Source organism: Shewanella surugensis (genome assembly GCF_023284005.1).
Lineage (GTDB): Bacteria > Pseudomonadota > Gammaproteobacteria > Enterobacterales > Shewanellaceae > Shewanella > Shewanella surugensis.
On sequence record NZ_JAKIKS010000023.1, the window covers coordinates 1 to 57,050 of the forward strand.

Sequence of the window (57,050 nt, forward strand, 5' to 3'; positions counted from 1 at the left end):
CTGAGCTGATGTTGAAGGCAAAAATCTTTTATTGTTAAGCCGCTAGCGGGCTGCTGCTTTATCAAATCAACCCACTCTTCATGAGAACGCTTAGTCATATTAACTCCTGATGTGATAGTCAGACGTTAAAATAAGGGATCAATGAACGCAGTTGAAGATGTACTTGCTCGGACGGTTACGAACAAAACGAAGTAGCAATTAAAAAAAACCGAAAGAGACTTCAACTAGATAAAACGTGCACACAATATATTGATTTAAAAACCCAAATAGATATGGACAAAATTCAATATGACGCTGAAAAAGTTTCATTGGAGCAAGCCCAAGAGGTGTTTTTAGATACATATTTCACTGAGATTAACACGCTGTTTCGCGCCATTGGTTCGTCTGATTATGAGATCTCTAGAAATATTAACCGAGGCGGAACAAGAACTGTTTATGACCTAGAAGTAAAGTTCAAGGAGCAATTAATCAATAACTCCAAGCTACATTGTCTGTTCAGTGAATCCGACAGAAGAGCGCTGGCCCTCAGCATTTTCCTGGCCAAAATTCATCAACTATCAGATGAAGATAAAGTAAAGACAATTTTAGTTATGGATGACCCTGTTACCAGCTTTGATAATGAACGCATTTCAAACATTCTACGTATACTTTTCGCGCTTAAGCCATCAATTAAACAAATGATTATCACCACTCATTATAAAGGGATGGCATCGGCGGTAATGAAAAAATTTAATGATGCACAGGCACTAAAAATAATTCAAACCTCTCAAGGTTCCAATTTTACTCAGACATCAAAAGCAGAGATGACAGCGACAGCCCATGATGAAAGATACATGGAGATAATGAGTTTTGTGGACCGACACACACAAGACAACAAAATAACGAAACTCCGCCCATTCATTGAGGATGAAATGAGGCAACGATATAGATTACCACTAGTCGCTTTAAATCTAACGGATAGTGACACTTTTAACGATTGTATTGAAGCCCTGAGAAATAATGGGAATATTGAGCCAACTGTTGCGACATATCTACATGACTATAGAACAACCCTCAACCTGCCAGCACATGAGTTAGATCTATGGACTCTCGAAGATTCAAGATCATATGCAGAAGGAATGATGAATTTCATTTATAATGATTTATAAAATGATTGAGATTCTGGAATGTGATACAGTTTTAACTCGAATTTTAGGAAAAATGACTATCAAAACTCATTTTTCTGGAAAATATCTCTAAAACAGCGTAGTTTTGATAAAAATATCATCAAATATTCAACATTCTGGAAAGTACTATGTATGCAGTTCACATATAGCTTTCCAGACTTATTCCAGAATCAACGTGTGGCAGTATTATTCTACCATGAGATAGCACTGTGGTCCACCTCCTCTTCTCATTTAGCATTAATGTAAACTAAATGAGAGGAGAAGCAGCAACGCCACAGCATAATAAAATATATTCAGCCCACCAGCTTGCAATCACACGGAAAGCGCATCAACTCTATTTTAAGTAGGAAAAACCTTAACCCCAGCAAACTGACAAGTTTGTTGAAAATTTTTAACCCCCGCGATAGTACCAATCTCTGTAATACAACAAGCTCCTGCAGCAGATGCAATTTTTGCCGAGGCCTCAACGCTGTAGCCTTTGATTAATCCTGCTATCAATCCCGCATAAAAGCTATCACCCGCGCCAGTGGTATCTTTAACCTCTGAGGAAAGAATAACAGGATCAATGGTAATAAATTCACCTTTTGATGGGCTAAGAAGTGCCCCGTTAGCGCCTAGTTTTATCCCCAATAGAGTATCGGATCTCGAATATTGCCTGAAACACTGGAGCATTTTATGAGGCTCTGCCTCCCCAGTTTGCTGACTTGCTTCTTCATAAGAGGGAATGTAAATATCTAAATAAGGCAATATGTTATCTAAAGGCTGTAGCTTCCCTCCTCCAAAAGCAGCATCCAGAGCAATCCGACATCCCGTTTTTTTTATCTTTGGCAAGACATATTGAAGATCGGGTGTTAATGATCGCATTAGTCCATAATAACCAAGCATTAAATAGCGACTTTGATGATAAATATCCATGTTTTCAAGCATCATACTGGCATTTAACTTCTGAGAGGCACCTGCATGATATGCAAAACAATGCCCGCCTTGTGATCCAACCAACACTAGGCAGGCCGACGTTGCTTCGGGTAGTGATATAATATGTGATATATCAACACCGTGATCATGCAGTTTTTCGAGTAACACATCTGCCCATACATCTTGGCCAACGCAGCCTAAAGCGACAGCCTGTAAACCTAATGTCGACAGTACCATGCAGCCATTGCTCACCACTCCCCCTGCAACATAATCAATTGATGAGAGTTCTATCGGTGAATGCTCAATTATCGGGACATCTAATGGGATAGGATTAATGGGTAAATCAATACAAATTTCCCCAGCAAAAATACAATCATATTTTTTCATTGATGAAACCTGTTATTCATCCATACATTAGTTATAGCAATAATTAATGATTAAATCCGTACTCTGATTGTTGGATCTTTAAAGATAGACCCAAGCAATAAAATGAATAGCGAGCCTGCCGACAGATTAAATAAAACTGAATGTAAAAGTAAAATATACTTAGTTTATTAGAATAGCCCTTCACGCTATACTCTCATTTTACAGTCGTAAAGCGAGGGGGGAACGTATAATGATAACAATCTATAATAATAGAAAAAAAGTCATTTTTATTACGCTAGGATTATTATGTTTACTGCCGATAATCAATCCACCTTTAGCCCTTATTTTAGGCTTTAGTGCGGCCAGTTTAGGTATCGCCCCCTCTGCAAATACATTATCACCTTGGGTGAAAAATCTACTGGGTAGCTCTATTGTCGGTTTAGGTTTTGGTATTCAGCTTAATACCGCGATTACGGCCAGTGTCGAAAACTTCCCTTTAATCGTAGGCTCTATCCTATTTACCCTGCTATTAGGGTACTTTTTAACAAAATCACTCAAGCTAAACACAAAAACAGGTTATTTAATTTCGGCAGGTACAGCCATTTGTGGCGGGAGTGCCATTGCTGCAATAACTCCTGCCATTAATGCTAATAGCCATGAGTCAGGAATTGCACTGGCAACCATCTTTATACTCAATGCTATCGCTTTATTTCTTTTCCCTACTATCGGGCATCTATTATCAATGAGCCAGCATGAATTCGGCATATGGAGCGCCATAGCCATTCATGATACCTCTTCGGTCATTGGTGCCGCATCGGCCTATGGTAATGAAGCGCTCCTCACTGCGACAACCATAAAACTCGCAAGAGCTTTATGGATTATCCCCATCGCTTTTATTAGCGCAATGTTATTTAAAGGGGACAGTAAACGCATTCAGTTCCCATACTTTATCGCCCTATATTGTATTGCAATAGCCACTGCTCATTGGCTACCGGAGGGGCAAGCGCTATATCAGCTTATTTTTGATGGGGCGAAACGTTTATTAGTCGTGTGTTTATTCTTAATTGGTGCTGGGATCACCATCGAAAAAATGAAACAAGCCGGTATGAAACCGTTAATTTTAGGCGTAGGGTTATGGTTTTCAATAGGGACAACGTCGCTTATTTACATCTTAAACTTTAACTAGCTGAATCATACTAACTTATTAATATTTAGATGGTTTTTCGTAAACAACATACCATATGAGACTTAAAAAAATGCCTAAATGGAGTAGAGCCTGAGCTAAACCACTTGTCATTATTGATATGATTGTCAATGTCAGTAACAAGCCAAATAGCAACCAAGTTTTCACCACATATCTCCTCGGCAATACAATATAAGCCAGCCACATCCCAGCTTACAATAAGATTTTATTTGCCTATTATTATTGAGTTGTTGATAAAAAAATAAGATTTTTTATCTCTATTTCATAGCAATATCGACTAAGAGCATTTAATAATCAGCAAAAAATAACTCAACAAAGAAAACAAACAATAGCCTAAAAAATAGTAAAAACGCACGTTTGCTTCTATCAGCTCCCTATACTGACAGAAGCCATACTGGCACTAAGAGCGTTTAATAGTCAGCAGAAAATGACTCAACAAAGAAAACAAACAATAGCCTAAGAAATAGTAAAAACCCACTTCAAACTGTGCGGTTGTTTTCAATAAATCTCCCATGCCCGCAGATGCATTACCCGCCATATAACTCACAATGATGGCAACAATAAAAACATCTGCCATAGACCACTTACCAATAACGCCAATAAATCGGTCTAATGAGCGATAGAATGAGTCCTTTATCGGTAATGCCATGAGTAGCATCAAGGTTAATTTCACTAAAGGGATCAGCACACTAAATAAGATAATCAGTAAAGCAACCACTTCATTACCAGAATGATAAAGCTCTTCGCTCGTTCCCCAAATACTGCGGGTTTTTTGAAAGACTTCAACCTCACCTTTCACTTCATTTAAACCCAGCATGCCAGTGACCATCGACAGCATACCTCTGGCGCTACTTTGAGAGTCATCTCCCATATTCTCCGCTATCATATCGAGTCCTGCATCCCTTAAAGCCGACTTTTCAATCGTGCCTTGAATGCTTAAAATCGGTTGAGTCACACCAGGAATGAGCAAAGCCAATGAAATAACAATCACTGCGATAGAAAGTATTTTCTTCATTTTGTTTTTCAAATTAAGCCAACGATAAAGGCAGTCTAAGGAATTTCTAATTAAGATCCAAGTTTCACACCTTTAAACCGCTAATAAAAAGGAGTGGGATCGATGTCCAAAGATGTCGACACTAACCCTCGTTCTATATACAAATCAGACTTTAATAAATCAATCATAGTCACATTGACATACCTTCTGTTAAGCACAGAATAAAAGCATTTTACAATAGGGTGCAATGCATCACGCTTATTTGCCTCCCATACAATCCCAACAAGGCCATTAGATAACTCAACCAGCGATCCGACAGGATAGATACCGACACAACGGATAAAATCATAGACAAGATCTTTATCCAGATGAAATGGGGTTAAACTTAATAATATTTTGAAGGCCGCCGCAGGGCTCATCGCCTCTTTATAAGACCGATTTGCAGTCAAGGCATCAAAAATATCAACAATACAACTCATTCTTCCATGTAGTGAAATCTGCTCAGCCACTAAGCCACGCGGATAGCCCTTACCGTCTAGCTTTTCATGATGCATCAAACAAATATCTTTACTAACTTGAGATAAACCCTGGATATTATCTAGAATATCAATGGCATAGTTTTGATGTAGTTTAATATGTTCAAATTCAGCTGCAGTGAGCTTTCCAGGCTTATTTAATACCTTAATATCAACTCTAATTTTCCCTATATCATGTAATATCCCACCGATCACCAATTGCTTTAATATGGGTTGTTCTAGCGTTAAATAACGCCCAAACGTCACCAATAAAAAAGCAACATTCACTGAGTGTTCGAGTAAATAAGCATCTTTGCTACGTAAAGCAGACATACAACTCAGTGCATCGTGATCTTGAAGCATCATATTAATCATATTATCGGCTAAGGTTTCAAAAGGGGATATTTCAATCGCTTTACCTTCAAAGGTTTCAAAAAGTACCTTTTGAATTAATCGTTTTGACTCGGATAACAATTCACCGGCCTTGATTTGAGCCGCCTCCCTACTGATCCCTATTTTTTTAACAAACCTTGTTTTTGCATCCGTGGAAAAATGACAACTTACTGAATTAGCTTGGTATAATAAGACAACTGAAGCCTTTGAACGGGCTAAATCAACCCAAACATACTCCACCCCACTGCTAAGCAAGGTTTCAATATCAGCCTGGCTTCGTAGCTGACCTGAATTAGCGATACTTATCAACTGGTTTTGTCGATCAAAAGACGTAATATACATCCCGACAGCCAACTCAGTGACTGCGATCCTGAGTTGTTTTTCAGCTAAAGTAACATCCCCCACTTCCTCACCATCCTTAGAATATGAACACTATAAATAACTAATAATTAGTTTAAATACATAACATTACTGTGAATATGTTTCAATATATGTACCATTTTATACATAAGCGACACGAAGATACCAGCTTCTGAGTCACTGATGTATACGGCCACACAGATTTCGCTATGTCGAGACATGGACTCATCCAAGTAAACAACGTTAATATGATTTAGAACTTGCTCAAACGACAATCTTCTTTATACTGTGCCGCCTTGTTTATTGTCGTAATAAAATCAATCTTGCGGGTTCCCTTACCCCGCCATTTTAAAAAGGCCACATCATGCTCATGTTTACGTCGGCGCAAATGAGACGCGCTTTATTTATTCTCGTTAGTTTCCATATTACGATCATATGTGCCAGTAATTATTTAGTACAATTGCCCTTTCAAATGTTCGGATTTCACACCACTTGGGGTGCCTTTAGCTTTCCTTTTGTTTACTTAGCAACGGATCTGACCGTCAGAATATTTGGACAATATCAAGCACGAAAAATTATTTTTATAAGTATGATGCCCGCACTCATCATTACCTACCTTATTGGGGTTCTTTTCCAACAAGGTCAATTTCAAACATACTCAAGCTTATTGAAGCTTAATAGCTTTGTATTAAGAATTGCTTTTGCCAGCTTTGCCGCCTACTTGATTGGCCAGTTGATGGATATCTATGTTTTTGCCAAATTAAGGCAACTCAAAACTTGGTGGTTCGCACCGACAGCCTCAAGCATTATAGGTAATTGTGTTGATACCCTCGTTTTTTTCAGTATCGCTTTCTATGCCTCTGCAGATCTTTTTATGAGTCAAAACTGGCCAGAAATAGCCTCAATTGATTATGTTTTTAAGCTTATCGTCAGCTTAGGTTTATTCATTCCTGCTTATGGCCTCTTACTGACCTATATTCAAAAGAAACTATTGGAATAAGTCATCGACTCAACATCATAAAACTAACCTGCTAATAAATAAGGCCATAAAATCAATCAAACATAAAAATTGATAAGTTAATTATTTTTTATGCTATAAAAGCTTGCAAACACAAATGAGAATGATTACTATTAACTTGCGTTCTGAAACTCGCTTCTAACTTAAAAGTAGTTCTTATTTTTACATTAGTCTTTGAGTTTATATGCACAACATTGCTCACACTCTTTTATAGCCGTAGATTATTCTTCGGCTTTTTTTTATCGCAAATTTATGGTTATACCAATCCCAGTGTATAAGTGATCTTTCAGCGATAATTAAAAATGCTATAGGAAAGACAGATGGTTGAAGCTAATAACTACTCCATGTCGAAAGCATCTAATGTAACATAAAGTATGTTGAAACCCGTACTAAGTAAGTCCCTCAAGCATTCCACTTCTACGTTGCATTAATTTAAAAAGAGAACAACTATTTATCAATACGCCTTGAATTGAAAAGCCTGAGAGACTCTGAATTAATCATCTATATAATGGGATGGGCATTAGGCCCCTCAATCGAGTCATTCCCAATTCAACTTGCATAAGAACAGCCCTTAGGTATAGCATCGCTACTTATCTTTTACCCTAGGCATTGATTACATTTCATGGGATTTTCTCGGAAAAAATGGAACAACATTATTATCATCGCATCCTTAGTGATGGTCTCCGTACTCTCATTAATCGATGATGATAGCAGCAAGCAGTCAGGGCCTCAGCCTTCGAGCGCACAAACTCTATTTGATGACGCCATGCCCCTTGTCGGTTTAAAGCTAGGTACTATCAAATTTGAAAAAGTACAAACACAGTGGCACTGCAGTCCCAGTGTATTCAACTGTCAAGAATGGGCCGAGACTTGGAAAAAGTTGAGCATTATTTCATTAAAGAAAGCACCTAAGATCACCGCAACACCACAGCAAGTCACTCTTTATATTGATGGTTTCTCCACTCCTCAGGTATGGTTATTATTGTCCAAAGAAGGCTTACTAAAATCACCTAAAGGAAATTGGTATAAAATACCAGCCCAGTCACACGCTCATTTATTACCTCAGCTAGATCAACAAAAACGTGTCAGCCCATCCCCTTTAACAATCAATATGAGACCAATACCTTATGCCTGAATTACCCGAAGTTGAAGTGACTCGTCAAGGTATTTCCCCTTACTTAATTGATAACAAAGTCACTAAATTAATTGTCCGCAATGCTCGATTACGTTGGCCAGTACCTGAAATAGCACAACAAATTGTCGGCCAAGTGATCCGTAACGTCAGACGCCGAGCTAAATATTTACTCATTGATACCGATGCCGGGACCACCATCATCCATTTAGGCATGTCAGGGAGCTTACGACTCGTTTCCCTTAACACTCCCGTAGAGAAGCATGATCATATTGATTTAGAACTTGCCAGTGGCCGTATATTACGTTTGAACGATCCACGTCGCTTTGGTGCTTGGCTTTGGTGTGAACTCCCTGAAGAAGCCCATCCTTTACTGTCAAAATTGGGACCCGAACCCCTGCATAGCAGCTTCAATCAAGAATACTTATTAGCGGCGCTTAAGAATAAAAAGAAAGCCATTAAGCTATGCTTAATGGATAATCATATCGTCGTCGGCGTCGGTAATATTTATGCGAATGAAGCCTTATTTGCTGCTGGTATTCATCCTCAAGCACCTGCAGGAAAGATTGATATTGAACGCCTCATTTTACTTGTCGTCGAAGTTAAACAAATTCTTAAAAAGGCCATCGAGCAAGGTGGAACGACACTGAAGGATTTTACTAATGCCGAGGGTAAACCCGGTTATTTTGCTCAAAAGTTACATGTCTATGGCAAAGGCGGACAAGCCTGTACCCAATGTGGTCATTTGTTAAGTGAAATACGATTGGGACAGCGTGCAACGGTTTTTTGTTCTTTGTGCCAAACTCTTTAGGCTCTGTTAACTTGCAGGCCTAAAAATAAGCAATAAAAGGATGCCACTGATGGATGATGCAACCCCAAAATCAAATAACCTATTAGGTAACCACGCCGCTGGAGAACGTGCAAATGCATTGGTCGAGCACTTGCAAGCACAAGGGATCAGTGCCATTTCTTTATCGTATAATAAAAATCCCCGCAGCAAGCTATCTCGCCTTTGGCTCAACTTCGCTACGCGAAGCGAGGTATTAAGATACTGAAAGACTAAAACTTACGCAGCCAGCTGCGGGGAATCAGACCCACTGAGATTAAAGGGCCACCCGCAATGAGCCACAATGCAGCCAATATTGCCCAAGGTTTAGCGGGGCTCTGTCATCAAGAAAATTTACCTATGCCAGTCAATATTGACCAAAGAGCAAAATAAAGCTCTGGGTGGAATCAACCCCTTACCAAGCCGATTACAAGAGAGCCTTGATGCTTTCAAGAGTAATGCGGTATTACAAGATGCATTAGGGCAAGCCTTATTTGAAACGATTATTGCCATTCGACTAGAGGAATTTGCATTATTCATGAAATCAACGCCTGCCGAAATTATTGCTGCAACCTGCTGGCAGCAATAATATACCCGCTGAAGATGCAGGATCCAGCGGGTTTACTTGGGTGTGACTATTTTTTATTCAGAGCATTAGCCACTTCGGAGTGAACAAATTGACTCACATCACCACCATGGAAAGCGACTTCTTTTACTAACGTTGATGAAATAAAAGAGTTTTCTTCAGCAGGGGTTAAAAAGACACTTTCAAGATCTGGACTCAATCGACGATTCATATTCGCCAATTGAAACTCATATTCGAAATCAGAAACCGCTCTCAAACCACGTAATAATACACTCGCATTTTGCTGCTTGGCAAAGTCCACTAACAAGCCATTAAAGCCGACAACCTCCACATTGTCCAAGTGGGCTGTAACGAGCTTAACCAGCTCCACCCGCTCTTCAAGCGTAAACCTTGGCTGTTTAGAGGGGTTTGAGGCGATGGCAACCACAACATGTTGAAATAATTTTGCCGCACGTTCAATCAGATCGGTATGACCATTGGTAATGGGATCAAACGTTCCAGGGTATATCGCTCGCTTATGCATGATAATTTACCTTATCACATCAAAAATATTTGCAACTATCCTACTCTTAGATCAGAATATTGTGAATATATGACGAGCACCTAAATGATAAAATATCGCTCAACTGCAGTGTCTTAAGTTTATTTATTTACGGGCAGGCCAAGCTAATGCCTCTGGAGAAGTCAAATCAGCCATTAATGCCTTCACTTGCGGACAAGTAAAATTCACACCTTGGAAAGGAACATCTCTATACTCATAATCGCATCCAAGATACTGAAAAGATAAACAGTACGCATGTAAATAAGTCCGATCTGATTTTTCCCCGCCATAAAGCTCATCACCTAAAATGGGCACTCTTAAACTGGCTAACGCCACCCGCAGCTGATGAGTCTTACCACTATGAGGCTTAAGTAAATATAGCCTTAAACCGTCATTCACGGAATAGGAGAAAAACTGCGTAATAGCAGGATTAAGTTGCGTTCTTAAAAGCTTGTGCATACTGCGCCGTGACTTACTCATATCGCCAACAACCCAGCCTTGCTTTTTTTTAGGCTTTCCTGCCGCCACTGCCAAATAATATTTCTGTACCTTGTGAGCACTAAATAAGCGAGTAAATTCTGCCGCCGCATTTGACGTTTTAGCCAACAATAATAATCCAGAGGTGGGGGTATCGAGCCGATGAACTGAATATAATTTTATTTGTAAATCTTGTTCTAACTGCGCCATCACACCAGCAGAGCCCGATTGACTATGAAAATGAACATTAGCCGATTTTGAAATCACCAAAAAATCAGCTTCATTTGCAATAATTCGATACATATAGACCCGCATTCTCATTAAAAAGTAATAGTAACAACCAATCCTGGGTGATTGTCACTTAAGATAATGCTGGCATTATGACGCGATAATATCGCTTTAACCATAGATAAACCGAGTCCAGTGCCTTTATAATGACGACTAGGATCTAATCTCACCAAACGCTCAAATACTCTCTCTTTCTCTTCATCAGGTATACCAATACCATCGTCACTAATGATTAACGTATTCTCTTTTTGGATAATGTTAATTTTTGCACCCTTAGGAGAATATTTAATAGCATTATCAACAAGGTTAAATATCGCTTGGAATAATAAGTATTTATCTCCAGTAATAAGATAGTCATCTTCCATTTCGAGCACTAAACTTTGTTCATTGTATTCTGTAATCGCTTCAGCCATTTCAAATAAATCACGACTGATCGCTTGTAAACTGAGTTCTTGTAACTCCAGTGTTTGTTGGCCTTCTTCTATGCGTGTTAAAGATAACATGGCATCAAAAGTCGCCAAACAATGATCAAGTTCTTCTGTGATAATCGCGCAATTTTCGGGTAAAGCCTCTCTTGATTTCTCTGGTAATTGCTCTAAGCCTATACGCAAATGAGACAAGGGGGTCCGTAAATCATGAGCGATGTTATCGGTGACTCCACGAACGGCAGCCAGATTACCTTCTAAGGTATCGAGTACGCGGTTAAATTGCTGAGCTAACATATCAAATTCATCTTTACGCCAGCTAATAGGAAGACGGGTAGAATATTCCCCTTTCTCAATTTGTTCACTCAGGCGGTTATATTGAACCAAACGCCGCAATAACGTTTTAGAAAAAAGGTAACCTAATGCCAAGGTCAGGACAATAGTCAGCATTAATGCTGTAATAGCAGCATTACTAAATTTATCAATTAACGTGCCCAGTTGATCGGTACGCGTGGCTATCAATACCGGACCATATCGGGTCATTGCCAAACCACCGGTCAAGATATGTAGCTTATCCGAACCACCCGCAAAAACAGGAAATTCACGTTTTTTGGGTAGCATCGGCATATCATCAGGGATCATGCTTAATGCACCAATGAGATCCACTGAATTTCGCCAAACGATTAATGCCACTTTAGGATCGGCGGTACGCACTTGAGTCGCAAAACTGCGACGATCTAAGGTTAAAGCCATTTGTTGATAACGGGCTTTTTCTGCCGCAAGCTGCTGATCAAGCTGAGACTCTTGCTCACTCATTAATTGTCGGTACATACCAAATAATAAGGTACCAATGATAAGAATAACCAATATTGAAAAAATAATGGTTATTCTCCATGCGCTACTCTGGTGAGGCTTAATGCCCTTGACGTAACCGATAACCTGCGCCTCTAACCGTTTCGATGAGTTCACCATGGCCCAACTCCTCGAGCTTTCTACGAAGTTTTGCTATATGCACATCAATAACATTGGTACGGGGGTCAAAATGATAGTCCCATACTGCTTCAAACAAGAGAGTACGACTGATCACCTGATCAGCATGCTCCATTAAATATTTTAGCAGTTGGAATTCTTTTGGCTGTAACATAAGTTCATTATCATCAACCAATACTTTACGCGTCAGCAATTCCATTGTCAGCGGTCCAACGACTAAATCTGTTTTAGTCGGTTGTAACTCGCCTCTTTGCATGAGTTTTTCAGCTCTCACTAATAACTCTGAAAAAGCAAATGGTTTAGTCATGTAATCATCACCACCTGCACGCAATCCTTTCACTCGCTCATCAACGTGACTTAATGCCGATAGAATCAATACCGGAGTCTGGCTACCTGTGGCACGTAACGCCGCTAATACTTTTAGACCATCTAATTGAGGCAACATACGATCTAATATAATCAAGTCATATTTCATACTGGTAGCAAGTAACAAACCTTGATGCCCATCTGTTGCTGTTTCAATATTATAGCCTTGTTCCGCAAAGCCTTTGACGACATAATCGATTGTTGTACTATCATCTTCTACTATCAGTATTTTCATAGTTAATCCCATTTCAGCAAAGGTAATAAGCGTTGACTATTAATATTATATGCCAACTGATGCTGACCTTCTTGCGTTAAAAATTCAAGTTCTAAATAGTTAATGCCTAATGCATTATCAATACTCGCTTTAATCAAATAACCTTGATTATTTTTACTCGCTTTTTGCACTAATTCAGAAAATGTCATCTGAATGCTCTTTAATGCTAATACTGCAACCAATTCACTTTTTTCTTTCCTATTAAAAAAATAAGAATCTTGCGCCAATAACTTTCCATCACTTGCACGATAAGAATAGGTCAATATTTTATTAGCGCTAGCGTTAATAATGCGGAAATCATAGACTAGTTCACCTTCTTTTTGTTCAACATCAAAACCCGAAATTTCGCCCAAATGCAAATTTTCGAGCTTACGTATGACAACCATAACAGGTTGATTCTCTGTCTGAGAAAGTAATAGGTAGAGCTCTGGTTCTGCAGCAACTGCCCCAGAAAAAAGTATTAAACCTACTAGCCATCGAGCCATGGTTCCTCCGTGATGAATGCCGCTCTTTATCATATAAAACAATCGTTATTGTTAAATCAGACGAGCGCTGTCAATTTCAATTTCAATGCCTTTCCAGCGGTCCTCTTTCTGACCAATTAATGTCACCTGATTGTTATCCGATACTTCCATATCGCGCCATAGCGTGTTCTTTATTTCAACTTCGACATCACCAGCATTATCACGAAACAAGTATGACCCATCATCTAAACTTTTAACAAGGTATCCGGAGAATGTAACTGATGCGCCTTTGTTAACAATACTATCTGACGATTTGAACCTCACTTCAGGCTGATTATTATCAGCATTTGCAGGCAAAGTTAATACACAGGTCAATATGATGGAGCCTGCCAATGTTTTTGTCATTTTTACTGCCCCTTCCCTAAATATAGGCTAGAGTACAAAATAGTTAATAATCTTGAGGTGGCTGACAGATTAAACTTTGATCATCTGTTTATCACTCTTCAACATTTTATTTCAATCACTTGAAGAAAAAACATGAATAAAACTTGGATTTAACATCATCATCGTCTCCCCTCCTTGAACTAAAGCTAATTGATTAACAACTTGTATAGAGAGTTCCAAATGTAACCTTTGATTATTTTCTTGCAAGCTTACCGTTAAACGCATCATATCTCCCATTGTGATTAAAGAAACAATACACACAACAAAACAATTAACCTGTTGCTTAACAAGCAAATTATTTGCAAACTCAATACCCAGATTCGATATTGTCCAGCGAACCTTCATACCTTCTTCAAGGCTCTGCTGATAAGGAACAGCCACCGTCATTCCCTGCCATGTTAACCAAGTCGACCCCGATGGTTCTGAATGGGTATCGACGATACCATCAAAAATATTTCTCAGCCCCATTTGTCTCGCCACTATTTCTGATTTTGGCTGACTCAAAATTTGATGTGGAGTACCTTGTTGTAACATGAAACCGTTATCCATCAACATCATTTTATCTGCCAGTAATAATGCCTCTTTCAGATCATGAGTTACCATCACCACGGGAATATTTAAACTGCTTTTTAGACTCAATAATGCTTCATATAAAAATTCTCTTGCCTCCCAATCGACGGCAGAAAAAGGCTCATCTAATAACAGTAGTTCAGGCTCTCTAACCAATGCCCGTGCAAGCGCTATCCGCTGTTGCTGCCCACCTGATAAATGCCTAGGCCGCCTTGAACCTAAGTGAGAAAGTTTCATTTTTGCTAACCACTGAGTCGCACGCAACATCCTCTCTTGCTTAGGAACATGATCTAAACCAGCAAGAATATTATCTAATGCCGTTAAATGAGGAAATAAGCCAAAATGTTGAGGGACATAACCAACATGACGTTCAGCCGGAGAAAGACTCTTTTGTGAAGCCGTATCATACCAAAGCCGGTCTCCACACTGAATATGACCGACTTGAGGTAAGCTTAATCCAGCAAGCATCCTAAGTAGCGTCGACTTACCACCGCCAGAAGACCCTACGACAGCCAATAACTCTCCCGCTTTACAATCAAAATTCACCACCAATCGAATAGGGCTCTGTTGTTCAATTTGACAAATGAGCCCTTTGAAAGAGTCAATTTTCATGTCGACTTCCAGCTCCTATATGACGAGATAGGCTCGTCGTCATCGCCAATACGCTTATAGCAAATAAAAGCAGTAGCATAGACATTAAACCTGCACTTTCAAAATCAAATGCTTGCACACTATCATAAATGGCAATAGCAATCGTTTTGGTTTCACCAGCAATATTGCCTCCCATCATTAACACCACGCCAAACTCACCTAATACATGGGAAAAGCACAAAACAAACGCCATCAATATACCAGGCCAAATCATAGGCAATTCTATTTTAAATAAGATTTTAGTTCGGCTCATGCCGCAACAAGCCGCCGCATCTCTAACTTCTGTAGGTATGGCTTCAAATGCACGTTGAATCGGTTGAATGGCAAAGGGGATATTAACCAAAAGAGAAGCGACGACCAGTCCAGAAAAATGAAACACTAATTGCACACCAAACCAGTGATCCAATTGTTGTCCAAGCCAAGATTGCTGGCCTAACCCTGATAATAAATAGTAACCGACAACAGTGGGAGGTAAGACCAAAGGTACCATGACTAAGGCTTCAATCCACGCCTTGCCTTTAAATGGAGTGTAAGCAAGTAATCTACTGAAAAATACAGAGAAAGGAATTAGAATCACCACAGTCACACCGCTCAATTTAATCGAGAGTAATAATGCTTGCCAATCCATTATTGAGACTCTATTTTAGCAAAGCCATATTGCTTGAAAATAGACTGGGTTTTAGATGATAAAACATATTGGTAAAATAATGCTGCCGTCGTATCGGCCTTGTTAAGCAAGGCCATACTCTGCTTTAAAGGGGGATACAAATCCATGGGCAATACTAAATAATTCACTTTCTCGGTAAACTGAGGACGAATAGCCAATGACAAAGCAACAATCCCACCTTCCACTGCACCAGTCAAAACAAATTGAGCCGCCTGTGAGACATTTTCCCCTAATACCAATCTAGGCTGGATTTTGTCCCATAGCCCAAGTCTATTAAGCAACACTTGAGCACGCTCTCCATAAGGCGCGTGCCTGGGATTAGCAATGGCAAAGCGATATAATTGTCCCGACGCCAATAATGTTTTCACCCCAAGTAATGCTTTATCCAATAATAAAGGAGAGCTTTTGGGGGCAACTAACGCTAATTTTCCAATCGCATAAACTTGCGCTTCTCCCTTTATTAAATGCACTTTAGCAAGTTGTTCAACATAAGACTCATCTGCAGACAGAAATAATTGAAAAGGGGCACCATGCATAATTTGCGCAACAAGATTGCCTGATGAACCATAAGACACATTGACACTTAATCCTGTATCGGCTTCAAACTGCTTAACAATATCATCCAAAGCAAATTTAATACTGGAAGCCGCTGCAATTAACGGAATATCCGTTTTATGGGGTATAACAGGGGTAGCCTGAGCTGAAAAGGCAGTAAAGAACAAAGACCAAAATAATAAAATAACACTTAAACACTGTCTCACTAATGTCCACCTCATGTTAGTTACTCTTGTTTCCATTCATGAGCAGCAAGATCATCACTGACTTTTGCGTCAACCCAACGTTGACTTGCTTCATTTGCTTCTAACTTCCAAAAAGGCGCTTTGGTTTTCAAGAAATCGATTAAAAACTCACAGGCATCAAAAGCGGCCTTTCGATGCTGACTGGTCACACCAATAAAAACGATTTGCTCCCCTAACGCTAATGTACCCACTCTATGTATAATCCGCACATAATTTAATGGCCAACGGCTACGCGCTTCCTGTTCAATTTGACTCAATATTGCTTCAGTCATACCAGGATAATGCTCTAACGTTAACTGAGTCACTTGGCTGCCCTCATTAAAATCTCTCACCTTTCCAACAAAAGTAACGATGGCACCATCACTTTTATCCTGATTAAGTAATTGATATTCATCAGCTAAACTGAAACTCTCAATTTGTACTCGGATCATCACTATGCTCCAATGTAAAAATAATCCTAGGACCTGTTGACCCTAACCACCCGTCACAGGCGGGAAAAAAGCAATTTCATCACCATCTTGCACCGATGCGTCCCACTGACTTATCGTTTGATTTACCGCTACCAATAAACGATCAGAAGCGAGAGCATTAGCCCACTTATCTCCCTTGTTTGATAAATGTAAACGAAGATCATTCGTCGTCTGTAGATCTTCAGTCGCGGCAACCAACAAATTACTTAACTCTAATTGTTCTCGAACTTGAGCAAAAAATAACACATTGATCATATCGAAGTATTACCTCTAAATAGATGGCCATCCCTTATCAAAAAAGGGTTTTCATTGGAACTAGTGAATGGGCTACATACCCGTGATACTTCAAGATGCATGTTTTCAGAGCCAGTAAAACCAATCAATTTAAGGCGCATGATTGCGGGAATGCAGGCACCGTTTAAAAGCATGCAACACAGAAGTGGTTGGTTTCAATTGCTCCTAACAGGCTGGTTTAAAAGCCTTTTACTCTGCGTTATTGAGCATTAACTTAGAATCACTAGGTCATATGCTACAAGCCTTGCCTACAAGGCTTTTAATTCCAGCTGAATCCTGCATCTTGAAGTATCACGGGTATAGGCTTACAGGAACTAGCAATATTATCGCATATAAACAAAAATAATGAGTCCGATAAAATCACTATGGAGTCATTTACTTCATGCTGAATACTTTGTTTGTTGAACACCATAAGATGATATAAATCCTTCATTATCAGATTAAGAAAAATGAAGGCTTATGCCAAGCTAAAATCACCTGACTTGCCGCCCTTTTTTTCCACTAAACGTATCTGGGAAATCACCATGTCTTTTTGGACTGCTTTACACATATCATAAATCGTTAATACCGCTATCGAAGCAGCCGTCAATGCTTCCATTTCAACCCCCGTTTTTCCAGACAACTTACATAAGCTAGTGATCTTAACTCGCTGTTTTTCGGGCTCAGCTTCAATATTCACTTCCACTTTCGTTAGCATTAAAGGGTGACATAATGGAATTAAGTCAGATGTCTTTTTTGCCGCCTGGATCCCCGCGATTCTCGCCGTCGCAAACACATCGCCTTTATGATGACGCCCCTCAATGATCATCGCCAGGGTTTCAGGTGACATTTCAATAAAAGCCTGTGCGCTGGCTTCTCGTTGAGTAATTTTTTTTTCAGTTACATCAACCATATGTGCATTACCATCAGCATTGATATGCGTGAGATTTTTCGTCATTATCACTTTACCTGTATTACTGTTTTAGTTTGTTTTTTTGGGTAGCATGTCGAGTCTATCATCATTTAAAGTGCAGAAAATTGATCACCAACAATCAAATATACTCTATATAAACTAACCACCAATAGACGCTAAGTGTTGAGTCACCCCTGTGACACCTTGGTGTAAAAAATGCGTTTGTTTTTTTGTCACTAGCTGCCCATGTAATCGCGCAATCAATTCAGCTTGCTGTAATGGTGAAACTAATAGGTCCCTTAACGTCACACCATACTCAGTAAACAAGCATAAATGTAATTTCCCCTTCGCCGACACTCGTAAACGATTACAACTGGCACAAAAGTTCTTCTCATAAGGCATTATTAAGCCTATTCTGCCTAAATAGTCAGGGTGACTAAAATTTTGGGCAGGGCCATCAGCAATATTAACCGGATCCAATTGCCAGCCTTGCTGCAATAACCATGTTTTAATCTGACGTCCGGCCACATGATGTTGTTGAAAATAATCACTCCCCAATCCCGTCTCCATGAGTTCAATAAACCTCAAATCAATCGGCGTTGTTTTAATCCAATTCAAAAACTGGGGTAAAGCTTGATCATTCAAACCTTTAAGTAAAACAGCATTAATTTTAACTCTATCAAAGCCCACCTCTAATGCAGTATCAATTCCTTGCATCACTTGATGAAACTTATTTTCCCCTGTTATTTGATAAAATAAACGCGGATCTAAACTATCCACTGACACATTGATATTTCTCAGCCCAGCCTCATACCAAGTCTTAGCATGTTTAGCCAAACGATCACCATTAGTCGTCGTCGCCAATGTTGTTATTTTTTGATTGTCAGCAATTATACGAATAATATCCGTAAAATCTCGACGCAAAGATGGCTCACCACCGGTAATACGAATTTTTTGTGTACCAACTTGCGAAAAAGCACTCACCAGATGTGATATTTCACTCAAGGTTAAAAACTGTGGCTTACCCGAACTTTGATATCCGTCAGGTAAACAGTATCCACACTTAAAGTTACACACGTCAGTCACTGATAAACGTAAATAATGGAATCTTCGACCAAAATTATCTTGTAATTGAGACATTTGACCTTTCCCGGAAGGAAGTGAGTGAAGCATTCCTACACATTTGTATCATCTTCAAAACAAATAAACCTCCCAAAACTCACATAATAAATAAAAAAAGCGGAATTTCATTATGCTGATTATAGGCTGAAACAGACCTGCAACCCTAGCGTTAAAAGGGTATTTATTATGCCATAATGAACATGCGTAGCGATTTTTTGACACTTGCAGACAGATAATAATGCACTAAGCTCTCGGTTCAAATGCCTTAATGACTGTGCCGAAGTTAAAAATTCAGGTAAGGTAAGCCTATAAATTAAAACACCCGTTTATATCAGGTACCACTAAAAATGCCAATGATAACCATCGGGGAAAGGTAAAGATGAGGTGAACTGATGGAACGTGAATCAATGGAATTTGACGTTGTCATAGTCGGAGCTGGACCTTCGGGATTAGCGACAGCATGTCGATTAATGCAAATATCTAAAGATTGTGGCCAAGACATTTCAATTTGTGTGGTCGAAAAAGGCTCAGAAGTCGGCGCTCACATTTTGTCAGGGGCCATTTTTGAATCCGATGTGTTAGAAGAACTGTTTGCAAATTGGCACGAAATGAATGCGCCCTTAAACACAGCCGTAACGAGTGACGAAATTCACCTGCTAAAATCCGCTGACAAATCAAAACTGCTTCCCAATGCCATAATTCCTAAGACCATGCACAATAAAGGCAACTACATAATTAGCCTAGGAAACCTCTGTCGCTGGTTAGCTGAGCAAGCCGAAAATTTAGGTGTCGAGATATTCCCAGGATTCCCTGCGAGTCAGTTACTCTATAATGAGGATGGCAGTGTTAAAGGGATCATTATTGGTGATATGGGAATGGGGGCCGATGGTGAACCTAAAGACAGCTATGAACCGGGAATGGAACTGCATGCCAAATACACCGTATTCAGTGAAGGTTGCCGAGGCCATTTAGGCAAAGAACTGATTAACAAGTACCAATTAGATAAAAATAAAACGCCACAACATTATGGACTAGGCTTTAAAGAAATGTGGAAAATCCCTGCCGATCAGCATCAATTAGGCAAGGTCGTACATACTGCTGGCTGGCCGTTAACTGAAGGTTCATCAGGCGGTGGATTTCTCTATCATTTAGAAGATAATCAAGTCGCTGTGGGTTTAATCGTCGATCTTAACTATAAAAATCCACACCTCAGTCCATTTGATGAGTTTCAACGCTATAAAACCCATCCCATTATCGCCCAAACATTGCAAAATGGAGAACGTACCGCTTATGGCGCGCGTGCCATTACTAAAGGAGGCCTGAATTCACTGCCTAAAATGAGCTTTCCAGGTGGCCTCATTATCGGTTGTAATGCGGGTACCCTGAATTTTGCCAAAATCAAAGGCACCCATACCGCAATGAAAAGTGGCATATTGGCCGCTGAGACATTAGCAAGAGCCTTCATGGCGGGAGTTGAAGCAGGAAAAGACTTAAACAGTTATCAAGAACGGTTTGAAGAAAGCTGGCTTAAAGATGAACTATATCGTTCTCGTAACTTTGGTCCTGCCATGCATAAGTTTGGGACTTTGTTAGGCGGTGCCTTTAACTATATCGATCAAAACTGGTTTGGCGGACGCTGTCCTATCACGCTGAAAGATCAAACACCTGATTATGCTCAAATGGCACCATCCAATGCTTACAATAAAATCGACTACCCTAAACCAGATGGGAAGCTGAGTTTCGATAAATCATCTTCAGTTTATTTATCAAATACTTATCACGAAGAAGATCAGCCTTGCCATTTAAAATTGAATGATCCGAACATCCCTATCAACATCAATTTAGTGAAATTTGATGAACCCGCTCAGCGTTATTGTCCGGCAGGCGTGTATGAAGTCGTGCAAGAGCAGGGAGAAGACAAATTTGTCATTAACGGTCAAAATTGTATTCATTGCAAAACGTGTGACATCAAAGATCCAAGTCAAAATATCACTTGGGTCACCCCTGAAGGGGGCGGCGGTCCCAACTACCCCAATATGTAAACGATAAAAATAAAAAGAATGGCCTGTCATTTACCGCCATGCCATTCTATTCATTAGCTGCCGTATAAACGCATCTGCCAATTTTCAATAACGCCCGTGGATAATCTTTTTTCTACACTTTTTTTCCAGCTATGGGCAAGTCCTGTACAAGTGGCTAGCTGCTGATAACCTTGCGCATTGAACTCCTGAGCAAAATACAGTTTAATCGCTTCTGCAACACTAATATCCGATATTCTTTCTTGTAGAACAAGCGCGTCAGACTCCAAGATCATTCCGGGGGTGATCACTCGATATAACCAGCCGCAACGTTGACTCGTTTGCATAGCAAGCGCCAATTCTCTGCTACCAAATTGCAAATTAACTTTAAAGCAAGGGGATCTAGGCTGTGAAACTTGTAAAATAGTGCTCCCAATGCGAATAATATCGCCAATATTAATTTGGTTTTCATCTAAGCCTACCGAACTAATATTTTCGCCCATTTGAGGGCTATCTTCAACTCTATTAAAGAGTTGCATACGTCTAAAATAGCTATAATGTTCTCTCGGATAATGATGTACCACTCTATCCTCGCCACCATGGAAGCGTTTATCCGCTTGCTCATCTCCAACGATTCTATCAAGTTGCACCTCTAATGAATCAACTCGAATTTTATGCCCCATTCCAGTGCTAACCCCTGACAGAGATTGAATAGACTCACCTTGATATAAACCCGATAAACGCTGTATTAACACCTTATCTTCCATTGATAAACTTCTCCCCATTCAAAAATACAATAAAAAGCTAATATCCTAAAGTCCCTTCATTCTGCAAGTACTGTTTCAAACCAACACCAGGAATTGATGTCTGGGATGCTACACTAAAAGTGGACCAGATTGCTGCTTCTTGCATGGCTGTATCTATGTTGTCCCCCTTAGTTAAACCATGAATTAACCCCGCAGCATAAGCATCTCCAGCTCCTGTCGTATCACAAACCTTGGCCTGTCTTGCACTCACCTGAATCATGCCCGTTGGAGTGTACAGTTTTGCGCCTAAGCCACCATCAGTGACAATAAAATACTGTAACTGCATGCCCGCAATGTCACGAGCGAATAGCCAAGGTGATTGCTGACAACGTCCTTTAAAATCACTTTCAGATGTGATCAACACATGGGCATCACGCCTTCTATTATCTTTCGCCAGCTGAGTCACGACTAAACAATCTATCATCGCTTCGGCTGTCCATTGACCTAGCCCTTCAGCCGATGAATTGACATACAACACATCAATGTTTTTCCAGTCAGGCATAATCGGTAATGTCAACGGAACGCGCATTGGACGTAAAATAGTCCTCTCTCCGTCAGGCGCCATCATCAGTAACATTTCACAAGTCATTCCACCGTGACGCTGGACCTGATGACAATCCACGCCATGAGAAATGGCCTCTTTTAATAGCCAATCACCTTTGTCATCATTACCGACTTGACTCACCAATTGAACACAATGTTCGGCCCAAACTAAGCCGATCCCTGTATTGGCCCCCCCGCCTCCTAAGCGTATACCTTGTTCCTGGTAATAAAATCGGCCGCCAGTATGAAGTGCTGCCGGCAATTGCAATACACGATCGCAATTTAAATTAGCCACAAGCAAAATATTCGCCATATCGGCATCCTGATTAAAAGTTCGTATCCTTAAAGGGTAAGGGATTTGAATATAAGAACCAAGTGTAAACCAACAAAAATCAACCATACACATAGCCTTTTAGTACTCAATATCCCACAATGGATTATCGCCCATTTATTTGAAGTACATAAAAATGACTAAAAAAATTATTTTAGACACCGATCCGGGTATCGATGATGCTATGGCTATCATTTTTGCCGAGGCAAGTCCTGATCTCGAGCTCAAAGCACTCACTACAGTCTATGGTAATACTGATATTGATAATGCAATAAATAATGCTTTGTACCTAAAAGAAAAGTATCAACTAGCTGCTGATGTGGTAAAAGGAGCCAGCCTGCCTCTGTCTGGTATTCCGAAAGCCCCAGTGATAAAAGTTCATGGAGAAACAGGTTTTGGTTATATCAAAGTCGCTAAACAAACCAACGCCAGTATCGATTCACGCTCCGCAGCTCAATATATTATCGATGCCGTTAAAGCAGAGCCAGGAGAAATCACCCTTGTTGCCGTTGGACCACTAACCAATTTAGCCCTCGCCTTACAAGATTCACCTGAGATAACAGCTTTGGTCAAAGAAGTCGTTATCATGGGCGCCGCTTTTGGGATGAATGAACACCGCGGTAATGTGACTCCCTATGCCGAAGCCAATATCCATGCCGATCCCCAAGCCGCCGATCTTGTTTTTGCTGCCGACTGGCCAGTAACCGTTATAGGCCTTGATGTCACAAAAGAGAGTCTTTTTACCGAGCAATACCTCACTGATATCAAAGACAGCACTCAAGAAGTCGGTCAATTTATTTGGGATATTAGTCAATATTATTTAGAATTTTATGCACAAATAACGGGATCTCATTCCTGTCATGTACACGATCCTTCAGCCATTGCCTATGTCATCTCTCCCTCTCTATTCACTTTTCGTGAAGGCCCTATTAATGCGATCACATCCGGTCCAGCCATAGGGCATACGATACAAAAGTTCGACCAACAACAGTATATGAATGATCCTTGGTCACCCAGGCGTTCACATCAAGTTGGCGCAAGCGTCCAAAGTAAACAATTATTAGCACTTTATAAAAAGACCATCATCGATTACGACAAAGCCTTGTCAAATAAAAACCGTTAATAACGTGTAAATAGACAATCTTTTTCAGAATGTATTGTCTATTCTTATCGTCAATCTACATTTTAAGGATCGATTATGCGTAAAATTATTGGTATAGCTTCTATTATTTTTTCAGTCGCAGCCTTAGCTGGCTGCTCTCCTGAAAAAGCACCTGAAAAACAGCCTGAAAAATTAGGACTAAAAAATCCAGCTTCCCAATACTGTGTTTCCTTAGGCGGTTCGTTAGACATTAAAACGGAGAAAACTGGACAAGTTGGATACTGTACACTTCCAGGAGGCAAAGTCATTGAAGAATGGACGCTCTTCAGACGGGATCATCCAACCGATTAGCTAATACTCAAACTCATTGAAAGCGCATGTTTTCAATGAGCTTGAGTATATACCCAAGCAAAGCGGACTTAAGTCTATTTATTAAAAAAGTGTCTTGACCAAGACCAAGACACTTAGATTTTCATTTATCCCTAACGGATATCAATGTGACATAAAGAGACTCTCTCCACTTTTTCACATCTTTATTTAATGAATAAAAGAAATAAAGCCTTGTAATACAATTAAATTAACAATATCAATAAAGAATGCACCTACAATAGGAACCACTAAAAAAGCCTGAGGAGAGGGGCCATTTCTCGTCACTAGAGCACCCATATTCAGCACTGCAGTAGGCGTCGCACCTAAGCCAAAACCACAATGACCACCCGCCATGACAGCTGCGTCATAGGTCGACCCCATCACTTTAAAGGTGACAAAGTAAGCAAACAAGGCTAATACTATAGTTTGAACCAGTAAGATGATCAGTAATGGAACGGCTAAATCTAAAATAGCCCAAAGCTTTAAGCTCATCAGCGCCATAGCAAGAAAGAGTGATAAAGTAACGGTGCCCAATACATCCACACATTCTTTATTAATTTGATAGCCTTTAATGAACTCACTGATATTGGTGATTGCCACTCCTAAAAATAGTGCATAAACAAAATCTGGGATCTGTAACCAACTGATGTGCAGACTATCCACTAATTGATCAATCCAATGAGCGCCCGCCACACAAAACAATAGAATAAATAATGTTTCAGTGATGCTTTTCGCAGTCACTTTATCTTCTTCTAAGGGATCAAAAGTCACCATATCAGGGTTATCGATATGATGATGTGTGCCCGTCCCAAAAGCAGACTTTAAATTATTTTTATCAATCAAGCGCTGTGCAACAGGGCCACCAATAATACCGCCCATAACCAAACCAAATGTCGCAGCAGCCATGGCAAGCTCTAAGGTATTTAAGCCATATTGTTCTGCAAACGTTTGTGACCAAGCAGCGCCCGTTCCCGCACCACCGGATAACGTTATCGAACCCGCAATCAAGCCCAATAATGAATCCAAGCCTAAAACTTTAGCTAGGCTGACGCCTACTACATTTTGAATAATTAAAAAAGCTGATGCTATCGCTAGAAAAAGGACAACTTTCAATCCCCCTTTCAACAATAATTTATAGCTTGCAGCTAAACCTACCGTACTGAAAAACATTAACATTAACGTGTTTTTCATGGGTAAAGAAAATTCTAAATCTATACGATTTAAATGTAATATGGTAATAATCGCAGCAATCACTAAACCGCCGACAACGGGTTCAGGAATATTATATTTTCTAAAGCAACTGACATTGCGATTCACTGCATGTCCAATGAATAATACTAGAATTGCAATTAAGAATGATTCTAGTTCACCTATAAAATATACCGTATTCATGTTGCTCCTACTCTTAAAAATAGTGATGAATAATGATGCTAATATTTATCTCACTAAGTTAATAATGGTTAATTCTTTTTCGATATAAAAACTCGATTAAAAATGGATGCTGTACTAGGACCTGTTTATCTGTCGAGATTACATTATATCCAAGATAAAAGCGTTTTAATCGCGACGTAGGGTATGAGGCCTAGTCATTCTAAGTCAATCCCCTACAACAAAGAAAAAACACTTTTAATCGATCCCTTCAGGCAGTATTTGTGACTGCAACAAATCATCACCAAAGGTCAACAGAGCCTTATTGCAATGAAAAACCGACCGTTCTGATTAAAAAAATCCAGTGACAAAAAACAAAATACTGTACACTTTACGCACTACCATCATCTAAACACACTTCCACTGGCTCAGCATTCACATCCATCGCCACCCTACCCGCTTTGGCGATATAGGGCGTTTTTCTGCGCCCATTAAGCTTAGCATTTGCTTTTCGAGTTTTACTCATAAATTTCTGAGTAATTTTTTTAGTGCGATTCATGATGGCGCCCAAACAAAGAATATTCTTACTGATGTGACATTATACTCAAATATTAATAAACTCAGGGATAGCACGCAAAAATATCCGCCTCCAGAAAACCACCAAGTCCAAATATCAACTAAAAACAAACACTAGAAAAACGTTTTAAATACACAAATCAAATTAAAAAAACAAAAATTACTATTGAAAAACACAATGTAAATCTTAGTCAAGCAATCCATCAAACATAGAAACATATGCAAATAACAACTAAACATAATTTAATGTATGAAAAATAAGCTTTCCATGTTGAATTAATGACAAAATTTAAATAATTACATGTTGAAAATACCGCTTATTTATTGATAACAATTAATCCCATTAATGATTCAACCAAATGCCTATAAAGTCCTATTAAAATAACGATGAAATCACTCTTAATAAATTATCAAGTCCCTTTTAATGTCATTTTCACCACTAGAGACTGTAACAATGTCCTAAATAGATACGTTAGGCACTAACTTTTCAGAAAATAACGCGGTAAGATGCAGCATATTCTTTGACTGAAAAAGACTCGCTTCAGTCGCTTAGATATACCATCAACCACTCGATATTTACTGATAATCAAGAGCATTTGAATGAAAAGAATAGCCATTTTCTGCTATAACCTGTTTGCAAATGGAACCGTTAAAATAGCCCTCACTCAAGCTGAAATATTACAAGAAGCAGGGCAGGAAGTTCATTTATTTATCTTTAATCCAGGTGGAGATTTCATTCCCCCCACGAATGTAAACATTCATTATGTTTTTGATGAAAATAATCTGTCACTAAAAAGCCAACAAACCAAATTACAGCACTATGTGAGAGAACAAGAAAAAATAACAGGCCCATTCTCTCTATTCTTAAGCAACTCTACTGATTGCGATCTTATCGTGAGTGGATGTGACTTCACCCCTTGTTACTATTTCTGTCATTGCGCTCTTAAGCAAGAACTGCTTATGGAGCTCAAACGGGGACCTTTTCATTTTTTTAGACGCTGGAAAAAAGCGAAAGCCCTCATTGGAAAAAATATCATTACGGTTTCCAATGGCATTGCTGATGAACTTAAAAACACGACTTGGTTAAAACCCAAAAGTGTCCAAGCAATTTACAATCCATTCAAGATTGACACTATCCTAGCCAAGTCAAAACTGGAAATTGATGAAATACCAGTAGAGCCTTATATGATCCATATTGGTCGTGTCACACGTCAAAAACGCCTCGATATTCTTTTTCAAACTATCAAGTTGATGCCCAATGCCCCCAAATTAGTACTATTAACTAATCGACCTAAACGCGCGCTAAAACTGGCTGAAAAGTACGGAGTCGCCGACCGGATCATCACACCTGGATTCCAAGAAAATCCATATGCATGGATTGCCCGCGCTCAAATTATGCTACTCAGCTCCGACTTTGAAGGACTACCTACAGTATTAATAGAATCTCTTATTTGTAAAACCCCAGTTGTGAGCACTGATTGCCCACACGGGCCTAACGAAATATTAACCGGTAAGCTTAGCCAATATTTAGTGCCACGCAGAGAACCCAAATTGCTAGCAGAAAAAGCGCTTGTCTGTTTGCAGTCACTACCTGACGTCAGTCAAGCAGTGATCCTAGAAAAAGTGAAGAGTGATTACATCGCCAATCAATATTTGGCTCTATGTGAGAAATAATGGTCACTATCTGAGAGCCTGATCTTTCAAAATTATTCCTGAAGCTGTGTATTTTAAACTCAAAAAAGGCCATATTCTAGAGAATATGGCCTTTTTTCCATCATCAATCTAAACGCTATAACTTCCAATATTTTAGTTTTTTCCTCATTTTAAAGTGACGAATAAAATTCAATGGCTTAGCCTTTAAGTCAGTCACCCCTTTCTCTATCAAATCATCAGCAGCATTGAGCACCCTTTGACTCGATAACCCATCTCTTTTAGGATGCATATCAGTACAATAACGTTCAATATTAAGCATCAATTCATTGGGGCGGAGTAAAGCCTGTTTTAAGGCTGCCTCTATTTCACTGACATCATTGATATGAACAAGGTAATCACTCTGTGTACTGTTATTAAAAGCCACAACAGGTTTTCCTTGCAAAAGAAACATAATCATTACTGACGAAGTATCACAAAGCATCACATCTGCCGCTTGAAGCACTGGTAATACATCATCAGTTTCAACAAAAGTTAGATTATCATTCTCAAGAGATTTGTATTTATCAATGACCTGTTGATCCATTTTAGGGTGAAATTGGATTAACCAACGATAATCCTCTTTCATCGATAATGTCTTAATTTGTTCAAATATGGTCGATGCACAAGAGAAGCGTCTTGAAAAGGTTGAACACAATAATACCGTTGGACGCTTATCTTCTTCATTTTTATACGGATTATCTCGTTCTGATTGAAACATAGGATCCAATGCTGACCAACCTGTTTCGACTACCTTACAAGTACCTGATTTATTTGCTAAATAGGTAAAAGTAAACGTTGTGGCGGGTCCCTGCGTACAATATAAATCAAAACAAGAACGAATTTTAAAATGACTATCTGTACCGTTACGAAACATTTTTCCCGCATTAAAGCCATGAAAAACACAAATTTTAATACCAGGAATAAAATAGGGCACAAGATTACCAGGCACAAATACCGCATCAGGCTTCCAGCGCTTTACCTCATCAATCGTATTTAAACGCCGCTCTGAAGCCATTATAAATGCGGGATCGACCTCGTTGCCTTCTAAAAACCAGCACACTTCGTCTCCACGCTTTAAGCTAACGTCTTGTAATGGTCTCAAAATAGCATATGAATAATTCTGCGCTATATAAAAAAGATAACGCTTTTTACCTTGTCCCAAAACCCTCTCCTTTGCACTCAATCTTTGATCATACTCAATAACAAGTTGGCTTTAACGCTCCATCGTTTTTCATCCATATCCTTTTTACTCAACCATAACTAGTTAGCGAACTCGAGATACTGCTTGGCAATCTCACTCGCTTTAACTTTAGATAATATCTCTATATGAGTCAGATCAGGCGGCGACAATACCACTTTATCTAATTTTTGCGCCAATAATACAGGGTTTCTACGTGGCACTAAGAAATCGGCTAAACTTCCCGTTAAAATTTCTTTCGGTCCATGGGGACAATCGGTACTGACGACAGGTGTGCCACAGATTAAAGCTTCGACAAGTACCATACCAAACCCTTCAAAATCTGAATTTAATACCAACCCCTTTGCCTGCTTTATCCAAGGAAAAGGATTAATTTCAAATCCTCTAATGATGACTCTATCTTCAACGTTCAATTTGCGCGCGAGTTTTCTCGCTTTATGCGGTTTATGACACAATACCACTACTTTTATCGGTTGTTTCATTTGAGCGATAGCAGCAAATAACACATCATGCCTTTTTTGTTTTACAAAACGACCAATATGAATTAAATAATCTTCTTTCGGTAATTCATTCTGTTGCTCTTGGGCAAGTGCAGTGATCGTGTCAAATTCAAAAGGATTGTAAATGGTCTGTAAAGAAGCCGGATGAATACGTTTCTTCGCCACAATTTCGTCAGCGATGCCTTTAGACACTGTGATTAACACCTGACCATTTAACACTTTCTTGGCCCTTAACTTTTTAAAGTACGCAAAAGGCCCCATTTTTGCGTGACGCCGCAACTCTTCTTCAACGGAGGCATGCACGACAACACATAAGGAGCGAACGTGCGCTTTGACCATAAGATAATTTGTTAAGTCTAAATTAGATATGAATAAACCAAATTCGCCGACATTCGACTCAATATTTTGTATTCTGGCTTTTAAATGCTTAACGGCTTTTCCTAAGCGTAAATGGCGCAATAATTGACGATCTTTCCCTGCAAAACACACATGCAGACTCACCGATCTAGGCACTTCATAGTCCACATTATCTTTCATCACCAAAAAATGTACTTCATGACCCATAGCGACAAACTCTTGCGCTAAGGTCAGCATAACTTTCTCTGCTCCACCACCCACTAAATGATCAATAGCTATTGCAATACGCATCATGTCGTCCCCAACTTCTCACCTAATAAACGCTCTATTTCTTTTAGGCCGATATCTAGCCCATTAACGCACTCACATAAAGACAAAGATTGATGTTGTTTGTTCAATCTCTCGACCTTTATTAACCTTATCGTTCCATCTACAATACTTTCTACATTACACTCACTCGCCACAGCTAAATCATGAACCTTACAAACATTCAATCGATAGTGTTGATCTTTTGATACTGCAACGGTCAATACTGGCTTTTTTAATGCTATAGCCTGTAATAACGTATCACCACCACTTAATACCGCCGCTTTAGCCGCACTCAACAAATTAATAAAATCCCCATGCTGCATACTTTTAACGCTAATAACCCCCTCATAACAAGGTAATTTTTTAGGATAGTTATCCCCGAAAACCATTAAACAAGGCAATTGTGTTTGTGCGTAAATTTGCTTTGCAGCCAACGCCAGTTCATCAGCCGCATATCCCTTGTTTAATTGATGCCCGCCAGAACCTGCATTAAAAATAAGGTACTCATTTTCAATCAACTGATATTTACTAAGCTGTTCATTTTTCTTTGTTTTATTGGGATTAATAAAAATGGGTCCCGTCACTATCGGTTCCATACGATTAATCAACTTTAGCTTAAGCTTATCAAACCAGTTTATCGGACTGATCATAAATTTAGGCTGAACAACCCAATGACTATCAGTCATTATCGCACGACGAATTCTCATTCCTCGACTACGTTTTCGCTTATGTTGGCTCAAAAAGATCACTTTAGCCCCCAATTGTTGGGCATGCTCTAATTGAGACCGTCTACCTGACGCATCAAATAAAACCACATCAGGTAAAAAATCAGACATTAACAGATTAACTTCTTTAACACGTTTAGTCGGAGTGTCATCAATCAACTTAACAGGATGATGACATGTACTTGCATAGGGAGCATGCCGACTCAAAATGAAGCAAATATGAGCATCGGGCCTACGTCGCTTCACTTCATCTGCAATAATTAAAGAACGCATATACTCGCCCATCCCTTCAGCCGAAGAAACTGGTATAAACAATAGCTTAGGAGTTGAAATATTCATGATGCACTCTTAGTCCTTGAGTAAAATAAAAAGATGTAAACCCGTCATAGAGCCAGATCATAAATTAAAGCATCCATGTACTGGATCACCTCTGCCACGGTTATCATTTCCATTAAATGCTCTCCTTTAGCACGAGCTCCCCACGCGACAGGTCCTAATTGTTGCACATTTATAGCCTTCTCATAAGCATTTATCACATGGTCAAGATAAAGATAGGGGCCCGTTCGATTAGGGTTTGAATGCGCATATAAACCGATAACGGGTGTTTGCTGCGTCACCGCCATATGAGCAGGCCCAGTATCTGGTGCTAATACCAACTTAGCCCATTTTAATAAACCTAATAATTGCGTTAATGAGGTTTTACCCACATAATTTTCTATCTCCACATGCGAAAGTTGCTCAATCTCATGCGCTAACGCTTTCTCCAAAGGCGCTGGCCCCCCGCAAATAAAAACACGAAAACCTTTATTTACCGCATGCTCTGCAATCGCTGCATAACGGGCCGCTAGCCAATTTCGTTCTGCCTTACTCGCTGAAGGACAAATAATAAAAATCTTATCCTGACCAATCAATTTTTTAGCAAAAAGCGCATCGTCTTCCGAAATAGGAATATTCCATGTAGGCTGAATATTCGTCACTCCGACTGCGGTTGCAAACCCCATAAAGCCATCAAGCACATGCGGCTCTTTTTGAGCTTCAATGCGATGATTAGTCACTAACCACTGCCCTTCTTTTGCCCTTTGACTGTCAAAACCAACTCGCAATTTGGCTGAAATAGCGAAAGAGGCTAACGTGGCTCTCAATGCCACTTGCATGTGTAGTAACACATCAAATTTTCGTTTTCTTAACTGGGCACGCAATTGAAAATAGCTACGCCAACCTTGAGATTTATCAAAAATAACAAATTCAACGTTAGGTAAATATTTCAATAGTTGGTATTCAACTTTGCCTATCACCCAAGTTATCATTAAATCAGGGTAACGTCTCTGGATCGCCTGAAGCATAGCCACAGCGTGACACACATCACCAATAGCCGATAAACGTAACAAACATAAAGATTCTGCTTTATCTAAATTTAAACTCATAAAATTCGCAGGTTATTTAACGCAATATGCCGATCTTAATGTAGAATGCACTCAGGTACCACGCTTTCACTAATAATAATCCTTATGCAATTAATAAAAACCGATGTTGGCTACATTGTCTTTAATGACGGGCTCCCAGAAAATCCATCCAAAAATTGGTTCAATATTGAATATTGGCGAGAGAATAAAGCGATAGTCGGTTCTTCTCAAGGCCGTTATACCACTTGGTTTATTCATCACTTAGGCGAGAATTGGGTCCTGCGTCATTATTATCGTGGTGGCCTCATCGAAAAAATAAGCAGAGATCGATATTTATTTTGTGGCCTCAAAAGAACGCGTGCGATGGCTGAATTTAATTTACTCAATATTCTTTATCGCGAAAAATTTGCGGTACCTAAACCCATAGCCGCTAATATTATTCGACAAGGACTATATTATCGCGCCGATCTCATTATTGAACGCATCAATGATGCTGAAGATCTATTAGCTCGACTCGATAGAGCCTCCATGACCCAAGAAGAATGGTTCGCTTTAGGGCTATGCATTGCCCAATTTCATCAACGCGGTGTTTATCATGCCGATCTGAACGCAAAAAACATTCTCTTAGACAAAAATAAATTCTACCTTATCGATTTTGACAGAGGAGAAATTAAAAAACCCCACTCAAGCTGGAAACAAGCCAATCTAAAACGTCTTCTCAGATCCTTTAATAAAGAAAAGGCTAAATCCTCTAAGCTTGCTTTCACCCTAAATAACTGGCAGCAATTACAGCAAGGTTATCAATCGATAAAACAATAGTGCGATATCTGCCATCATGACGACATAATGGCCTTAATCAGCTGCAAATGCTTATCTAACGCGCCCTTATTTTGTGCAACCACCTCTAAAGCGGCAGCACTGGCTTGCTGATAATTAACACCTTTTGAAAGATAATCGATTAACGCTGCCGATAAACTTTCAGCTGAATCAATAAACCGAAGTGCACCAGCCTCATTTAATAAATCAGCGATTTCAGCAAAATCCCAATAGTGAGGCCCCAATAAAACAGGTAATCCTAAAGCCGCTGGCTCTAACGGATTGTGACCGCCATTTTCAATTAAAGTCCCACCAACAAAAGCTTGATCTGCGACGCCGTAGAAAGATAATAACTCACCCATGGTATCACCCAATAGCACTTGGGTCTTTGTTTCAACTTCAGCCTGCATACTACGCCGTATACCATCCAACTGACTTGTTTTAATAGCTGCAGCTGCTGCATTAAATTGCTCTGGGTGCCTAGGTACCATAATCAAGAGTGCGTTAGGTTGAACTAACAATAATTGCTTATGAGCATTAATAATGTCATCAAATTCACCTGGGTGCACGCTTCCCGCCACCCAAATGAAGCGTTCCTCTAACGTCAAGATTTGCCGTAAATCATCCGCTGCTTTTTGCTGTTGAGCTGCAATCTGCAAATCAAATTTCAAACTACCACAAACATGTACCTTGCGACCCTCTACGCCTAACTCAACAAAGCGTTCGCTAATTAAGTCAGATTGAGTGACGATTAAATCTAACTTATCCAACATAGGTAACGTCAATTTAATACGCTTTCGATACTGTGTAGCCGATTTTTCCGATAACCTTGCATTGGCCAACATCAGCTTCGTATTCATTTTTGAGGCAAAATGCACCAAATTGGGCCATAGCTCTGTTTCCATAATAATAAGATACTGAGGTTTTATTTGCTTAAGGAACCGATGGATACACACTGAAAAATCAAAAGGTAAATAGCAATGTTGAACAGTATCACCCAAGCCTTTGATCACTTCAGCTGACCCTGTTGGACTTGTCGTAGTGACGGTAATGCTTAATTCAGGATAATCTTGCTGAAGTTGACGAATTAAAGGTAAGGCGGCTAATGTCTCTCCCATTGAAACACTATGAATAAGTAAGTCTGTTTGACGAAGTCCTTTCATCCCAAAGCGCTCATCCCATCGTTTACGGTAATCTTTACTCTTAAAAGATCGAACCATTAAATACACAATCACTAGCGGAAATAAGCAATATAAAAGTAAAGAATACAAAAAACGAGCCATAGAATAAGTCACTCATGCTGAAAATAAACAATGATAGATCTAGCCACACTATTTGAACATATTCGCTTTAAAAATAATGAATTCAGTCGCGTGACTAGTAAGAGTAACATAATATCTTTTTATAAAATAAAGGCACAGCATAGATCATTTCAACCGACACAGCTCTATCAAACTCAAATTCGATAAAACAGACACAAAACAGTCGATTTAAAAACAAAAAGTTAAAACGATAAACTCAAAAAATCAGTTCAATACTATTGATATAAAACACTATTTGTAATTAGCAAATCTTTTATTTACAACTGCTTTCAATTACCACATCTACATTCCACCAAAAAACGTCTATTATTTAACCTGCAACCATCAAAAAAATAAAAAGGATACGATCAATCTCTAAAGTTGGAGTCAAAATGAAAACTCGAGAACGCATCATTCAAGCCAGTTGGGAACTGTTCAATAAACATGGTGAACGCAATATCACCACTAATCACATTGCCGCCCATCTTAATATCAGCCCAGGTAACCTTTATTATCATTTTAGAAATAAAGAAGAAATTATCCGCTGTATTTTTAACCTCTACGAGCAACAGCTTCAAGAACATTTTCAACCTTATATCGCAGAAATTGTCGATGCTGAACTCTTTATCAGTTATTTTGATGCCTTATTTGATACCCTATGGGAATATCGATTCATGTACAATAACTTAGCCGATATCCTAAGCCGAGATGAATCTCTTAAGACCAATTTTCAACTCTCTCAAAAACAATGGGCACAGCAATTGTGTCAGAACTATATTCAATTGCAACAAGATGGAATTTTAAACATTCACGAAGAAGAAATAGAACCGCTTGTCGACACGATCATTATGGTGGCTAATTTTTGGATAAGTTATAAATTTACCCAATCGTTATCCCCTATTGGTTCAATCAGCAAAGGCTCTTTATATGAAGGCATACTAAGGGTCTTACTATTAATGCAAAGGTACGCAGCTCCTGGGACTGAAGAAATATTTGAAAAAACGGCCGAATACTATCATTCTCAAGAAATGTCGAACAAATTAAGTCTAGAAACCCACGGTATAATGGAATGAATTAACGTAAAAAAAATAAATAATTAAATACCTTAATCCCATTATATATTATGATTGTGACAAACAACATACCTTATCAACAAGCCGTTCTGCCTTAGTGTTTCAGGTATGTTAATGTTTAATTTATTAGGAATTTGCATGAAAACCCGTGATAAAATCGTTCAGGCAAGCTTAGAGCTATTCAATAAGCATGGCGAAAGAAATATCAGTACCAATCATATTTCAGCCCATTTAAATATGAGTCCTGGTAACCTTTACTACCATTTTCGTAATAAAGAAGACATTATCCGGTCTATATTTACACTATATGAATCTGATATTATTAAAGATTTCAAGCCCTATCTCACTCAAGAAGTTAACAGCGAGTTATTGCTCAACTATTTCGATACTTTATTTAATATTCTTTGGAATTATCGATTTCTTTATAACAACTTGGCCGATATTCTCAGTCGTGATGAAGTACTAAAAGTCCGCTATCGACAAACCCAAGAGCAGGTGCTCAGTCGCTCAAATTACATCATTGCACAGCTTAAAGATGATGGTGTATTGATTATTGATGAAAGTGAAATAGCCCCTCTTGCGGATACCCTTAAATTAATGACCAGTTTTTGGGTAAGTTACAAATTAACCCAATCAAAATCACCTATCGGCTCCATTAGTAAAGCATCCTTATATGAAGGAGTACTACGGGTTTTACTTATTTTAAAAACCTATGCAGCCCCTAATTCGATCACAACTTTCGATAAATTAAAAGAGCATTATCAAGAACAAGTTACCTCATCTATCCAACCAGAAGATGAAATAAAAGAATAAACTTCTCCTCCCCGACTCATTGCGCTTTTAGTCAAATAATACAGGAAAATGGATCGGGGGAATATACTGCACATTGCTCCCCTTCGCTTGATTAAATTTAGTCATCCAAAGAGCCTTCATTTCCTAAACTAAATAATTCACTAAAATAAAGCTGTAGAGCAGATCACTTTCCCGCTAAAATGTCGCCACGTTTAGATCAGCACTCATGCTCTCGAAGGAGAATAATAATGACTAAAACCGCATTCTATAATCAAATTAGTGAACAAATTACTGATACTAAAGCTGAAGGTTTATTTAAAAGTGAGCGAGTCATCGTTTCTCCTCAACAAACAACAATCGAAGTTAATGGTACTCAAGTTCTCAATTTCTGTGCAAACAATTACCTCGGTTTGGCCAACCATCCCCAACTTATTGACGCTGCAAAACAAGGTCTTAACGACCATGGTTTTGGCATGGCTTCCGTACGCTTTATTTGCGGAACCCAAGACATTCATAAACAGCTAGAATCAAGCCTTAGCCACTTTTTAGGTATGGAAGATACCATTCTTTACTCTTCTTGCTTCGATGCCAATGCCGGTTTATTTGAAACGTTACTCGGAGCTGAAGATGCTATTATATCTGATGCGTTAAATCATGCATCCATCATCGATGGCGTCCGTTTATGTAAAGCTAAGCGCTTCCGTTATACAAACAATAATATGCAAGATTTAGAAGCGCAGTTACAAGCAGCTAGAGCGGCAAATGTACGTCATATACTCATTGCAACTGACGGCGTTTTCTCTATGGATGGTGTTATCGCCAATTTACAAGGTATCTGTGATCTTGCTGATAAATATGATGCATTAGTCATGGTTGATGACTCTCATGCTGTGGGGTTTGTCGGAGAAAATGGTCGTGGAACTCATGAATTTTGTGACGTAATGAATAGAATCGATATCATTACAGGTACTTTGGGTAAAGCATTAGGCGGTGCATCGGGCGGATTTACTTCAGCAAAAAAAGAAGTCATCGAATGGCTACGCCAACGTTCGCGTCCTTATCTGTTTTCTAATTCACTCGCTCCGGCCATCGTCACAGCATCAATACAAGTACTCGAAATGCTAAAAACAGGCCAATCCTTACGAGAAGCCGTTTGGGAAAATAGTCGTTATTTTCGTGAAAAAATGTCTGCCGCTGGATTTTCTCTCGGCGGTGCCAATCACGCGATTATTCCTGTCATGATAGGGAATGCCAAAACAGCCAGTGACTTTGCCCAACGCTTATTAGCTGAGAATATTTATGTCATTGGATTTTCATTCCCTGTTGTGCCTAAAAATCAAGCAAGGATCAGAACGCAAATGTCTGCAGCCCATACTCGTGAGCAATTGGATCATGCAATTGATGCTTTTACTCGTATAGGAAAAGATATGGGGATAATAGAGTAGGAAACCATTATGAAAGCACTAAGTAAATTAAAAGCTGAGCCCGGTATTTGGATGGTTGATACACCAAAGCCTAAACTAGGCCCTAATGATCTTTTGATAAGAATCCGTAAAACGGCTATCTGTGGCACCGATGTACACATTTATAAATGGGATGACTGGTCACAAAATACGATCCCAGTCCCTATGATCGTCGGTCATGAATATGTCGGCACCATTGTTGAAATAGGTCAAGAAGTTAAAGGGTTTACGATTGGCGATCGTGTTTCTGGCGAAGGTCACATTACTTGTGGTTATTGCCGAAACTGCCGTGGCGGCCGAACTCATTTATGCCGTAATACTTCAGGCGTTGGCGTTAATCGAGATGGTGCTTTTGCTGAATATTTGGTAATACCCGCATTTAATTCATTCAAAATACCCGATGATATTTCTGATGATCTAGCAGCAATATTCGATCCATTCGGCAATGCAGTTCATACTGCTTTATCTTTTGATTTGGTCGGTGAAGATGTCCTTATCACAGGTGCTGGACCTATAGGTATAATGGCTGCTGCAGTGTGTCGTCATGTCGGAGCAAGACATGTCGTTATCACTGATGTCAACGAATATAGACTCGCATTAGCCAAGAAAATGGGTGCAACAAGAGTCGTCAATGTCGCCAAAGAAAACTTAACCGATGTTATGGCTGAATTGGATATGACCGAAGGTTTCGATGTTGGCCTAGAAATGTCCGGCGTACCGAGTGCCTTTCACTCCATGCTGGACACAATGAATCATGGTGGAAAAATTGCCATGCTTGGGATCCCCAGCGGAGAAATGCCGATTGACTGGAGCAAAGTCATCTTTAAAGGGCTCATGATAAAAGGAATTTATGGAAGAGAAATGTTTGAAACTTGGTACAAAATGGCAAGTCTTATCCAATCAGGCTTAGATCTTTCTCCCATCATTACTCATCATTTCCCTATCGATGAGTTCCAAGCGGGATTTGATGCCATGTGCTCAGGCCAATCAGGAAAAGTTATCCTAAATTGGGATTAACTATATTCTGAGGTGACTCAAGTCAACTATATAGACAGGCCCGCTGAATAAAAGGCGGGTGTGTTATCATTATCCATATCAGCATTATATTAAGTCTAAGTAAACAGGTTTACTATGTCAGATTTCGAACACTTAAGTATCAATCAACTTATTCAAATGAAAGAAGCCTCTCCTGACTTACAAATCGTCGATATTCGAGACAACGTCAGCTTTGAAAAAGATCACATCCCCCAATCTTCAAACCTTAGCAATGAAAATATTGCTCATTTTATCGGTGACGCCAATATGGATCTTCCGTTAATAGTGGTTTGTTATCACGGAATCAGTAGTCAAAATGCCGCTCAGTATTTACATCAACAGGGATTTGATCAAGTGTATAGTTTAGATGGCGGGTTTGAAGCTTGGCAACAGGCCCATATATAGTATTAAAACCAACCTTTGAGGATGAACTTCAATGATCGAAATAGGTAAGCTGCCCAATGCAAGAGCGGCTCAAGCACTGGTTGATTACCTCAAAGGTGAACAGATCTTTTGCGAAATTCATCCAGCAGAACAAGGTGTCATCTTAGTGCTTTTAGAAAAAGAACACTTTTCTCGAGTACAGCAAGAATATCAAGACTTTCTCAGTAACCCCTACCAGAGCAAATATTTAGAAGCGTCTTGGAAAAATGGCAATAGTCATACGCAAATAGATTATGGATCACCTGGTTTACATTTATTCAGTCAATTTATGACTGGCGCAGGGCCATTAACCATCACAGTCATTGTACTTTGTGTTGTCATATTCGCGGCAATGAATCTTGGATTAGCGAATCCGGTTTTTGACAATCTGTCTTTTTTTGGCGCCACTTCCGATACTTCATATAGTCAATTCTGGCGACTATTTACACCGAGTTTACTTCATTTTTCAGCATTACATATTATCTTCAACTTAATATGGTGGTGGTATTTAGGTGGAAAAATTGAAACTAAGATAGGTTTCACTCCACTGTTCATTTTATTAATCGTTGCAGGGACCCTCCCTAATTTATTGCAATACATAATAGCGGGCCCTTATTTTGGTGGTTTGTCTGGCGTTGTTTACGCACTCCTTGGCTACACTTGGTTAATGGGGTTAAAAAAACCTGAAGCAGGCATTGGGATCCCCCCATCTTATATGATATTCATGTTGATATGGCTAGTACTGGGTTTTACCGATATTTTTGGTTTTTCCGTTGCGAATGGTGCTCATATTGGCGGACTCATTATCGGACTCCTTCAAGCAAGTATTGATAGCCGCAGACCACAACGTTAATTTCAACAGCCCCTACAATATTATTGGTAGCTTAAACTTTAGGCTGATTGAATACATAGCATTTCATCCAAGAATGGAGCTATATCCAATCCAGTTGACGATGCATGATTTCAGAACACGTAACATCGTTCTATTCAAAGCACAGCATTGAAAGAATGTAGGTACCTCTTAATGATACAACGTAGCATCACTCGATTATCTGCTCAAGAAGACCGTCATGGTCGTCACTCACATCCATGTGATCACGACATTTGTTATTTGATCTATACCCGTGATACTTCAAGGTACAGGATTCAAATCATCGGGGGATTCAGTCTGCTTAAACCTTGACTCCACACATCTTAGCCACTTCCTTAATCAGGGCTGAAATTCCCTTATGAGCTTGGGTTATATTTTCTGCGAGCATATAAGCTGGAGTACTGACAATGTGGCGTTCTGCATCAATGATAATATCACCCACCTCTGTATTTTGGTGCAGCCCTCCCATTCGATTAAATGCTTCGGCTGTTTCAATGTCGTTTCCTATTGTCCCCACCGCACCTTCTCCGAAAATTTTTGGGATCATCACTGGAGAAATACATATAAAACCTATCGGTTTTTTTTTATTCGCAAATGCTTTAATGAACACCTCAACTTGAAGAGTCACCTCACAATCTTGATTATTAATGGCAAAATCACATAAATTCTTTGCCGCACCAAAACCACCGGGGATCACTAAAGCATCAAATGCATCAATATCTAACGTATCGCAAGCGAGAACATTACCACGCGCTATCCTCGCTGATTCGACCAAGGCATTACGAGTGACACTTTGTTCCACCTCCCCAGTAATATGATTAATCACATGTAATTGTGCCATATCAGGGGCAAAACACTGGTGTTCAATCCCCCATCGCTCCAGCTCTAGAAACGTCAATACCGATTCATGAATTTCACTGCCATCGAAGACACCGCACCCACTTAACAGAATAGCTACTTTTGTCATTAAAAAACCTTCCTATATATTATTTTGTTTTAAGAGAAGTAATATAAAACACTTGATCTGGTCGTTTTTCATGCTAAATTGGTTTACCAGTCTTCTGGTTGGCGATAATTTAATCTGACAGTAACTTTAGCAACAAAAAACAAAAAAAAATCCACAAAGCTTGATTTTTTAATCTACACTATAATCTAGCTTTTAAATATTTAATTAAATCATTATTTTCATAGGGTTAACAAAGAAACCACATTCGCGTAGTCTCTAGTCGTACGTCTATTCTATTTTTAACTAACAGACTTATCCACAAAGGTAGTCTTAATTGATCATGGCCGAAATTTGGCTTCTATGGCATGCTATCACTCTTTTTACTCCCCAATTGATACCAAACATTATGCTCGATACCACAGAAACCCCTTTAGTGCTTGTTGATGGCTCTTCTTATCTCTACCGAGCTTATTATGCACCTCCACATCTTACAAATTCAAAAGGTGAAGCAACTGGGGCTGTTTACGGCGTGATTAATATGCTTCGCAGTTTATTAAAACAATATCAACCGACGCAAATGGCTGTTGTATTTGATGCTAAAGGCAATACTTTCAGAAATGAAATGTATTCAGAATATAAAGCACAACGCCCACCTATGCCGGATGATTTACGCTCGCAAATAGAACCTCTTCACAGAATTATCAAGGCGTTAGGCCTGCCCCTCATTAGTATTTCTGGTGTCGAAGCAGATGATGTTATCGGCACGCTTTCCACTCAAGCCAGCCTAGAAGGTCGCTCTGTCCTTATTAGTACGGGTGATAAAGATATGGCACAGCTCGTCAATGATAAAGTCACCCTAATTAATACCATGACAGATACCACCATGGGCATTGAAGAGGTTACTGAAAAGTTTGGTGTCGGCCCCGAACTGATTATCGATCTGTTGGCACTGCAAGGAGACAAAGCCGATAATATTCCGGGTTTACCTGGCGTTGGAGAGAAAACAGCTCTTGCTATGTTACAAAGCATGGGCGGAATTAAAGACATTATTAGCAAAGCAGATGACATCCCAGCTCTCGGGTTTCGCGGCGCTAAAACCATGCCAGCAAAATTGGCAGAGCATGGTGACATGCTGCAATTATCCTATGAACTCGCCACAATAAAACTCGATGTAAAATTAGAGCAGACTTGGCAACAGCTCGATATTCAACCCGCCAACCAAGAAGAACTGATCCAATGCTATAGTGAAATGGAATTTAAACGTTGGTTAGCCGAAGTATTAAGTAATGAAACAACAAGCACTAAAAAAAATACTATTGGTAACGCTGAAACAATAACAGCCATTAGCGCTGAGTATGAAACCATTACGACAGAGCAGCAACTTAATCATTGGATCGATAAACTCAATCAAGCTTCCCTCGTTGCTATCGATACAGAAACAACCAGCTTAAATTATATGAAAGCCGAATTAGTGGGCCTTTCATTTGCTGTTGAGGCAGGAAAAGCAGCCTATTTGCCCTTACGACATGATTATCTTGACGCGCCAGAGCAATTAAACTTTGATATTACGCTTGAAAAATTGCGGCCTATTTTAGAAAATCCCAACATACATAAAGTCGGTCAAAACCTAAAATACGATATGAGTGTACTTGCCAACCATGGCATTGCATTAACAGGCATCAAATTTGATACAATGTTAGAGTCATATGTCTTTAACTCCGTCGTCTCGAAACACAACATGGATGATCTGGCACTAAAGTATTTGAGCCATAACAATATTAAATTTGAAGATGTGGCTGGTAAAGGAGCAAAACAACTCACTTTCAATCAAATTCCGCTAGAGACCGCAGCCCCTTATGCGGCTGAAGATGCTGATATTACTCTGAGGTTACATCAAACGTTATGGTCAAAACTAGAAACAGAACCAGCATTAATCCCTGTTTTTAATGAAATAGAGTTACCCTTAATTAGTATTCTTTCCGATATGGAACGTCATGGCGTGCTCATCGATAGTATGATGTTAAGCCAACAAAGCATTGAAATTGCGCAAAAAATAGACAACCTAGAACAAAAAGCTTACCTCATTTCCGGTGAACCCTTTAATTTGAACTCACCAAAACAATTACAAGCTTTATTTTTTGAAAAACTCGGTTATCCCATTATCAAAAAAACCCCTAAGGGAGCCCCGTCAACAGCTGAAGAAGTGCTTGTAGAATTATCTTTAGACTACCCATTACCCAAAATCATTTTAGAACATCGAAGTCTCGCAAAACTAAAAAGTACTTATACAGATAAACTGCCTTTAATGGTCAACGCTAAAACAGGTCGGGTGCATACAAGTTATCACCAAGCAAATGCAGCAACTGGGCGTTTATCTTCAAGTGAGCCCAACCTACAGAATATCCCTATCAGAACGGAAGAAGGTCGCAAAATTCGTAACGCTTTTATCGCACCAGAAGGCAAAAAAATCCTTGCGGCCGATTATTCTCAAATAGAACTCAGAATAATGGCTCATTTATCTCAAGATAAAGGACTCTTAACCGCCTTCGCTGAAGGTAAAGATATCCATAAGGCCACTGCGGCTGAAGTGTTTAATGTTGATTTTGATGAAGTCACCTCAGATCAGCGCCGTCGAGCTAAAGCCGTTAATTTTGGCCTTATCTACGGTATGTCAGCATTTGGACTCGCGAAACAACTCGATATCCCACGCAATGAAGCCCAGACTTATATCGATACTTACTTTAAACGCTATCCTGGTGTATTAACTTACATGGAAGAAACTCGGGCTATAGCGGCAGAATTAGGTTATGTCTCTACTCTTTATGGTCGTAGACTCTACCTACCTGCAATAAAAGATCGTAACGCTATGCGTCGACAAGCAGCTGAAAGAGCCGCAATTAATGCCCCAATGCAAGGAACGGCTGCTGATATTATTAAGAAAGCTATGATATCAATAACCCAATGGATAACCTCAGAAACTCAAGGCGAAATAACACTCATCATGCAAGTACATGATGAACTAGTCTTCGAAGTTGACGCTGATAAAGCTAAAGAATTACAAGAAAAAGTCTGTCATTTAATGGCACAAGCAGCCGACTTAGATGTTGAATTATTAGCAGAAGCAGGCATCGGGGACAATTGGGAACAAGCTCACTAAATCACCTCCTTTTTAAAAAGAGCTATTTAAATCAAAATAGCTCTTTTTCTTATTAACTGCACAATATGCCTAAGTGGCCTTTTAATACCTCATACTGAAATAAAAATATTTTTATGAAATGTTTAGATCAAAAATAGATGATTTATCACTCTTTTTTTGCTCTACAGTAATCTATATTGTGTCTTTTAACAAAAAACTGTTTTTCATATTCAGTTTAATGAGGTAGTATTCAACTTGTAGGGTACAGAGGTTAAGATGTTCTATCTTTCAAACCTTTTTTTATTCGCTAGTGATTCAAGCGAATGCCAAATTATGGCGCCTCAGTAAATTATTTACTGGGGCTTTTTTTCATCTAAAATAAAATTTAGAGTAAATACTTTAAATCAATCAAGGATCCCGTTATCATAGGGACACTGAGCACTATCAGCACTTATTGGTAGCACTTAAGTCTTGTTGAATTTAGCTTCTCCCCAAAAGAGCTAATATTTAAGCCGATGGTGATCCCATCGGCTATTTTTTACTCTGCTTTTCAAAAGTAACACCTTAATATTTCACCTGAAAGATAAAGAACACCTATAAACTATTGGATCAATTCAATCGACAGATGTAAAAGATGCTCACTTCAAAACTCTTCAAAGCGTTCAATTCAATATATTATTTGATAACTACTCAGTAAAGATGAGGCGATAATAGCGCTAATTGATGCAGCCGCTATTATCCTGTCCGCAGCTTTATTCTTCTTCAGCCTGCTCTAAGGTATCCATTAACCATTGAGGTTTACACCATTCATCTAGAATGCCTAACACTTTTGATTTACCTATGCCTTTTAATGAAGAAAAAGGCTCAACTTTTACGGCATCGCCAAAATCAGCTAAATGCTTTCTCACTTCATTAACCATCTTCATACGTGCACTTTGAGCCAATTTATCAGCTTTAGTTAATAACGCTAGCACAGGAATATCACTTTCAACTGCCCACTCAATCATTTGCATATCGAGATCTTTAAGCGGGTGCCGGATATCCATCAGAACCACAACACCACTTAAACAGCTACGCTCTTGTAAATACTGTCCTAATGCTTGTTGCCATTTTTTCTTTAATGTTAATGGAACTTTTGCGAAACCATAACCGGGCAAATCGACTAATCGACGATGTTCATCCAATTCAAATACGTTAATCAACTGTGTTCTTCCAGGTGTTTTACTGGTTCTAGCAAGCCCTTTCTGCTCTGTTAGCTGATTAAGTGCACTCGATTTCCCAGCATTAGAGCGGCCAGCAAATGCAATCTCTACACCTACATCACCAGGTAAATGCTCATCAAGGTGAGCAATATCAGGGGCACTAATCAAAAACTTGGCTTTTCTAAAATCAATACGAGATCCTGACACAATTTACTCCAAAAAAATTTTCAAATTTGTTGTTTAAATATCGAAGAATTGCTTACATTTTTACATTTTCGTGTAAAATATTACCCCGATTACATAAAGACTATTTTATCATGCTTACGGGTCATCCCAGTAAGTCCAGGACAAATATTTTAATAAGAAGTTGGAACGCCATGAAAAAGTTAGCAATTGTGCTGTCTGCAGTAGCCACTATCTCTTCTCCTGCTATAGCTGAAGGTAATGCCGAAGCCGGAAAAACGAAAGCCATTGTTTGTTCTGCTTGCCACGGTGTTGACGGCAATAGCATGATAAACATGTACCCTAAACTTGCAGGCCAACATGCCTCCTATTTAGAAAAACAATTAATCGATTTTCGCAGCGCGATAAAAACGGGTGGTAAGGAAGGTCGCATCGACCCGATTATGGGCGGTATGAGCTTTACATTAACCGATCAAGATATTGAGGACTTATCAGCCTTTTATGCAAGTCAAATTCAGCAGCCTATCGATGTCAACAGCGTACCTGAACTAGGTGAAACATTATATAAAGCTGGGGATTCTAGCCGTGGGATCACAGCATGTATTGCTTGTCATGGCCCCGATGGTAAAGGCGTAGGCCTTGCGGGATTCCCTATGATAGGTGGCCAACATGCCAATTATATTAAAATTCAACTCAACAAATTCAAAGATACAAATCGTAACAATGATCTGAACGGTATGATGCAAGCGACCTCTCAGAAACTAAACGATACCGATATCGAAGCGTTATCTCAATATATTTCAGACCTTAAGTAAGTTTAAGGAAAAGTAAACCATATGTAATAAAAGGCAGCTTAGCTGCCTTTTTATCACCCTAACATCTTACCTTAACGTAAACTGAATTCGATTACTTATTGACATGAATATTAGATTTAGGTTTAATACTCTACATACCGAGACAAACCCAACTGTTAGTACAAAATATTAAGAACAACTTTCAGATGTCGGTATGTTGCATTTAAGATATAAGAATAAAGAAAACTCAATAATAATCATAATATATTAAGACCATTCATCGTTTGATGAAATAACTTTATTTTGAAGTTTAGGTCATACCATTACGGTAAAGTACTAGGTAGGACACCTATTGGCTATTTAGCATTAAACTTTACCTACCAGTTTAGCGAAAACCATAGACTGCGCTCCTTAGGGAGTAGAGGATAATAAAAATGGTAACTTGTTATTCTGAATTAAATTTTACTGATATGGATGGTTACTTAGGCGTCATAGATAGGCGAAAAGGATACTGATGAGATATGATGCTCATCTATGGAAGCTATGATCAGGATGATAAAGGAAAAGTAATAAATGTCAGTGATGACTAATAACAATAAAAATGCAAGGAAAGCAGACTCAAAAAAGACGGATACCGACCGGGAAGTTGCATAGCAAGCAGGGATACTTGGAATCAAAATTAAGTGTCGATTGACACTCTTTCGATAAGGCGACAGTATTTCTGTCGCCTTTTTTTATTTCAGTCACCACACGAACAACTGACAGAGTCGAGCTTTCTCACATAATACGATGCATTTTGACAAACCCTACCGCAGCGTTCATAAAAACACTATGGTCTACAAATAAACTAAAACCTTCGAATTTTTAGCCAAACAAGGTCATTTTAGGCTATTATTTGCAGCAAATGGTCTCATTGTGATGCAAAAAACATCAAGATCTGCTATAAAACGCGATCTAACTCCAGTTGTAGGTTAACTTCAGTATGTTTCTCTGCACTTCAGTCTTTTCAGTTATCGAGATAAAGCTATGTCCCGCAGTAAAAAAACGCGTAAAAGCAACGAAAATGCTCCACAATCAAAATCAAGATCCAAGAAAGAAGAACGTGTTCCTACGGGCAAAAAGCAAGATTCAGGCAATAGATCTGGTAGCCGTCATAATGAAAGTATAATCCAGGCTAATGCGAGTGGAAACACACAAAAGAATAATGATCCTCGTCATGGCAGTAAAAAGCCGATACAACTAGCGATAAAGATCGAAAAACCAAGCCCTAAAAAAGAAAAATCACCAAAAATGAGTGATGAAGATAAGCTCCTTAAGCTAGAAGACGATCCAAGGCTAAACAGTTTACTCGACATGCTTGAAGAAGGTAAAAACCTAACGGCAGATGACCAAGAATGGCTCAACAAGCAATTGACTAGAATTGAGCAATTGATGGATAAGTTAGGCATTACTGACGAAGAAGAAGTGTCAACTTCAGTCAAAACAGCGGTGACAGATGACGATCTCTTCGATAAATTTGAATCCGGTGCCGATTTACTCAAAGAGTATCAGCATAAAGACTAATCCATAAGCGGTTTCTTTAGCAAAAAAGAATGCCAACGTTAAAATGTTGGCATTACTTTATCTTCTCCATGATCATAAAATATCATCGATGATCAGCATCATTATTATATAAATCGATAGAAATACTCATACAGCCAACTGACTAAGGACACTAAATGTTCAATATTTTTACTATCTTAGGTTTAGTCATTATTGCCCTATTATCAGGTTATGCCATCAGCCTAGTGTTAAAACTTAAACAACAGAAACTGCTCACAAAGCAAGTTCAGCAGCAACAAAAAGCGGCTAATGAACGCCTAGAAAAATTACTCGATAATATTCGTTATATCGCCCAAGCCATGCTCGAAGAACGTTGTGAGCTTTCCGAAGGTGTGATGAGAATAGCAAAATTATTCGATATTTTAGGACTCTCGAGTAAAGTAGCCCTTGATTACCCCGTACTCTTTAAGCATTACAATAAAATCAAAGATCATCCTATTAAAGATCAAAGAAAATCATTGAGTAAACAGCAACGAATGCAATTGGATTATCAGCGTATGTGTTCTGAATCAGACTTAGAATCTGCTATCCTCGAAGAAGTCAAGCGCTTAATCCACTTATAATAGCTTTACAATAAATTCGATTTTCATCATCTAGATCAAGATCAACAAAACACTTCCAAGGCATACTTTCCTCAAATTTAATTCAAATAGAGATTATGCCTTTATGCGCTGGGATCAATCCATGATCGAAAAGTACAACCACAGTGGACCACGTTATACTTCTTACCCAACTGCGCTAGAGTTTAACGAAGGTTTTAATCAACAGCAGTTACTTGATGCCATCACTCAAAGTAACAGTAATACTCTCTCCTTGTATATACATATTCCATTCTGTGCCAAGCTTTGTTACTACTGTGGCTGCAACAAAATCATCACTCACCATCAGCACAAGGCCGATCAATATCTCGATTATTTAAAAGCCGAAATTATCAACCGAGCACCTTTATTCTCACACTATAAGGTCACACAAATACATCTAGGTGGTGGTACACCCACATTTTTAAGCCCTAGCCAAATCCAAGCATTATTTTCTCTACTTCGCTCTCATTTCAATATTGCCGAAACAGGCGAATTCTCCATCGAAGTCGATCCAAGAGAAATAGAGCTATCGATGTTAGATACGCTAAAAGAAGTGGGATTTAACCGCTTATCGATTGGGGTACAAGATTTTAATAAAGAGGTACAACGGGCCGTCAATCGAGAGCAAGACGAAACCTTTATTTTTGACCTTACTAGCAAAGCAAAACAAATGGGCTTTGTCTCTACCAATGTCGATCTCATTTATGGGCTCCCCCATCAAACCCCCATGAGTTTTGCTGAAACCATAAAAAAAATCATCACACTCGATCCAGATCGTTTATCCGTTTTTAATTACGCCCATATCCCCTCACGTTTTGCGGCCCAGCGTAAAATTCATGATAAAGATTTACCCAATGCAAGCCAAAAACTCACCATACTTAAGCAAACAATTGAGAGTTTAACCCAAGCTGGCTATCAATATATTGGTATGGATCACTTTGCTAAACCAGACGATGTACTCGCTCAATTGCAAAATAAAGGGCAACTGCATCGGAACTTTCAGGGGTATACCACCCAAGAAGAATGTGACTTATTAGGTCTCGGAGTCTCTTCAATCAGTCAAATTGGACACTGTTACGCTCAAAATCAAAAAGACATCAAGCAATATTACGATGCGATAAACACGCAAGGTCACGCACTATGGAAAGGCTGTGCATTAAACCAAGATGATCACATTCGCCGTAGCGTGATCAAACAGCTAATCTGCCACTTTGAGCTGGATATCCCGACAATAGAAGCCCAATTTGCTATCGATTTTGACGATTATTTCGCAGCGGATCTCGACTTACTACGACCTTTTATAAAAGATGAACTCGTTACTATCCATAATAGAAAAATAACCGTGCTCCCCACAGGCCGCTTATTGATCCGCAATATTTGCATGTGTTTTGATGTCTATATGCGTAAACATGCGAGACAACAACAATTTTCCAGAGTCATTTAATTTAACAAAAAAAAACCGGCAAACGCCGGTTTTTAGTTCATTGTTATCAGTAATGCTTTATTAAGCTTTCGATAAATACAACGCTTTACGTTCGCTATCCGATAAGAATGCCATTTCGACACCATTACGCTGTAATCTTGATAACTCAGCAGCACTGAAACCCATTTCAGTACGAACAGCATTATATTCATGCTTGATATCAATCGCGCTGACACCAGGATCATCAGTATTCAAGCCGACTAAGACACCCGCCTCCATAAATTGACGCAGCGGATGAATCTGATAATTAGCGACCGTTGAAGTATGCAAATTACTCGTTGGACATGATTCAATACCAATTTTATTTTTGGCTAAATACTCCATTAGCTTAATATCATGAATGGCATTAACCCCATGACCAATACGCGTTGCACCTAAAGATTCTATCGCCTGCCAAATACTCTCCGCCCCAGCAGCTTCACCCGCATGGGCTGTAATGGCTAAACCAGCATCGCGAGCTTTTTTAAAGTGTGTGGTAAATAAATCCCCCGGAAAACCGAGTTCGTCACCTGCAATATCCATCGCCACTAAATGCTGTTTTTGAGTCAATAATGCATCCAGCTCTTGCTGGCATGCTTGTTGCCCAAATGAACGCGACAAAATACCAATTAAGTTCACCTTCACAGAATGATCTTTCACACCTGATTTAATACCATCTATCAAGGCTTCAACCACACCTTCGAGCGGCAATTTATGTGTCATGGCCATATAATAAGGGCTAAAACGCAGTTCGGTATAATCCAAACCTGATAAGGCTGCATCAGCAACATTTTCATAGGCAACACGTTTTACCGCGTCCAAATCGGCTAATACTGCTACCATCCAATCTAGCTTTTTCAAAAAAGCGATTAAATCGTTTTCTTTACCCTGTATTTGTACAAATGGTGCTAATTCGTCCAATGAATTCGCCGGTAAGGCGATATTATGCTGGTGTCCCAAATCCCATATTGTCTCCACCCGAATATTACCGTCTAGGTGTCGGTGGAGATCCACCAGTGGAATAGATGTATCGATCATTTTTAACCCCTATGTCTACCACTCAGCCAATCATCTCGTTAATTAGCGCTGAGTTGCGCGCAATGATATCACGGCTAACCCCAGTCTTTCTGGCTTTCTCAACATCTTTTAATCATGTAACATTAAAAACAGAACAACTATACCCGTGATACTTCAAGATGCAGGATTCAGCTGGAATTAAAAGCCTTGTAGGCAAGGTCGTTAATTGCTCCTGCATTAATGACATTCCCGTCATCCATGACGGTCTTCTTGAGCAGATGACCTAGTGATTCTAAGTTAATGCTCAATAACGCAGAACAAAAGGCTTTTAAACCAGCCTATTAGGATCCATTAAAGCCAACCACTTCTGTGTTGCATGCTTTTAAAAGGTGCCGACATTCCCGCAATCATGCGCCTTAAATTGATTGGTTTTACTGGCTCTGAAAACATGCATCTTGAAGCATCACGGGTATTAATACTATTTACATTTAACATCCAGCATAATAGATCCATAATAAGAACACATTAAGAGTCCATTTAATGTATCGATCTCTGCTTTCTGTACTCCTCATTACCAGCTTAAATGCTTGCCAATCACCTCAAGATCAAGTAAATACTCATACTGAAACCGATAATCAATTATTAATTAAGCCCAATCCTTTAAGCACGCAACTCAACACAGTTATAGACCAAGCATGGCAGCTCAGGTTGAAAGGCGAGCCCGCCCTCGCTTACACATTAGGCGATCAAACAGCCGCAGGAAAAATTGCCGATCTTTCGCCATCAACGCTTTTAAAACACAATCAACAACGACAAACATTATTAAATCAACTCGCTCAGCTCCCTACATCAGATCTATCAAAGATGGAACAAATCAACCGACAGATCTTAACCGATCAACTTCAAGACGCCGTCGATCGTTATCATTTTAATATGCACTACCTACCATTAACGGCCGAAGGGGGATTTCATACCGACATAGCCAGTATTAGCAAAAAACGTTTCCAGAATGAACAAGATTACCAACACTATTTAGGTCAGCTAGCAGTATTTCCTCACTACTTTAAACAACAAACTGCTTGGTTAAAACAAGGCATAAAAAGCGGTATAACCTTACCGAAAATAACACTAATAGGATTTGAAAATAGCATTAGTGCTTTTATTGTTCCAGTGCAGGAAAGCGGGTATTACACCCCTTTTAAAACCTTCCCGGCTCATTTCAGTGAACAACAAAAAGCAAAACTACTTACACAAGGAGAGGCGCTTATTCGTCAAAATGTTCTTCCCTCATATCGTGCTTTTTATCACTTCATGACAAATGAATACTTACCAAATGCACGCACCAATATTGCGGCGACACACCGGCCTAATGGTCAAGCTTTCTATGAAAATAGAGTGCGTTATTACACCACACGTAATATGACCGCTGATGAAGTTCATAAACTAGGATTACAAGAAGTAAAACGTATTCGTCAGGCAATGAAAACCATCATCGATGAACTGAAATTTGCAGGTAGCTTTGCTGAATTCTTGCATTTCTTACGTAACGACCCTCAATTTTATGCCACCAGTCCCGAACAACTATTAAAAGAAGCCGCCTTCATTGCTAAAAAAGCCGATGCTATATTACCTCGATATTTTACCCAGTTGCCCAGTACGCCCTACGGCATTGCAGCTGTTCCCGCCGAAATTGCCCCCAAATACACCACTGGGCGTTACCTAAACAGCAATAGCGATGATGAACCCGGCTATTATTGGGTAAATACCTACGCACTCAACAAGCGCCCACTCTATGAACTCGAAGCCTTAACCTTACATGAAGCAGTACCAGGTCATCATCTACAAATATCACTCAATCAATCCTTAACCCAATTACCCAACTTCCGCCGTTACAGCTATATCTCGGCTTTCGGAGAAGGCTGGGGACTCTATGCTGAATATTTAGGGCTAGAAGCAGGCTTTTATCAAGATCCTTACAGTAATTTTGGTAGACTCACTTATGAAATGTGGCGCGCAGCACGTTTAGTGGTCGATACCGGCATGCATGCCAAAGGTTGGAGTCGGCAACAAGCCATCGATTTTATGGCCAACAATACCGCACTGTCATTACATAACGTCACCACCGAAATAGACCGATATATCACTTGGCCAGGCCAATCCCTCTCTTACAAAATAGGTGAATTGACCATTAAAAAATTACGCCTACAGGCAGAGCAAGCACTTGGAGCACAATTTGATTTACGCGCTTTTCACGATGCTATTTTAGAACATGGTTCCGTGCCAATGACCATTCTAGAACAACAAATACAAGACTTCATTCATACTCAACAGAAAAATATTCTCTAAGCGGAAGTGATCATAACAACAAATTATCATAAACAGAGCTTATTAGGAGCTCTGTTAGCCCCTCAACTGACTGCATCACGAAAACACTGAATTTACCTAACACAAGATCTCTTTACTTAAATTTATTGGTTAAGCTCATTTATTTGTTACACTAAGCTAAGCATACTCAATTACATCAGTCATCATGCCCAGAATTGCACCTAGCAGCTCCAAATCCGATCCCATATCCAAAAAAGTAAATGTATTTTCTTCTGCAACACAAAACAATACCAAAGAGCAGCAAGCATTTTGGGAACAAGTATCCCAATCAACACTACTCACATCCAATAAACTGCATTTGGCTTATTGCTTTATACTACACCCGAATGCAGATCGGGCCATTGTGATCAGTAGTGGCCGAATCGAGTCTTACTTAAAATATAAAGAACTCATGTTCGATTTATATCAGCAAGGCTACAGCATTTATATGCTAGATCATCGTGGACAAGGTTTATCCAGCCGCCTAACCTTGAATCCTCAGCAAGGGCACATTGATAAGTTTTCTACCTATATTAATGACTTTACTTGTTTTATTGAAACTGTTGTCCAACCTCACCAGCATAAGGAACTGTTCTTACTTGGGCATTCTATGGGCGGCACTATCGGCACACTTTACATGCAAAATCAGCCCAATGTATTTAAGGCAGCTGCATTTTCGGCACCTATGTATGGCATAAAACTTCCCATCAGTCGTCGTTTTATTCGTTGGTTGGCTGAAAGGATCGATACAAGTCGTATCAGACGTGAGCCCAACTATATTTTGGGTGGTAAAGATTATGAATCCACGCCTTTTAATAAGAATCAGCTCACTCATAGCCAAGAACGCTATCAAGCAATGCTTAAACTTTATCAACAACATCCACAAATGCAGCTAGGCTCACCAACAAACCATTGGTTAGTTGAAGCCATCGATGCGGCAGAAGAAGCCGTGTTAGCCGCACAAACCCCACCCGTTCCACTGTTAATTTTACAAGCAGGTAGAGACAGTGTCGTTGACAATCGCGCTCAAAATAGAGCCGCGGGGATTTTATCTAAAATCCACACGAGCTCTCAACATCAACAATGCCAACTCATCTCCATCCCGAATGCTCGTCATGAAATTTTCTTCGAAAATGATAAAACCAGAAATTTAGCACTCAATAGCATTATTGATTTTTTTGAACTGCATGCTGAATAATATGCCCATTAGAGCGTTTTCTTTGTTTATTTTTTACCATCTGGCAGCTCAATGAACCTGTGACTTTCAGGTTCAACCATCGCCACCTCTTTAGCCGGAGATGCCAGTAATAACGCCGAGAATGCTATCGCTGAGGAATATAACTGGGGAAGTCATCACACTGGGGGAGTATATTTATAAAGATAATAATCAACAAATTACAGCATGCGCTACTCAAGTGATGACTCAACTCAATATCATGTGGACTATCTTCATCGGCGCTGCCGTCACCTTGCTGCTCACACCACTAATTAAACGTTGGATAGGAAAGGTTGATTAACCTGCCATTAAGACTGTGGGCTACCATATTAATAATCTCCTGATGCTAATAGTAGTATGCTTTACACCGCTATTATTACCTTCTGACGTATTTTAGAAAATCAATTAAGACTTATTTGATGTAATATATTTAAACGTTAACTCTACTGAAGCACAACGTACAAATGGCACTCCATCCCTAGTAATAGCCTCTACAGTCACTAAACTTTTATGCTTTTCTTCACAATAGGCATTAGCCTCTCGATATAAATCAACTTTAGTCCCTTCTCCAGAGCTAAAACCACAGGCTGCGCTTTTCTTAGAAACAATGAAAATGCTTTCACCTATCGGTACCACCCCCGAGCTCGTACAAGCCGTCAATGTAAAAAAGCTCAATGTGAGCATCACTATGCTCATCTTTATTTCCCTATCCTTCATCTTTTAACCTCTACCCCTGCACTCAATCACTATACCCCAGTACAGTGCACACCTACGCAGCGACATCATAAACGTAACACCTATAACAAACACAAGAAAACTCAATAAGCGCAACATATCAGCCACAGTATTTTACATGCATGTCGCTTTAGTCTTTCGTGGATGCTGTCAAAGGATGACAAATGTTAAACAGCAATCATCAATAGCCTACTAAGCTCTGTCATCGTAACAGTAGCAAGAGTCATCGTTAAACATCAGGGAAAACATATGCAGGATAACTTCTACTTACCAATTAATATTAATGAATTAACGGTTGTTGCGTCTTGCATAACGAGCATTATGATAAGTGCTGGACTCATTTTTATATACAATACCTCCCTCAATAGAAGACTGAATAACAAAGTTCATCATATTCTTTCAAAATGCTTAAATAATAGAGCGACAGTCACCGCATATAAGCAATATCAGTGGTTACATGATATCTACCTAGACTCACTGAACATTCAACCCTTAAAAAGACACATCGACTATATCCATGTCATCAAAATCTACTCAGAATTTAAAAATATCTTCGAGCAAGCCGCCCCCTTTTTAGACATTGATAGTAAAAAGCGCATCAAAGAAAAACAACTTAAGGGCGAACAATACCTTGCCCTATTAACCTATAGACACAGTAATGGGCTCATAATCACCCAAAATCAAGTAAACGAAATAAAAACGCTTAAAGTGATGTTCATCCAAGAAACCCAATATGCATTAGCTAAAAATCTAGACTCGCTTTCAAGCTATATTCCTGCGCTTTAATATCACGCTCACTTTCAAAATTTATCTCACATTGTGCCATTATTACCTAAAATAAAAGAACTGTTCATGAAAACTAACACCGATTAATGAAAGCCACCATACAGTCAGGGTTCACTTAACGCACAAGGACGATGCCTATGCGCCACTGTCGATATTGCAACCAAAGCTATGATGAAAAAGAGACTCGCAGTCCTCATTGCACGACTCATAACAGTGATAACCATCTCAGCCATGAAGAAGCAACACTCCCCGACAATAAGAAAAAAACAACTCCCTATCCCAGCAAAAATATGACCCCTATGCTCGCCTTAGGCATTTTCTTTTTTCCCATTATTTTTGCCTGGCTCACATTACAAAAAGGCTACAGTGATTTAAGTAAAACCTTAGCGTTAAGCTGGCTAGGCGTATTTATTCTTGCAATGCTAATTAATCTTTCCGTCGTTAATGCCACTCATATAAAACACCCAACGTTACTTCAACAATCCCACCCTGTCATTACTCCAATAAAAACGAATAAAAACATAGATAAAAACCAATCACGAATGGAACTAAAATAATGGCGGATAGGCTCACTGGACATCACTTTGCCACACGTTCTGAAATTATTGCCCAACAAGGCATGGCCGCCACCTCCCCAGGGCGGGAGCATACTTTGTCGGATAATTAACCAAAGAAAACTTTTGCCCTGTAATCATCGTCCCAACTCGCCTTTTTTAGCTTATTTCGCTGACTTGGCGCACCGCAA

The 57,050-nt window shown here is 39.3% G+C and carries 57 protein-coding genes; 28 read left to right on the forward strand and 29 right to left on the reverse strand.

The window, feature by feature from the left end; translation table 11 throughout:
* Positions 1 to 272: 272 nt before the first annotated feature.
* The gene (locus L2764_RS07810; RefSeq protein WP_248939662.1) at positions 273 to 1,148 is read left to right on the forward strand and encodes an AAA family ATPase; all 876 of its coding nucleotides are present in this window, start codon (positions 273 to 275) and stop codon (positions 1,146 to 1,148) included.
* A gap of 357 nt (positions 1,149 to 1,505) precedes the next feature.
* Here the strand turns inward: L2764_RS07810 and L2764_RS07815 are convergent, their stop codons facing one another.
* The gene (locus tag L2764_RS07815) at positions 1,506 to 2,468 is read right to left on the reverse strand and encodes a carbohydrate kinase family protein (RefSeq protein WP_248939663.1); all 963 of its coding nucleotides are present in this window, start codon (positions 2,466 to 2,468) and stop codon (positions 1,506 to 1,508) included.
* A 229-nt stretch (positions 2,469 to 2,697) separates the two neighbouring features.
* Here L2764_RS07815 and L2764_RS07820 point away from each other — a divergent pair, with 229 nt between their 5' ends.
* Complete coding sequence (locus tag L2764_RS07820; RefSeq protein WP_248939664.1) at positions 2,698 to 3,633, forward strand: YeiH family protein; 936 nt, start codon at positions 2,698 to 2,700, stop codon at positions 3,631 to 3,633.
* Positions 3,634 to 4,051: 418 nt separating this feature from the next.
* On the opposite strand, the gene L2764_RS07825 is transcribed toward L2764_RS07820, so the two are convergent.
* Both L2764_RS07825 and L2764_RS07830 read right to left on the reverse strand, forming a co-directional pair.
* A complete protein-coding gene (locus L2764_RS07825; RefSeq protein ID WP_248939665.1) occupies positions 4,052 to 4,666 on the reverse strand; it encodes a paraquat-inducible protein A in 615 nt (204 codons plus the stop codon).
* An 80-nt stretch (positions 4,667 to 4,746) separates the two neighbouring features.
* Positions 4,747 to 5,958, reverse strand: a complete 1,212-nt coding sequence (locus L2764_RS07830) for a cyclic di-GMP phosphodiesterase (protein WP_312018346.1) — start codon at positions 5,956 to 5,958, stop codon at positions 4,747 to 4,749.
* Between the two features lie 319 nt (positions 5,959 to 6,277).
* On the opposite strand from L2764_RS07830, the gene L2764_RS07835 reads away from it, so the two are divergent.
* From L2764_RS07835 to L2764_RS07855, 5 genes are all read left to right on the forward strand, one after another.
* Positions 6,278 to 6,913, forward strand: coding sequence for a 7-cyano-7-deazaguanine/7-aminomethyl-7-deazaguanine transporter (locus L2764_RS07835; RefSeq protein WP_248939666.1), 636 nt, complete (start codon positions 6,278 to 6,280; stop codon positions 6,911 to 6,913).
* 640 nt (positions 6,914 to 7,553) lie between these two features.
* Positions 7,554 to 8,066: a hypothetical protein gene (locus L2764_RS07840; RefSeq protein WP_248939667.1), complete on the forward strand. Its 513-nt coding sequence runs from the start codon at positions 7,554 to 7,556 to the stop codon at positions 8,064 to 8,066.
* Positions 8,059 to 8,874 (forward strand): bifunctional DNA-formamidopyrimidine glycosylase/DNA-(apurinic or apyrimidinic site) lyase, encoded by an 816-nt coding sequence (gene mutM, locus L2764_RS07845; RefSeq protein WP_248939668.1) that lies wholly within the window; start codon positions 8,059 to 8,061, stop codon positions 8,872 to 8,874. Before L2764_RS07840 ends, mutM begins: the two co-directional genes overlap by 8 nt.
* A gap of 49 nt (positions 8,875 to 8,923) precedes the next feature.
* The gene (locus tag L2764_RS07850) at positions 8,924 to 9,118 is read left to right on the forward strand and encodes a hypothetical protein (protein WP_248939669.1); all 195 of its coding nucleotides are present in this window, start codon (positions 8,924 to 8,926) and stop codon (positions 9,116 to 9,118) included.
* A 144-nt stretch (positions 9,119 to 9,262) separates the two neighbouring features.
* A complete protein-coding gene (locus L2764_RS07855) occupies positions 9,263 to 9,478 on the forward strand; it encodes a glutamine synthetase (RefSeq protein WP_248939670.1) in 216 nt (71 codons plus the stop codon).
* Between the two features lie 46 nt (positions 9,479 to 9,524).
* Here the strand turns inward: L2764_RS07855 and coaD are convergent, their stop codons facing one another.
* The 13 genes from coaD to moaA all read right to left on the reverse strand — a co-directional run bounded on the left by coaD (position 9,525) and on the right by moaA (position 19,228).
* A complete protein-coding gene (gene coaD / locus L2764_RS07860) occupies positions 9,525 to 9,998 on the reverse strand; it encodes a pantetheine-phosphate adenylyltransferase (RefSeq protein WP_248939671.1) in 474 nt (157 codons plus the stop codon).
* Between the two features lie 123 nt (positions 9,999 to 10,121).
* Complete coding sequence (locus tag L2764_RS07865; protein WP_248939672.1) at positions 10,122 to 10,796, reverse strand: TIGR01621 family pseudouridine synthase; 675 nt, start codon at positions 10,794 to 10,796, stop codon at positions 10,122 to 10,124.
* A gap of 17 nt (positions 10,797 to 10,813) precedes the next feature.
* Complete coding sequence (locus L2764_RS07870; protein WP_248939715.1) at positions 10,814 to 12,037, reverse strand: sensor histidine kinase; 1,224 nt, start codon at positions 12,035 to 12,037, stop codon at positions 10,814 to 10,816.
* Between the two features lie 82 nt (positions 12,038 to 12,119).
* Positions 12,120 to 12,797, reverse strand: a complete 678-nt coding sequence (locus tag L2764_RS07875) for a response regulator transcription factor (protein WP_248939673.1) — start codon at positions 12,795 to 12,797, stop codon at positions 12,120 to 12,122.
* Between the two features lie 2 nt (positions 12,798 to 12,799).
* Positions 12,800 to 13,321 carry a hypothetical protein gene (locus L2764_RS07880; RefSeq protein WP_248939674.1) on the reverse strand — a complete coding sequence of 174 codons (522 nt, stop codon included), beginning with the start codon at positions 13,319 to 13,321 and terminating at the stop codon, positions 12,800 to 12,802.
* Positions 13,322 to 13,372: 51 nt separating this feature from the next.
* Positions 13,373 to 13,705 carry a NirD/YgiW/YdeI family stress tolerance protein gene (locus L2764_RS07885; RefSeq protein ID WP_248939675.1) on the reverse strand — a complete coding sequence of 111 codons (333 nt, stop codon included), beginning with the start codon at positions 13,703 to 13,705 and terminating at the stop codon, positions 13,373 to 13,375.
* Positions 13,706 to 13,816: 111 nt separating this feature from the next.
* Entirely contained in the window at positions 13,817 to 14,926 is a 1,110-nt protein-coding gene (locus tag L2764_RS07890; protein WP_248939676.1) for an ABC transporter ATP-binding protein, read from the reverse strand.
* Complete coding sequence (modB, locus tag L2764_RS07895) at positions 14,916 to 15,593, reverse strand: molybdate ABC transporter permease subunit (RefSeq protein ID WP_248939677.1); 678 nt, start codon at positions 15,591 to 15,593, stop codon at positions 14,916 to 14,918. The genes L2764_RS07890 and modB overlap by 11 nt, the downstream gene beginning before the upstream one ends.
* The gene (modA, locus tag L2764_RS07900) at positions 15,593 to 16,393 is read right to left on the reverse strand and encodes a molybdate ABC transporter substrate-binding protein (protein WP_376708391.1); all 801 of its coding nucleotides are present in this window, start codon (positions 16,391 to 16,393) and stop codon (positions 15,593 to 15,595) included. Before modA ends, modB begins: the two co-directional genes overlap by 1 nt.
* Before the next feature lie 20 nt (positions 16,394 to 16,413).
* On the reverse strand, positions 16,414 to 16,863 hold the full coding sequence (gene moaE, locus L2764_RS07905) for a molybdopterin synthase catalytic subunit MoaE (RefSeq protein ID WP_248939678.1): 450 nt from the start codon (positions 16,861 to 16,863) through the stop codon (positions 16,414 to 16,416).
* Between the two features lie 42 nt (positions 16,864 to 16,905).
* Positions 16,906 to 17,157, reverse strand: coding sequence for a molybdopterin synthase sulfur carrier subunit (gene moaD / locus L2764_RS07910; protein ID WP_248939679.1), 252 nt, complete (start codon positions 17,155 to 17,157; stop codon positions 16,906 to 16,908).
* Positions 17,158 to 17,653: 496 nt separating this feature from the next.
* Positions 17,654 to 18,133: a cyclic pyranopterin monophosphate synthase MoaC gene (moaC, locus tag L2764_RS07915; RefSeq protein ID WP_248939680.1), complete on the reverse strand. Its 480-nt coding sequence runs from the start codon at positions 18,131 to 18,133 to the stop codon at positions 17,654 to 17,656.
* A 114-nt stretch (positions 18,134 to 18,247) separates the two neighbouring features.
* The gene (gene moaA, locus L2764_RS07920) at positions 18,248 to 19,228 is read right to left on the reverse strand and encodes a GTP 3',8-cyclase MoaA (RefSeq protein ID WP_248939681.1); all 981 of its coding nucleotides are present in this window, start codon (positions 19,226 to 19,228) and stop codon (positions 18,248 to 18,250) included.
* A gap of 374 nt (positions 19,229 to 19,602) precedes the next feature.
* On the opposite strand from moaA, the gene L2764_RS07925 reads away from it, so the two are divergent.
* Positions 19,603 to 21,252, forward strand: coding sequence for an electron transfer flavoprotein-ubiquinone oxidoreductase (locus tag L2764_RS07925; protein WP_248939682.1), 1,650 nt, complete (start codon positions 19,603 to 19,605; stop codon positions 21,250 to 21,252).
* 53 nt (positions 21,253 to 21,305) lie between these two features.
* Here the strand turns inward: L2764_RS07925 and L2764_RS07930 are convergent, their stop codons facing one another.
* Both L2764_RS07930 and L2764_RS07935 read right to left on the reverse strand, forming a co-directional pair.
* Positions 21,306 to 21,995: an MOSC domain-containing protein gene (locus tag L2764_RS07930; RefSeq protein ID WP_248939683.1), complete on the reverse strand. Its 690-nt coding sequence runs from the start codon at positions 21,993 to 21,995 to the stop codon at positions 21,306 to 21,308.
* Between the two features lie 37 nt (positions 21,996 to 22,032).
* The gene (locus L2764_RS07935) at positions 22,033 to 22,890 is read right to left on the reverse strand and encodes a PfkB family carbohydrate kinase (protein WP_248939684.1); all 858 of its coding nucleotides are present in this window, start codon (positions 22,888 to 22,890) and stop codon (positions 22,033 to 22,035) included.
* Positions 22,891 to 23,044: 154 nt separating this feature from the next.
* Between L2764_RS07935 and L2764_RS07940 the strand changes: the two genes are divergently transcribed.
* Positions 23,045 to 24,031: a nucleoside hydrolase gene (locus L2764_RS07940; protein WP_248939685.1), complete on the forward strand. Its 987-nt coding sequence runs from the start codon at positions 23,045 to 23,047 to the stop codon at positions 24,029 to 24,031.
* A gap of 75 nt (positions 24,032 to 24,106) precedes the next feature.
* Positions 24,107 to 24,361, forward strand: a complete 255-nt coding sequence (locus L2764_RS07945; protein WP_248939686.1) for a putative hemolysin — start codon at positions 24,107 to 24,109, stop codon at positions 24,359 to 24,361.
* A gap of 186 nt (positions 24,362 to 24,547) precedes the next feature.
* Here L2764_RS07945 and gltS read toward each other — a convergent pair whose 3' ends face one another.
* Positions 24,548 to 25,771: a sodium/glutamate symporter gene (gltS, locus tag L2764_RS07950; RefSeq protein ID WP_248939687.1), complete on the reverse strand. Its 1,224-nt coding sequence runs from the start codon at positions 25,769 to 25,771 to the stop codon at positions 24,548 to 24,550.
* Positions 25,772 to 26,138: 367 nt separating this feature from the next.
* Positions 26,139 to 26,306: a DUF2986 domain-containing protein gene (locus L2764_RS07955; protein WP_248939688.1), complete on the reverse strand. Its 168-nt coding sequence runs from the start codon at positions 26,304 to 26,306 to the stop codon at positions 26,139 to 26,141.
* A gap of 617 nt (positions 26,307 to 26,923) precedes the next feature.
* On the opposite strand from L2764_RS07955, the gene L2764_RS07960 reads away from it, so the two are divergent.
* A complete protein-coding gene (locus L2764_RS07960; RefSeq protein WP_248939689.1) occupies positions 26,924 to 27,997 on the forward strand; it encodes a glycosyltransferase in 1,074 nt (357 codons plus the stop codon).
* A 115-nt stretch (positions 27,998 to 28,112) separates the two neighbouring features.
* Here L2764_RS07960 and L2764_RS07965 read toward each other — a convergent pair whose 3' ends face one another.
* From L2764_RS07965 to L2764_RS07980, 4 genes are all read right to left on the reverse strand, one after another.
* Positions 28,113 to 29,177 carry a CDP-glycerol glycerophosphotransferase family protein gene (locus L2764_RS07965; protein WP_248939690.1) on the reverse strand — a complete coding sequence of 355 codons (1,065 nt, stop codon included), beginning with the start codon at positions 29,175 to 29,177 and terminating at the stop codon, positions 28,113 to 28,115.
* Positions 29,178 to 29,275: 98 nt separating this feature from the next.
* A complete protein-coding gene (locus L2764_RS07970) occupies positions 29,276 to 30,364 on the reverse strand; it encodes a glycosyltransferase (protein ID WP_248939691.1) in 1,089 nt (362 codons plus the stop codon).
* Positions 30,361 to 31,443 (reverse strand): hypothetical protein, encoded by a 1,083-nt coding sequence (locus L2764_RS07975; RefSeq protein WP_248939692.1) that lies wholly within the window; start codon positions 31,441 to 31,443, stop codon positions 30,361 to 30,363. The genes L2764_RS07970 and L2764_RS07975 overlap by 4 nt, the downstream gene beginning before the upstream one ends.
* A 44-nt stretch (positions 31,444 to 31,487) precedes the next feature.
* Positions 31,488 to 32,528 carry a glycosyltransferase family 9 protein gene (locus tag L2764_RS07980; RefSeq protein WP_248939693.1) on the reverse strand — a complete coding sequence of 347 codons (1,041 nt, stop codon included), beginning with the start codon at positions 32,526 to 32,528 and terminating at the stop codon, positions 31,488 to 31,490.
* 84 nt (positions 32,529 to 32,612) lie between these two features.
* Between L2764_RS07980 and L2764_RS07985 the strand changes: the two genes are divergently transcribed.
* Positions 32,613 to 33,326: a 3-deoxy-D-manno-octulosonic acid kinase gene (locus tag L2764_RS07985; RefSeq protein ID WP_283106946.1), complete on the forward strand. Its 714-nt coding sequence runs from the start codon at positions 32,613 to 32,615 to the stop codon at positions 33,324 to 33,326.
* Positions 33,327 to 33,340: 14 nt separating this feature from the next.
* On the opposite strand, the gene waaA is transcribed toward L2764_RS07985, so the two are convergent.
* Positions 33,341 to 34,606: a lipid IV(A) 3-deoxy-D-manno-octulosonic acid transferase gene (gene waaA / locus L2764_RS07990; protein ID WP_248939694.1), complete on the reverse strand. Its 1,266-nt coding sequence runs from the start codon at positions 34,604 to 34,606 to the stop codon at positions 33,341 to 33,343.
* 410 nt (positions 34,607 to 35,016) lie between these two features.
* On the opposite strand from waaA, the gene L2764_RS07995 reads away from it, so the two are divergent.
* The 6 genes from L2764_RS07995 (at position 35,017) to glpG (ending at position 40,263) form a co-directional block, all read left to right on the forward strand.
* The gene (locus L2764_RS07995) at positions 35,017 to 35,697 is read left to right on the forward strand and encodes a TetR/AcrR family transcriptional regulator (protein WP_248939695.1); all 681 of its coding nucleotides are present in this window, start codon (positions 35,017 to 35,019) and stop codon (positions 35,695 to 35,697) included.
* A gap of 138 nt (positions 35,698 to 35,835) precedes the next feature.
* Positions 35,836 to 36,510: a TetR/AcrR family transcriptional regulator gene (locus L2764_RS08000; RefSeq protein ID WP_248939696.1), complete on the forward strand. Its 675-nt coding sequence runs from the start codon at positions 35,836 to 35,838 to the stop codon at positions 36,508 to 36,510.
* 227 nt (positions 36,511 to 36,737) lie between these two features.
* Positions 36,738 to 37,934: a glycine C-acetyltransferase gene (locus L2764_RS08005; RefSeq protein WP_248939697.1), complete on the forward strand. Its 1,197-nt coding sequence runs from the start codon at positions 36,738 to 36,740 to the stop codon at positions 37,932 to 37,934.
* A gap of 9 nt (positions 37,935 to 37,943) precedes the next feature.
* A complete protein-coding gene (gene tdh, locus L2764_RS08010) occupies positions 37,944 to 38,969 on the forward strand; it encodes an L-threonine 3-dehydrogenase (protein ID WP_248939698.1) in 1,026 nt (341 codons plus the stop codon).
* Positions 38,970 to 39,083: 114 nt separating this feature from the next.
* Positions 39,084 to 39,392, forward strand: a complete 309-nt coding sequence (gene glpE / locus L2764_RS08015) for a thiosulfate sulfurtransferase GlpE (RefSeq protein ID WP_248939699.1) — start codon at positions 39,084 to 39,086, stop codon at positions 39,390 to 39,392.
* Positions 39,393 to 39,423: 31 nt separating this feature from the next.
* Entirely contained in the window at positions 39,424 to 40,263 is an 840-nt protein-coding gene (gene glpG / locus L2764_RS08020) for a rhomboid family intramembrane serine protease GlpG (RefSeq protein ID WP_248939700.1), read from the forward strand.
* A gap of 319 nt (positions 40,264 to 40,582) precedes the next feature.
* Here the strand turns inward: glpG and elbB are convergent, their stop codons facing one another.
* A complete protein-coding gene (elbB, locus tag L2764_RS08025; protein ID WP_248939701.1) occupies positions 40,583 to 41,248 on the reverse strand; it encodes an isoprenoid biosynthesis glyoxalase ElbB in 666 nt (221 codons plus the stop codon).
* Between the two features lie 385 nt (positions 41,249 to 41,633).
* Between elbB and polA the strand changes: the two genes are divergently transcribed.
* On the forward strand, positions 41,634 to 44,384 hold the full coding sequence (gene polA / locus L2764_RS08030) for a DNA polymerase I (RefSeq protein WP_248939718.1): 2,751 nt from the start codon (positions 41,634 to 41,636) through the stop codon (positions 44,382 to 44,384).
* 731 nt (positions 44,385 to 45,115) lie between these two features.
* Here the strand turns inward: polA and yihA are convergent.
* Positions 45,116 to 45,772 carry a ribosome biogenesis GTP-binding protein YihA/YsxC gene (gene yihA, locus L2764_RS08035; protein ID WP_248939702.1) on the reverse strand — a complete coding sequence of 219 codons (657 nt, stop codon included), beginning with the start codon at positions 45,770 to 45,772 and terminating at the stop codon, positions 45,116 to 45,118.
* 170 nt (positions 45,773 to 45,942) lie between these two features.
* Here yihA and L2764_RS08040 point away from each other — a divergent pair, with 170 nt between their 5' ends.
* From L2764_RS08040 to hemN, 4 genes are all read left to right on the forward strand, one after another.
* Entirely contained in the window at positions 45,943 to 46,563 is a 621-nt protein-coding gene (locus L2764_RS08040) for a c-type cytochrome (protein WP_248939703.1), read from the forward strand.
* 1,005 nt (positions 46,564 to 47,568) lie between these two features.
* Positions 47,569 to 48,105, forward strand: a complete 537-nt coding sequence (gene yihI, locus L2764_RS08045; RefSeq protein ID WP_248939704.1) for a Der GTPase-activating protein YihI — start codon at positions 47,569 to 47,571, stop codon at positions 48,103 to 48,105.
* Between the two features lie 155 nt (positions 48,106 to 48,260).
* Positions 48,261 to 48,707, forward strand: coding sequence for a DUF2489 domain-containing protein (locus tag L2764_RS08050; RefSeq protein ID WP_248939705.1), 447 nt, complete (start codon positions 48,261 to 48,263; stop codon positions 48,705 to 48,707).
* A gap of 103 nt (positions 48,708 to 48,810) precedes the next feature.
* On the forward strand, positions 48,811 to 50,169 hold the full coding sequence (gene hemN, locus L2764_RS08055; protein ID WP_283106947.1) for an oxygen-independent coproporphyrinogen III oxidase: 1,359 nt from the start codon (positions 48,811 to 48,813) through the stop codon (positions 50,167 to 50,169).
* Positions 50,170 to 50,229: 60 nt separating this feature from the next.
* Here the strand turns inward: hemN and add are convergent, their stop codons facing one another.
* Positions 50,230 to 51,225 carry an adenosine deaminase gene (add, locus tag L2764_RS08060; protein WP_248939707.1) on the reverse strand — a complete coding sequence of 332 codons (996 nt, stop codon included), beginning with the start codon at positions 51,223 to 51,225 and terminating at the stop codon, positions 50,230 to 50,232.
* A gap of 519 nt (positions 51,226 to 51,744) precedes the next feature.
* Between add and L2764_RS08065 the strand changes: the two genes are divergently transcribed.
* The 3 genes from L2764_RS08065 (at position 51,745) to L2764_RS08075 (ending at position 55,085) form a co-directional block, all read left to right on the forward strand.
* Positions 51,745 to 53,550, forward strand: coding sequence for a DUF885 domain-containing protein (locus L2764_RS08065; protein WP_248939708.1), 1,806 nt, complete (start codon positions 51,745 to 51,747; stop codon positions 53,548 to 53,550).
* Between the two features lie 223 nt (positions 53,551 to 53,773).
* Positions 53,774 to 54,766, forward strand: a complete 993-nt coding sequence (locus L2764_RS08070; RefSeq protein ID WP_376708392.1) for an alpha/beta fold hydrolase — start codon at positions 53,774 to 53,776, stop codon at positions 54,764 to 54,766.
* 100 nt (positions 54,767 to 54,866) lie between these two features.
* Positions 54,867 to 55,085: a hypothetical protein gene (locus L2764_RS08075; protein ID WP_248939710.1), complete on the forward strand. Its 219-nt coding sequence runs from the start codon at positions 54,867 to 54,869 to the stop codon at positions 55,083 to 55,085.
* A gap of 104 nt (positions 55,086 to 55,189) precedes the next feature.
* Here the strand turns inward: L2764_RS08075 and L2764_RS08080 are convergent, their stop codons facing one another.
* The gene (locus L2764_RS08080; protein ID WP_248939711.1) at positions 55,190 to 55,480 is read right to left on the reverse strand and encodes a hypothetical protein; all 291 of its coding nucleotides are present in this window, start codon (positions 55,478 to 55,480) and stop codon (positions 55,190 to 55,192) included.
* A 288-nt stretch (positions 55,481 to 55,768) separates the two neighbouring features.
* Here L2764_RS08080 and L2764_RS08085 point away from each other — a divergent pair, with 288 nt between their 5' ends.
* Positions 55,769 to 56,305 carry a hypothetical protein gene (locus L2764_RS08085; RefSeq protein ID WP_248939712.1) on the forward strand — a complete coding sequence of 179 codons (537 nt, stop codon included), beginning with the start codon at positions 55,769 to 55,771 and terminating at the stop codon, positions 56,303 to 56,305.
* A 137-nt stretch (positions 56,306 to 56,442) separates the two neighbouring features.
* Positions 56,443 to 56,862 (forward strand): hypothetical protein, encoded by a 420-nt coding sequence (locus tag L2764_RS08090; protein ID WP_248939713.1) that lies wholly within the window; start codon positions 56,443 to 56,445, stop codon positions 56,860 to 56,862.
* Positions 56,863 to 57,050 lie beyond the last annotated feature (188 nt).

Bases quoted from the DNA above. Each gene is read 5' to 3' on its own strand.
- tdh (WP_248939698.1), top strand. From the start codon at position 37,944: ATGAAAGCACTAAGTAAATTAAAAGCTGAGCCCGGTATTTGGATGGTT.
- mutM (WP_248939668.1), top strand. From the start codon at position 8,059: ATGCCTGAATTACCCGAAGTTGAAGTGACTCGTCAAGGTATTTCCCCT.
- L2764_RS07980 (WP_248939693.1), bottom strand. From the start codon at position 32,528: ATGAGTTTAAATTTAGATAAAGCAGAATCTTTATGTTTGTTACGTTTA.
- moaA (WP_248939681.1), bottom strand. From the start codon at position 19,228: ATGTCTCAATTACAAGATAATTTTGGTCGAAGATTCCATTATTTACGT.
- L2764_RS07930 (WP_248939683.1), bottom strand. From the start codon at position 21,995: ATGGAAGATAAGGTGTTAATACAGCGTTTATCGGGTTTATATCAAGGT.
- L2764_RS08090 (WP_248939713.1), top strand. From the start codon at position 56,443: ATGCGCCACTGTCGATATTGCAACCAAAGCTATGATGAAAAAGAGACT.
- L2764_RS07835 (WP_248939666.1), top strand. From the start codon at position 6,278: ATGCTCATGTTTACGTCGGCGCAAATGAGACGCGCTTTATTTATTCTC.
- L2764_RS08085 (WP_248939712.1), top strand. From the start codon at position 55,769: ATGCAGGATAACTTCTACTTACCAATTAATATTAATGAATTAACGGTT.
- L2764_RS08005 (WP_248939697.1), top strand. From the start codon at position 36,738: ATGACTAAAACCGCATTCTATAATCAAATTAGTGAACAAATTACTGAT.
- L2764_RS07940 (WP_248939685.1), top strand. From the start codon at position 23,045: ATGACTAAAAAAATTATTTTAGACACCGATCCGGGTATCGATGATGCT.
- modB (WP_248939677.1), bottom strand. From the start codon at position 15,593: ATGGATTGGCAAGCATTATTACTCTCGATTAAATTGAGCGGTGTGACT.
- add (WP_248939707.1), bottom strand. From the start codon at position 51,225: ATGATCGATACATCTATTCCACTGGTGGATCTCCACCGACACCTAGAC.
- L2764_RS07995 (WP_248939695.1), top strand. From the start codon at position 35,017: ATGAAAACTCGAGAACGCATCATTCAAGCCAGTTGGGAACTGTTCAAT.
- waaA (WP_248939694.1), bottom strand. From the start codon at position 34,606: ATGGCTCGTTTTTTGTATTCTTTACTTTTATATTGCTTATTTCCGCTA.
- L2764_RS08065 (WP_248939708.1), top strand. From the start codon at position 51,745: ATGTATCGATCTCTGCTTTCTGTACTCCTCATTACCAGCTTAAATGCT.
- coaD (WP_248939671.1), bottom strand. From the start codon at position 9,998: ATGCATAAGCGAGCGATATACCCTGGAACGTTTGATCCCATTACCAAT.
- glpG (WP_248939700.1), top strand. From the start codon at position 39,424: ATGATCGAAATAGGTAAGCTGCCCAATGCAAGAGCGGCTCAAGCACTG.
- L2764_RS07960 (WP_248939689.1), top strand. From the start codon at position 26,924: ATGAAAAGAATAGCCATTTTCTGCTATAACCTGTTTGCAAATGGAACC.
- L2764_RS07865 (WP_248939672.1), bottom strand. From the start codon at position 10,796: ATGTATCGAATTATTGCAAATGAAGCTGATTTTTTGGTGATTTCAAAA.
- L2764_RS08075 (WP_248939710.1), top strand. From the start codon at position 54,867: ATGCCAGTAATAACGCCGAGAATGCTATCGCTGAGGAATATAACTGGG.
- hemN (WP_283106947.1), top strand. From the start codon at position 48,811: ATGCGCTGGGATCAATCCATGATCGAAAAGTACAACCACAGTGGACCA.
- L2764_RS07925 (WP_248939682.1), top strand. From the start codon at position 19,603: ATGGAACGTGAATCAATGGAATTTGACGTTGTCATAGTCGGAGCTGGA.
- L2764_RS07890 (WP_248939676.1), bottom strand. From the start codon at position 14,926: ATGAAAATTGACTCTTTCAAAGGGCTCATTTGTCAAATTGAACAACAG.
- gltS (WP_248939687.1), bottom strand. From the start codon at position 25,771: ATGAATACGGTATATTTTATAGGTGAACTAGAATCATTCTTAATTGCA.
- L2764_RS07935 (WP_248939684.1), bottom strand. From the start codon at position 22,890: ATGGCGAATATTTTGCTTGTGGCTAATTTAAATTGCGATCGTGTATTG.
- L2764_RS07955 (WP_248939688.1), bottom strand. From the start codon at position 26,306: ATGAATCGCACTAAAAAAATTACTCAGAAATTTATGAGTAAAACTCGA.
- L2764_RS07825 (WP_248939665.1), bottom strand. From the start codon at position 4,666: ATGAAGAAAATACTTTCTATCGCAGTGATTGTTATTTCATTGGCTTTG.
- L2764_RS07840 (WP_248939667.1), top strand. From the start codon at position 7,554: ATGGGATTTTCTCGGAAAAAATGGAACAACATTATTATCATCGCATCC.
- L2764_RS07885 (WP_248939675.1), bottom strand. From the start codon at position 13,705: ATGACAAAAACATTGGCAGGCTCCATCATATTGACCTGTGTATTAACT.
- L2764_RS08040 (WP_248939703.1), top strand. From the start codon at position 45,943: ATGAAAAAGTTAGCAATTGTGCTGTCTGCAGTAGCCACTATCTCTTCT.
- L2764_RS07970 (WP_248939691.1), bottom strand. From the start codon at position 30,364: ATGATGCGTATTGCAATAGCTATTGATCATTTAGTGGGTGGTGGAGCA.
- yihI (WP_248939704.1), top strand. From the start codon at position 47,569: ATGTCCCGCAGTAAAAAAACGCGTAAAAGCAACGAAAATGCTCCACAA.
- L2764_RS07820 (WP_248939664.1), top strand. From the start codon at position 2,698: ATGATAACAATCTATAATAATAGAAAAAAAGTCATTTTTATTACGCTA.
- L2764_RS07880 (WP_248939674.1), bottom strand. From the start codon at position 13,321: ATGGCTCGATGGCTAGTAGGTTTAATACTTTTTTCTGGGGCAGTTGCT.
- elbB (WP_248939701.1), bottom strand. From the start codon at position 41,248: ATGACAAAAGTAGCTATTCTGTTAAGTGGGTGCGGTGTCTTCGATGGC.
- L2764_RS07985 (WP_283106946.1), top strand. From the start codon at position 32,613: ATGCAATTAATAAAAACCGATGTTGGCTACATTGTCTTTAATGACGGG.
- moaC (WP_248939680.1), bottom strand. From the start codon at position 18,133: ATGACGAAAAATCTCACGCATATCAATGCTGATGGTAATGCACATATG.
- L2764_RS08080 (WP_248939711.1), bottom strand. From the start codon at position 55,480: ATGAGCATAGTGATGCTCACATTGAGCTTTTTTACATTGACGGCTTGT.
- L2764_RS07810 (WP_248939662.1), top strand. From the start codon at position 273: ATGGACAAAATTCAATATGACGCTGAAAAAGTTTCATTGGAGCAAGCC.
- moaE (WP_248939678.1), bottom strand. From the start codon at position 16,863: ATGATCCGAGTACAAATTGAGAGTTTCAGTTTAGCTGATGAATATCAA.
- glpE (WP_248939699.1), top strand. From the start codon at position 39,084: ATGTCAGATTTCGAACACTTAAGTATCAATCAACTTATTCAAATGAAA.
- L2764_RS08050 (WP_248939705.1), top strand. From the start codon at position 48,261: ATGTTCAATATTTTTACTATCTTAGGTTTAGTCATTATTGCCCTATTA.
- L2764_RS07815 (WP_248939663.1), bottom strand. From the start codon at position 2,468: ATGAAAAAATATGATTGTATTTTTGCTGGGGAAATTTGTATTGATTTA.
- moaD (WP_248939679.1), bottom strand. From the start codon at position 17,157: ATGATCAATGTGTTATTTTTTGCTCAAGTTCGAGAACAATTAGAGTTA.
- L2764_RS07975 (WP_248939692.1), bottom strand. From the start codon at position 31,443: ATGAATATTTCAACTCCTAAGCTATTGTTTATACCAGTTTCTTCGGCT.
- L2764_RS08000 (WP_248939696.1), top strand. From the start codon at position 35,836: ATGAAAACCCGTGATAAAATCGTTCAGGCAAGCTTAGAGCTATTCAAT.
- polA (WP_248939718.1), top strand. From the start codon at position 41,634: ATGCTCGATACCACAGAAACCCCTTTAGTGCTTGTTGATGGCTCTTCT.
- L2764_RS07850 (WP_248939669.1), top strand. From the start codon at position 8,924: ATGGATGATGCAACCCCAAAATCAAATAACCTATTAGGTAACCACGCC.
- L2764_RS07870 (WP_248939715.1), bottom strand. From the start codon at position 12,037: ATGTACCGACAATTAATGAGTGAGCAAGAGTCTCAGCTTGATCAGCAG.
- L2764_RS07945 (WP_248939686.1), top strand. From the start codon at position 24,107: ATGCGTAAAATTATTGGTATAGCTTCTATTATTTTTTCAGTCGCAGCC.
- L2764_RS07875 (WP_248939673.1), bottom strand. From the start codon at position 12,797: ATGAAAATACTGATAGTAGAAGATGATAGTACAACAATCGATTATGTC.